The 52186-nt window shown below is 39.6% G+C and carries 60 protein-coding genes and 2 tRNA genes; 25 read left to right on the forward strand and 37 right to left on the reverse strand.

Annotated elements, in window-relative coordinates:
- Positions 1-101: 101 nt before the first annotated feature.
- Positions 102-177: transfer RNA gene (locus HHO47_RS14820), tRNA-Thr, on the reverse strand.
- 72 nt (positions 178-249) lie between these two features.
- A tRNA-Phe gene (locus HHO47_RS14825) sits at positions 250-325 on the reverse strand.
- A 357-nt stretch (positions 326-682) separates the two neighbouring features.
- Between HHO47_RS14825 and HHO47_RS14830 the strand changes: the two genes are divergently transcribed.
- Positions 683-3463 carry a hybrid sensor histidine kinase/response regulator gene (locus HHO47_RS14830; protein WP_169020999.1) on the forward strand — a complete coding sequence of 927 codons (2781 nt, stop codon included), beginning with the start codon at positions 683-685 and terminating at the stop codon, positions 3461-3463.
- A 49-nt stretch (positions 3464-3512) separates the two neighbouring features.
- Here HHO47_RS14830 and HHO47_RS14835 read toward each other — a convergent pair whose 3' ends face one another.
- Both HHO47_RS14835 and mutY read right to left on the reverse strand, forming a co-directional pair.
- The gene (locus HHO47_RS14835) at positions 3513-3785 is read right to left on the reverse strand and encodes an oxidative damage protection protein (RefSeq protein ID WP_169021000.1); all 273 of its coding nucleotides are present in this window, start codon (positions 3783-3785) and stop codon (positions 3513-3515) included.
- Between the two features lie 30 nt (positions 3786-3815).
- Positions 3816-4883 carry an A/G-specific adenine glycosylase gene (gene mutY / locus HHO47_RS14840; RefSeq protein ID WP_211183735.1) on the reverse strand — a complete coding sequence of 356 codons (1068 nt, stop codon included), beginning with the start codon at positions 4881-4883 and terminating at the stop codon, positions 3816-3818.
- Between the two features lie 166 nt (positions 4884-5049).
- Here mutY and trmB point away from each other — a divergent pair, with 166 nt between their 5' ends.
- The 5 genes from trmB (at position 5050) to arcA (ending at position 9953) form a co-directional block, all read left to right on the forward strand.
- Positions 5050-5775, forward strand: coding sequence for a tRNA (guanosine(46)-N7)-methyltransferase TrmB (gene trmB, locus HHO47_RS14845; RefSeq protein ID WP_169021001.1), 726 nt, complete (start codon positions 5050-5052; stop codon positions 5773-5775).
- A gap of 33 nt (positions 5776-5808) precedes the next feature.
- Positions 5809-6834, forward strand: coding sequence for a 16S rRNA (guanine(1207)-N(2))-methyltransferase RsmC (gene rsmC / locus HHO47_RS14850; RefSeq protein WP_169021002.1), 1026 nt, complete (start codon positions 5809-5811; stop codon positions 6832-6834).
- 147 nt (positions 6835-6981) lie between these two features.
- Positions 6982-8607, forward strand: a complete 1626-nt coding sequence (locus tag HHO47_RS14855) for a sensor histidine kinase (protein ID WP_169021003.1) — start codon at positions 6982-6984, stop codon at positions 8605-8607.
- Complete coding sequence (locus HHO47_RS14860; protein ID WP_169021004.1) at positions 8604-9128, forward strand: YfiR family protein; 525 nt, start codon at positions 8604-8606, stop codon at positions 9126-9128. Before HHO47_RS14855 ends, HHO47_RS14860 begins: the two co-directional genes overlap by 4 nt.
- 108 nt (positions 9129-9236) lie before the next feature.
- On the forward strand, positions 9237-9953 hold the full coding sequence (arcA, locus tag HHO47_RS14865) for a two-component system response regulator ArcA (protein WP_016709833.1): 717 nt from the start codon (positions 9237-9239) through the stop codon (positions 9951-9953).
- A 28-nt stretch (positions 9954-9981) separates the two neighbouring features.
- Here the strand turns inward: arcA and arcB are convergent, their stop codons facing one another.
- Positions 9982-12306: an aerobic respiration two-component sensor histidine kinase ArcB gene (gene arcB / locus HHO47_RS14870; RefSeq protein WP_169021005.1), complete on the reverse strand. Its 2325-nt coding sequence runs from the start codon at positions 12304-12306 to the stop codon at positions 9982-9984.
- A gap of 210 nt (positions 12307-12516) precedes the next feature.
- Between arcB and folE2 the strand changes: the two genes are divergently transcribed.
- The 4 genes from folE2 to HHO47_RS14890 all read left to right on the forward strand — a co-directional run bounded on the left by folE2 (position 12517) and on the right by HHO47_RS14890 (position 15884).
- Complete coding sequence (gene folE2, locus HHO47_RS14875) at positions 12517-13437, forward strand: GTP cyclohydrolase FolE2 (protein ID WP_169021006.1); 921 nt, start codon at positions 12517-12519, stop codon at positions 13435-13437.
- Positions 13438-13528: 91 nt separating this feature from the next.
- Positions 13529-14125, forward strand: coding sequence for a DUF2726 domain-containing protein (locus HHO47_RS14880; protein WP_169021007.1), 597 nt, complete (start codon positions 13529-13531; stop codon positions 14123-14125).
- A 102-nt stretch (positions 14126-14227) separates the two neighbouring features.
- On the forward strand, positions 14228-14935 hold the full coding sequence (mtnN, locus tag HHO47_RS14885) for a 5'-methylthioadenosine/S-adenosylhomocysteine nucleosidase (RefSeq protein ID WP_169021008.1): 708 nt from the start codon (positions 14228-14230) through the stop codon (positions 14933-14935).
- 1 nt (position 14936) lies between these two features.
- The gene (locus HHO47_RS14890) at positions 14937-15884 is read left to right on the forward strand and encodes a cobalamin biosynthesis protein (RefSeq protein ID WP_169021009.1); all 948 of its coding nucleotides are present in this window, start codon (positions 14937-14939) and stop codon (positions 15882-15884) included.
- A 76-nt stretch (positions 15885-15960) separates the two neighbouring features.
- Here HHO47_RS14890 and tyrS read toward each other — a convergent pair whose 3' ends face one another.
- Complete coding sequence (gene tyrS, locus HHO47_RS14895; RefSeq protein WP_169021010.1) at positions 15961-17160, reverse strand: tyrosine--tRNA ligase; 1200 nt, start codon at positions 17158-17160, stop codon at positions 15961-15963.
- Positions 17161-17310: 150 nt separating this feature from the next.
- On the opposite strand from tyrS, the gene HHO47_RS14900 reads away from it, so the two are divergent.
- Positions 17311-18624, forward strand: a complete 1314-nt coding sequence (locus HHO47_RS14900) for a peptidoglycan DD-metalloendopeptidase family protein (RefSeq protein WP_169021011.1) — start codon at positions 17311-17313, stop codon at positions 18622-18624.
- A gap of 145 nt (positions 18625-18769) precedes the next feature.
- On the opposite strand, the gene HHO47_RS14905 is transcribed toward HHO47_RS14900, so the two are convergent.
- The 6 genes from HHO47_RS14905 to HHO47_RS14930 all read right to left on the reverse strand — a co-directional run bounded on the left by HHO47_RS14905 (position 18770) and on the right by HHO47_RS14930 (position 23025).
- Positions 18770-19039, reverse strand: a complete 270-nt coding sequence (locus tag HHO47_RS14905; RefSeq protein ID WP_169021012.1) for a Txe/YoeB family addiction module toxin — start codon at positions 19037-19039, stop codon at positions 18770-18772.
- Entirely contained in the window at positions 19020-19292 is a 273-nt protein-coding gene (locus HHO47_RS14910) for a type II toxin-antitoxin system Phd/YefM family antitoxin (RefSeq protein ID WP_169021013.1), read from the reverse strand. Before HHO47_RS14910 ends, HHO47_RS14905 begins: the two co-directional genes overlap by 20 nt.
- Before the next feature lie 219 nt (positions 19293-19511).
- Positions 19512-19688 carry a hypothetical protein gene (locus tag HHO47_RS14915; protein ID WP_169021014.1) on the reverse strand — a complete coding sequence of 59 codons (177 nt, stop codon included), beginning with the start codon at positions 19686-19688 and terminating at the stop codon, positions 19512-19514.
- A gap of 154 nt (positions 19689-19842) precedes the next feature.
- Entirely contained in the window at positions 19843-20973 is a 1131-nt protein-coding gene (locus tag HHO47_RS14920) for a sodium ion-translocating decarboxylase subunit beta (RefSeq protein ID WP_169021015.1), read from the reverse strand.
- Between the two features lie 11 nt (positions 20974-20984).
- A complete protein-coding gene (gene oadA / locus HHO47_RS14925) occupies positions 20985-22769 on the reverse strand; it encodes a sodium-extruding oxaloacetate decarboxylase subunit alpha (protein ID WP_169021016.1) in 1785 nt (594 codons plus the stop codon).
- Positions 22770-22779: 10 nt separating this feature from the next.
- Positions 22780-23025: an OadG family protein gene (locus HHO47_RS14930; protein WP_169021017.1), complete on the reverse strand. Its 246-nt coding sequence runs from the start codon at positions 23023-23025 to the stop codon at positions 22780-22782.
- 387 nt (positions 23026-23412) lie between these two features.
- On the opposite strand from HHO47_RS14930, the gene HHO47_RS14935 reads away from it, so the two are divergent.
- Together HHO47_RS14935 and HHO47_RS14940 are read left to right on the forward strand one after the other, a co-directional pair.
- Positions 23413-23586 carry a DUF1328 family protein gene (locus HHO47_RS14935; protein ID WP_149980894.1) on the forward strand — a complete coding sequence of 58 codons (174 nt, stop codon included), beginning with the start codon at positions 23413-23415 and terminating at the stop codon, positions 23584-23586.
- 54 nt (positions 23587-23640) lie between these two features.
- Positions 23641-23832: a hypothetical protein gene (locus HHO47_RS14940; protein WP_169021018.1), complete on the forward strand. Its 192-nt coding sequence runs from the start codon at positions 23641-23643 to the stop codon at positions 23830-23832.
- A 69-nt stretch (positions 23833-23901) separates the two neighbouring features.
- Here the strand turns inward: HHO47_RS14940 and pdxJ are convergent, their stop codons facing one another.
- The 10 genes from pdxJ to rpoE form a co-directional block, all read right to left on the reverse strand.
- A complete protein-coding gene (gene pdxJ, locus HHO47_RS14945) occupies positions 23902-24633 on the reverse strand; it encodes a pyridoxine 5'-phosphate synthase (protein ID WP_169021019.1) in 732 nt (243 codons plus the stop codon).
- Positions 24634-24695: 62 nt separating this feature from the next.
- Positions 24696-25385, reverse strand: coding sequence for a DNA repair protein RecO (gene recO, locus HHO47_RS14950; protein WP_169021020.1), 690 nt, complete (start codon positions 25383-25385; stop codon positions 24696-24698).
- A gap of 17 nt (positions 25386-25402) precedes the next feature.
- Positions 25403-26335: a GTPase Era gene (gene era, locus HHO47_RS14955; protein ID WP_169021021.1), complete on the reverse strand. Its 933-nt coding sequence runs from the start codon at positions 26333-26335 to the stop codon at positions 25403-25405.
- Positions 26325-27002 carry a ribonuclease III gene (gene rnc, locus HHO47_RS14960; protein WP_145237595.1) on the reverse strand — a complete coding sequence of 226 codons (678 nt, stop codon included), beginning with the start codon at positions 27000-27002 and terminating at the stop codon, positions 26325-26327. Before rnc ends, era begins: the two co-directional genes overlap by 11 nt.
- Before the next feature lie 2 nt (positions 27003-27004).
- Positions 27005-27940: a signal peptidase I gene (lepB, locus tag HHO47_RS14965; protein ID WP_149980897.1), complete on the reverse strand. Its 936-nt coding sequence runs from the start codon at positions 27938-27940 to the stop codon at positions 27005-27007.
- A 39-nt stretch (positions 27941-27979) separates the two neighbouring features.
- The gene (gene lepA, locus HHO47_RS14970; RefSeq protein WP_169021022.1) at positions 27980-29767 is read right to left on the reverse strand and encodes a translation elongation factor 4; all 1788 of its coding nucleotides are present in this window, start codon (positions 29765-29767) and stop codon (positions 27980-27982) included.
- Positions 29768-29836: 69 nt separating this feature from the next.
- Positions 29837-30286 (reverse strand): SoxR reducing system RseC family protein, encoded by a 450-nt coding sequence (locus HHO47_RS14975; protein ID WP_169021023.1) that lies wholly within the window; start codon positions 30284-30286, stop codon positions 29837-29839.
- Positions 30287-30300: 14 nt separating this feature from the next.
- Entirely contained in the window at positions 30301-31257 is a 957-nt protein-coding gene (locus HHO47_RS14980) for a MucB/RseB C-terminal domain-containing protein (protein WP_169021024.1), read from the reverse strand.
- 4 nt (positions 31258-31261) lie between these two features.
- Positions 31262-31873, reverse strand: coding sequence for a sigma-E factor negative regulatory protein (locus HHO47_RS14985; protein ID WP_169021025.1), 612 nt, complete (start codon positions 31871-31873; stop codon positions 31262-31264).
- A 1-nt stretch (position 31874) separates the two neighbouring features.
- A complete protein-coding gene (gene rpoE / locus HHO47_RS14990) occupies positions 31875-32456 on the reverse strand; it encodes an RNA polymerase sigma factor RpoE (RefSeq protein ID WP_169021026.1) in 582 nt (193 codons plus the stop codon).
- Between the two features lie 263 nt (positions 32457-32719).
- Between rpoE and nadB the strand changes: the two genes are divergently transcribed.
- Positions 32720-34345, forward strand: a complete 1626-nt coding sequence (gene nadB, locus HHO47_RS14995; protein WP_169021027.1) for an L-aspartate oxidase — start codon at positions 32720-32722, stop codon at positions 34343-34345.
- Here nadB and HHO47_RS15000 read toward each other — a convergent pair.
- Entirely contained in the window at positions 34305-34724 is a 420-nt protein-coding gene (locus HHO47_RS15000) for a hypothetical protein (RefSeq protein ID WP_348981666.1), read from the reverse strand. The two genes, nadB and HHO47_RS15000, sit on opposite strands and share 41 nt — an antisense overlap.
- On the reverse strand, positions 34717-34968 hold the full coding sequence (locus HHO47_RS15005) for a succinate dehydrogenase assembly factor 2 (protein ID WP_169021028.1): 252 nt from the start codon (positions 34966-34968) through the stop codon (positions 34717-34719). The genes HHO47_RS15000 and HHO47_RS15005 overlap by 8 nt, the downstream gene beginning before the upstream one ends.
- Before the next feature lie 130 nt (positions 34969-35098).
- Here HHO47_RS15005 and HHO47_RS15010 point away from each other — a divergent pair, with 130 nt between their 5' ends.
- Entirely contained in the window at positions 35099-36010 is a 912-nt protein-coding gene (locus tag HHO47_RS15010) for a YgfZ/GcvT domain-containing protein (protein ID WP_169021029.1), read from the forward strand.
- Between the two features lie 12 nt (positions 36011-36022).
- Complete coding sequence (locus HHO47_RS15015) at positions 36023-36508, forward strand: FKBP-type peptidyl-prolyl cis-trans isomerase (protein WP_169021030.1); 486 nt, start codon at positions 36023-36025, stop codon at positions 36506-36508.
- Positions 36509-36575: 67 nt separating this feature from the next.
- Here the strand turns inward: HHO47_RS15015 and HHO47_RS15020 are convergent, their stop codons facing one another.
- From HHO47_RS15020 to HHO47_RS15030, 3 genes are all read right to left on the reverse strand, one after another.
- Positions 36576-37022: a hypothetical protein gene (locus HHO47_RS15020; RefSeq protein WP_169021031.1), complete on the reverse strand. Its 447-nt coding sequence runs from the start codon at positions 37020-37022 to the stop codon at positions 36576-36578.
- Between the two features lie 16 nt (positions 37023-37038).
- A complete protein-coding gene (locus HHO47_RS15025) occupies positions 37039-37857 on the reverse strand; it encodes a DUF481 domain-containing protein (protein WP_169021032.1) in 819 nt (272 codons plus the stop codon).
- A gap of 64 nt (positions 37858-37921) precedes the next feature.
- Positions 37922-38242 (reverse strand): HI1450 family dsDNA-mimic protein, encoded by a 321-nt coding sequence (locus HHO47_RS15030; protein WP_149980907.1) that lies wholly within the window; start codon positions 38240-38242, stop codon positions 37922-37924.
- A gap of 238 nt (positions 38243-38480) precedes the next feature.
- On the opposite strand from HHO47_RS15030, the gene HHO47_RS15035 reads away from it, so the two are divergent.
- From HHO47_RS15035 to HHO47_RS19660, 5 genes are all read left to right on the forward strand, one after another.
- Positions 38481-39272 carry a crotonase/enoyl-CoA hydratase family protein gene (locus HHO47_RS15035; protein WP_169021033.1) on the forward strand — a complete coding sequence of 264 codons (792 nt, stop codon included), beginning with the start codon at positions 38481-38483 and terminating at the stop codon, positions 39270-39272.
- 97 nt (positions 39273-39369) lie between these two features.
- Complete coding sequence (locus HHO47_RS15040) at positions 39370-39756, forward strand: CidA/LrgA family protein (RefSeq protein WP_169021034.1); 387 nt, start codon at positions 39370-39372, stop codon at positions 39754-39756.
- Positions 39749-40456, forward strand: coding sequence for an LrgB family protein (locus HHO47_RS15045; RefSeq protein ID WP_169021035.1), 708 nt, complete (start codon positions 39749-39751; stop codon positions 40454-40456). Before HHO47_RS15040 ends, HHO47_RS15045 begins: the two co-directional genes overlap by 8 nt.
- A gap of 35 nt (positions 40457-40491) precedes the next feature.
- Complete coding sequence (locus HHO47_RS15050) at positions 40492-41328, forward strand: mechanosensitive ion channel family protein (RefSeq protein ID WP_169021036.1); 837 nt, start codon at positions 40492-40494, stop codon at positions 41326-41328.
- A gap of 423 nt (positions 41329-41751) precedes the next feature.
- Positions 41752-43728, forward strand: coding sequence for a phytase (locus HHO47_RS19660; protein ID WP_169021037.1), 1977 nt, complete (start codon positions 41752-41754; stop codon positions 43726-43728).
- Positions 43729-43757: 29 nt separating this feature from the next.
- Here HHO47_RS19660 and HHO47_RS15060 read toward each other — a convergent pair whose 3' ends face one another.
- Both HHO47_RS15060 and HHO47_RS15065 read right to left on the reverse strand, forming a co-directional pair.
- Positions 43758-44342, reverse strand: coding sequence for a YqaA family protein (locus tag HHO47_RS15060; protein WP_169021053.1), 585 nt, complete (start codon positions 44340-44342; stop codon positions 43758-43760).
- Between the two features lie 172 nt (positions 44343-44514).
- Positions 44515-45378: a PA4780 family RIO1-like protein kinase gene (locus HHO47_RS15065; protein ID WP_169021038.1), complete on the reverse strand. Its 864-nt coding sequence runs from the start codon at positions 45376-45378 to the stop codon at positions 44515-44517.
- A gap of 211 nt (positions 45379-45589) precedes the next feature.
- Here HHO47_RS15065 and HHO47_RS15070 point away from each other — a divergent pair, with 211 nt between their 5' ends.
- From HHO47_RS15070 to HHO47_RS15080, 3 genes are all read left to right on the forward strand, one after another.
- On the forward strand, positions 45590-45808 hold the full coding sequence (locus HHO47_RS15070; protein ID WP_169021039.1) for a hypothetical protein: 219 nt from the start codon (positions 45590-45592) through the stop codon (positions 45806-45808).
- A 112-nt stretch (positions 45809-45920) separates the two neighbouring features.
- The gene (locus HHO47_RS15075; RefSeq protein ID WP_169021040.1) at positions 45921-46289 is read left to right on the forward strand and encodes a hypothetical protein; all 369 of its coding nucleotides are present in this window, start codon (positions 45921-45923) and stop codon (positions 46287-46289) included.
- Positions 46286-46666: a hypothetical protein gene (locus HHO47_RS15080; RefSeq protein ID WP_169021041.1), complete on the forward strand. Its 381-nt coding sequence runs from the start codon at positions 46286-46288 to the stop codon at positions 46664-46666. Before HHO47_RS15075 ends, HHO47_RS15080 begins: the two co-directional genes overlap by 4 nt.
- A gap of 115 nt (positions 46667-46781) precedes the next feature.
- Here the strand turns inward: HHO47_RS15080 and HHO47_RS15085 are convergent, their stop codons facing one another.
- The 6 genes from HHO47_RS15085 to HHO47_RS15110 form a co-directional block, all read right to left on the reverse strand.
- Positions 46782-47141, reverse strand: a complete 360-nt coding sequence (locus tag HHO47_RS15085; RefSeq protein ID WP_211183738.1) for a GNAT family N-acetyltransferase — start codon at positions 47139-47141, stop codon at positions 46782-46784.
- 68 nt (positions 47142-47209) lie between these two features.
- On the reverse strand, positions 47210-47509 hold the full coding sequence (locus tag HHO47_RS15090; protein ID WP_169021043.1) for a type II toxin-antitoxin system RelE/ParE family toxin: 300 nt from the start codon (positions 47507-47509) through the stop codon (positions 47210-47212).
- Positions 47497-47754: a type II toxin-antitoxin system Phd/YefM family antitoxin gene (locus HHO47_RS15095; RefSeq protein ID WP_169021044.1), complete on the reverse strand. Its 258-nt coding sequence runs from the start codon at positions 47752-47754 to the stop codon at positions 47497-47499. The genes HHO47_RS15090 and HHO47_RS15095 overlap by 13 nt, the downstream gene beginning before the upstream one ends.
- Before the next feature lie 228 nt (positions 47755-47982).
- Positions 47983-48546, reverse strand: coding sequence for a dihydrofolate reductase family protein (locus HHO47_RS15100; RefSeq protein ID WP_169021045.1), 564 nt, complete (start codon positions 48544-48546; stop codon positions 47983-47985).
- A 119-nt stretch (positions 48547-48665) separates the two neighbouring features.
- Positions 48666-49037: a hypothetical protein gene (locus HHO47_RS15105; protein WP_169021046.1), complete on the reverse strand. Its 372-nt coding sequence runs from the start codon at positions 49035-49037 to the stop codon at positions 48666-48668.
- 236 nt (positions 49038-49273) lie between these two features.
- Positions 49274-49762 (reverse strand): GNAT family N-acetyltransferase, encoded by a 489-nt coding sequence (locus HHO47_RS15110; protein WP_169021047.1) that lies wholly within the window; start codon positions 49760-49762, stop codon positions 49274-49276.
- A 132-nt stretch (positions 49763-49894) separates the two neighbouring features.
- Between HHO47_RS15110 and HHO47_RS15115 the strand changes: the two genes are divergently transcribed.
- Positions 49895-50278, forward strand: a complete 384-nt coding sequence (locus tag HHO47_RS15115; RefSeq protein ID WP_169021048.1) for a DUF1842 domain-containing protein — start codon at positions 49895-49897, stop codon at positions 50276-50278.
- Between the two features lie 154 nt (positions 50279-50432).
- Here the strand turns inward: HHO47_RS15115 and HHO47_RS15120 are convergent, their stop codons facing one another.
- A complete protein-coding gene (locus HHO47_RS15120) occupies positions 50433-50900 on the reverse strand; it encodes a GNAT family N-acetyltransferase (RefSeq protein ID WP_169021049.1) in 468 nt (155 codons plus the stop codon).
- Positions 50901-50989: 89 nt separating this feature from the next.
- Positions 50990-51616, reverse strand: coding sequence for a LysE family translocator (locus tag HHO47_RS15125; RefSeq protein ID WP_169021050.1), 627 nt, complete (start codon positions 51614-51616; stop codon positions 50990-50992).
- Positions 51617-52186 lie beyond the last annotated feature (570 nt).

Raw genomic sequence — 52186 nt, forward strand, 5'->3', positions numbered from 1 at the left:
CAAATTATCTAAATAAATGGTGCCGACTAACCGAGTCGAACGGATAACCTGAATGAATTACTGATTACAAGTCAGTTGCTCTTTCAAATTATCTAAATAAATGGTGCCGACTAACCGAGTCGAACGGTTGACCTACTGATTACAAGTCAGTTGCTCTACCAGCTGAGCTAAGTCGGCACACTAAACAGTGTGCTAAAGCACGCATAATAATGTTTTAATCCTGTGATTTAAACACTATTACTTTAATAATGGTGCCCAGACGCGGAATCGAACCACGGACACGAGGATTTTCAATCCTCTGCTCTACCGACTGAGCTATCTGGGCAATTTCAGTATTAATAAAAAATCACAAAGGATTTTCAATGCAATTCCCACTTAGCTCTACTGACTGGGCTATCTGGGTGTGCGGCGTATTAAACTGGTTTTGCCCTTTTAAGTCAACTTTTTTTTTATTCTTTATAACTATTTGCACAGTTTTTCAACAAAGCGATTAATAAATGTAAAACCCTCTGTTTTTTACAGCAATAACTCTCTAATTTATGTATCGAATAGATATTTTAACTGCTTTGCGTACAACCGTACTAAAAACGTAGTGAATTATTTCTGGTAAATGGTAGGATGGATTTCCAGTACAAAAGCGATTATTTAGATTGCGGTTGATAATAGATAAGTTGGATAATAAATGCTGAGTAAATTTTCTTCTCCTGTAAAAGGACTATTACCTCTTTTTATAATAATAAACTTAGCCGTAACAGCACTCGCTGTGGTTGCTTATTCTTTTTACCCTAGCCACACTGAAGACTCAAAAGCACCACCAAGCTCACTAAGCTCACTAAGCTTAATGACATTAGCTGAGCAATTAGATACACCTTTAGTAAATGCGTTAACTCGAACAGGACAAGATGATGCCACACAACTACTAAATTTAAGTGCTGCGCTTAATAATCAATTTGATTACTACTTATATAGATATACACCTACTGGCAAAACACAATTGTTTTTTGCCAGTAATAAACCAGCAATTGAACCGCTAAAACTTGATCAACACTCAGTTGAGCAAGGTATTATTCACTATCAATTAGGTTTAAATGATCAACCCGTTGGTGAATTGATCATTAAACAAAAAATCGCAGCCCCCCCTCTACTGGCAAATTATTCAATCGAACTTGCATTGGCTATTGCTGGAGTTGCTGGAGTAAGTTTGTTTTTACTAGCACTGTTTTTTAACGTTTACCTTAATACTCAGCTCCGCAAAAGTAGTGACACTCTTGCGCATGAATTAGAGAGCATCACTAAATCTGGTAGTTACAATACACATATCGATGAACAATTAGATATCGGCCTTGCCGTTGTAGCTAAAAATATCAATCAACTATTACAACAAGTACAAGATGCTATCAATAGCAATGATGTAGCCCAAAAAGATTTACAAAAGCTGCAAAGCAGCCTGGAAACTGAAGTGCAAAACCGCACTTTAGCGCTTGAAAAAGCGAGCCATAGAGCTGAGCAAGCTAGCGAAGCCAAAACCACATTCTTAGCAACTATGAGCCATGAGATACGCACCCCCATGAATGGCGTTATTGGCACCATTGATTTACTAAGGCAAACAGACCTTAATGGCGCTCAGCATCGCCTAAGTACAATTATTCGTGAATCAGCATTTTCACTACTGGGTATTTTGGATGATATTTTAGATTTTTCAAAAATTGAAGCGGGCAAACTAAATATCGATCCCACTCCTTTCTCGGTTTCGGATACTATTGAAGAAGTTGCCCGAGTATTATCATCAGTTGCTAAAAAACGCCAGCTTGATTTAGAGCTTGCCATAGCACCTGATATACCGGTTAATTTAATTGGTGATACTGTTCGCGTTCGTCAAGTACTGTATAACTTATGTAGTAATGCTATTAAATTTACAAGCACCGATGAAAATCGTCTAGGTCAGGTACGCATTGCTGTAGAAGTGGCACAAAATACTGCAGACCACTTTACTCTGCGTTTTAGCGTCAGCGATAATGGTAAAGGTATGAACCAAGCTCAGCTGCGTGAAATATTCAATCCATTTATTCAAGCAGAAGGATCAATTACCCGTGAGTACGGTGGCACAGGTCTAGGTTTATCTATTTGTAAAAGTTTAACGGAGTTAATGTTAGGTTCAATCAGTGTGTCCAGCGATATTGGTATTGGTAGTAACTTTATAGTCGAATTGCCATTTAGTACTGAAAACACCATAAAGTATGCCCATAAAGGTGCCTTGAAAGGACACTTTGTAATGCTCATCACTGAGCACCAAAGTAGGCAACAAACGCTTTCTCGTTATTTATCATTTATGGGGGCAAAAACCGTTACAGTGCAAGCTGTGCAAGAAATTGAACAGTACCAAGATAATCCGGAGGTTATTTGGGTGCTTGATGGTATCGATTCAATGGATAGCATTAATTACTTATTGCGCCGTTTGCTGTACACCCTTGAAGATAATAACCAACAGGTTATCGTACTTAGTAAATTGGATGAAGCCGCGATAAATCACAAAAGCATTTTTTACCTCAATGCGTCGCCATTATGTAAGTCGAACTTTATGATGTCGTTATTAGTTGCTGCGGGGCTGCATACCCCGAAACAAGTTAAACCTGTTAAAACCCTTAATAATTATTTAAATATTGAACAAGCACGCGAAGAAGACAAACTCGTGCTACTTGTTGAAGACAATGTTTTAAATCAACAAGTGCTTACTGATCAACTACATTTACTTGGGTTTGGCGTTGAGGTTGCTGAAAACGGCGAACAAGGTTTAAAAATGTGGCAAAGCGGTCGTTATCCATTAATTTTAACCGATTTACACATGCCGAAAATGTCAGGTTATGACATGGTTGAAAAAATTCGCGACGAAGCCGCACAACTTGAAGATATCAACGCTCAACCTTATATTATTGCAGTAACGGCAAATGCCTTAAAGGGTGAAAAAGAACGCTGTTTAAATGCCGGTATTAACGATTTCATTACTAAACCCGTGGAATTAAATACACTAGAGGCAACACTTAACAGTTGGAGTGAAAGCAAACACGAGTCGATTACGGCTTCTCCTAATAAGCCGTCAGCACCAATTAACTTTGAAATGCTCGCTAAATACATAAACAATGATGAAGCAAAACAGTTACGGTTCTTTAAAATGTACTTAGAGCAAAGCCATATGTTAGCTAAAGACATTAATTCGGGGGTAATGACCAGTGATAAAAAAATAATAATTGCAGCTTGCCACCAACTTAGCTCTATATCGAAAACAATTGGCGCAGAAAAAGTAGCTGAGCTAGCTGCTGACTTTGAAGATAACTGTAAAAAACAAGACTCAACCAGTGATCAACTAATTGAGCTGCGTGACAATTTAGAGATTGAGTACTCCCGTGTTGCGCAGTTTTTAAAAGAGCAAGTTAGTAATGCCCAAGAGCAAGATGATCTGATTTAATTCAAGCATTAAAAAAGGGCTTAAAGCCCTTTTTATTCGCATGTGAAAATCATTTTTCTAGCGGACGATAGCCTTCAATTTCTACATCTTTATCTTCAAACAAAAAGCCAACCATTTGCTCTTCTAAAAAAATACGATGCTCTGGATCCATCATATTTAAATGCTTTTCATTGATCAGCATTGTTTGCTTGTGCTGCCATTGTGCAAATGCTTCTTTAGAAATATTATTAAAAATCCTTTCACCCAACTCACCAGGGTAAAGTTGGAAACTAAGCCCTTCGGCTTCTTTTTGTAACTTTTGACAAAATACAGTGCGTGCCATGATTGCTCTCTTGTGCTCTTAGAAACGATATTAGTTAGTGTAAACTATTGTAGCAATTTGTTTAACTAGCTTTTTAGTTGGGGCGGCTAAACCAACCTCTATGGACTGGTCTAACGGATACCAAACTAGTTGTCGTTCATTCACCACATCAGGCACTTTATGTAAAGTGAGTACATGCGGATTAATAGTTAATTCAAAGTGCGAAAATATATGCGTAAAAGGCTCAACAGGGGTTGTATAAAGCGCAAGGCCTTGCTGCGCTAAAAAAGTATCTAGCTGAGATTTTTGCTCAAATTCAAAAAAACTAAATAACCCGCCCCATATTCCTGAATTAGGCCTTTTTTCCATCAATACTTGATCATCACATTGAATAATTAATTGATGGCATACTTTCTTTGGCACTGCTTTTTTAGGTTTTGAATGAGGAAACTGTTTTACCTGCTCAGTTTTATACGCACCACAACGCAAACGCAACGGACAAGGTTGACAATCAAACTTGCTACGAGAGCAGAGGCCTGCTCCTAAGTCCATCATTGCTTGGTTAAACTCAGTCACTTGTTTTGCTGGAGTTAACTGCTCTGATAGTTGCCATAATTGGTTTTCAACTTTTTTAACTCCGTACCAACCTTCAATCATAAAAAATCTGGCAAGCACACGTTTTACATTGCCATCTAATATAGGGTGATGTTGGCCAAGAGATAGCGATAAAACAGCCCCTGCAGTCGAGCGCCCAATTCCGGGCAAAGCGACAACCTCGTCTAACGTTTTTGGAAACTCACCTTTGTATTGATCTCGGATTATCTTTGCAGTTTTATGTAAATTGCGAGCACGAGCGTAATAGCCTAATCCGGTCCAGTGATGCAGCACGTGATCTTCATCTGCATTCGCTAAAGCGATAATATCTGGAAAACTTTGCATAAACTTTTCAAAGTAAGGAATAACTGTGATTACCTGAGTTTGTTGCAACATCACCTCAGACACCCATACCTTATAAGGTGTTTTATTTAATTGCCAAGGTAAGGTTTTACGCCCATGTAATTCATACCAATCGACTACTTGCTGAGAAAACCAGCTTACTTCACTGTTGTTTAACTTCAAAATAATTACTTTTTAAACCCGCCCCTTAATGGCGCTCAGTCTATTGCAGTGAGTTAAAATATCAAGTTATAAACATACACAAAAGATAAGGCCTTGTGATCAAGCCCTTGGTCAGGGATAATACGCCACCATTTTAAGACATGTTGTTTTCATCAGGCCAAAAGATATGAGTGATTCAAGTAACGATAACCTTGAGCTAGCGATGCAAGAAGGTAAATATATTCGTACCATTCGCAGTTTTGTTAAGCGCGAAGGTCGTTTAACCAAAGGACAAGCTGCGGCAATTGAAAAATGCTGGCCAACCATGGGGCTTGAACATCAACAAGGCATGCTTGATCTAGCCCAAGTATTTGGCAATGACAACGACGTTGTTTTAGAAATTGGTTTTGGTATGGGTAAATCGTTGGTCGAAATGGCCAAGAGTGCACCACACCTTAACTTTATTGGTATTGAAGTACACCGTCCAGGTGTTGGCGCATGTTTAATGGATGCTGACGAAGCAGGCATTACAAACTTACGTATTTTTGAGCATGACGCTGTTGCAGTATTTGCTGATTGTATTGCTGAGGGCAGCATTACTACCGTGCAACTATTCTTCCCTGATCCATGGCATAAAAAGCGTCATCATAAACGTCGTATTGTACAGCCTGCATTTGTAGAGAGCTTGCGAAGCAAATTAAAAATTGGCGGTGTATTCCATATGGCAACTGATTGGGAAAACTACGCAGAACATATGCTTGAAGTAATGAAAGCAGCGGAGCATTTTAAAAATCAATCAGAGACTAATGATTATGTGCCACGTCCAGATTTACGCCCTTTGACGAAGTTTGAGCAACGCGGCCATCGTTTAGGTCATGGCGTTTGGGATTTAATGTTCGAGCGTATTAGCTAAATTAATCAAAACAACTTTAAGGCAAAGCCATTTATGAGCGCATTAACTAATCCAAGTTCACTTTTACTACGCAATAGTGCAAACCTAACGGCGGACTCTATTTTAGTAGTTAATTTTGTGCAAGATGGCTTTTTGTCACAACTGCGCCAGTTAAATCCAAACAGCAAGATCAGTGCTTTCAGCTACAATCATGCTAATGGCGAATTTGCTAAAGATATCAGCAGTATTGATGTTTGTGTGAGTCATGAGATAGCCGGTCAACATTTTGACCTCGTTATCTATTACTACCCAAAAGCAAAACCTGAAGCATTGATGACGTTGGATAATATTCGTGCAGTTATCAACCCTGACGCTGAGCTACTGGTGGTTGGTGAAAATAAAAGTGGCGTGAAATCGATTGAAAAGCAATTTAGTAGCCACTGTGGATACAGCAATAAAATCGACAGTGCCCGCCATTGTGCTTTGTATTTATTCACCGAGATAAAAACCTTAGCAGAGTTTATTATTACTCGTTACCACAAACAATTTAATGTTGATGTTGCTGGCGTTAGTTTTAATGCCATCAGTATACCTGGCGTATTTAACCACGGTGAACTTGATGGCGGTACTAAAATACTGTTAGAGAATGCACCAGCGATTAGATCTGGCAATGTACTCGATTTTGGCTGTGGTGCGGGTCTTATTGCGACATTTTTAGGCTTGAAAAACCCCGCTTTGAGTTTTACCTGTACAGATGTTAGTGCTCTTGCAGCTTATGCAACCACGCAAACATTAGCACTTAACGGTGTAAACGGTAGCGCTTTACTAAGTGATGGATTAGTAAATGTAACTGGAAAGTTTGAGCTTATTATTTCGAACCCACCATTTCATACCGGTATTGCCACTGATTATACTGTTGCTGAACAGTTTTTAAATGGTGCTAAACAGCACTTAACTAAGCAAGGCAAGTTAACTATTGTTGCAAACTGCTTCTTAAAATACCCACCAATTCTAGAGACTCAGTTCGGTACTTATCAAGTAGTGCATAAAACCAATAAATTTTCAGTATATAGCAGTTAATTACAACTATAGCCCCATAGATGCTGCCAAATAATATAAATGGCAGCTTTTCAACAAAGTTATTATATTTTTTAGTCACTTTGATAGGTCTTTGCTAGACTTACAGCAACTCTATAAAAATTATATAATTGGGCCTTCATTACAATAATGCCTATATCAACATCGCCAACAAGTATTCGCAAAGCCCTGATCAGTGCAGTCATGCTTGTTACTGCCCTATGCTTATCGTTATCTATTTCTATTTCGACCTATCTTGATGTTAGAGAACAAAAACATTTAATCGTCAATAAGCTCAACATCCTTGCAGAAATGATCGCCTTTAATGCACAAATAACCGTACTATTTGATGATAGAGAAACCGAAGAGCAACGCCTTGAATCTTTCGAAGAAATCCCACTGGTTAAAAATATACATATTTATGCAATTGACGAAATTTCAAATAAAGCGGTATTTTTTACCAGCTTTAATGCGCGAAAAACGCCACCGGTGCCGCTTAGAGTTGATAGTATTGAACAACTCCAACAGCCTAGGATCACCGAAGACTACGTAGAGTTAATCAAGCCAATCTCGTACGAAGGTGATATTAAAGGTTATGTGTATATTCGTGGCGGCCTAGAGCGCCTAAACGAGTATATTAACAAAAAAATTCTTATCGATATTCTTTTAACGTTATTCGTTTTAATTCTGGTTTATTTTGTGGCAAAACGAATTCAAAAACGTATTGCCGACCCCATAGACCACCTAAGCAGATTACTGAAAAATGTCTCGAAAAATCATAATTACAACGCCCTAGCCCCAAAAACTAATATAACTGAAATCAATATGCTTTCGAACAGTTTAAACATCATGCTCACCCGCACGCAAAATCAAATAGAGCGTCATAAAAACGATAAGCAAGAAATTAAACAATTAAACCAAAGTCTAGAAGAAAAAGTAAATCAACGTACCATCGCGCTCAGAGAAGCAAACCAGGAATTACTAACAACCCTTGAACGGATGCATCAATACCAAAACCAGATTGTTGAAAGTGAAAAAATGGCCTCTTTAGGGCAAATGGTTGCCGGTGTTGCACATGAGGTAAATACGCCAATTGGTTTGGGGATCACCGGATCGACCCTACTACGCGATAAATTAGCAGAAATAAGCCTAGGGTTTGAGCAAAAAACCTTAACCTCAAGTCAATTGAAACACTTTATCGACAATGGGATCGAAAACTTAGACCTTATCTACCGGAATTTAAATCGCGCTGCGGAGCTGGTCTCCAGCTTTAAAAAGGTAGCAGTAAACCAAGATGGTGAGATTAATTCGCTGATCAATATGCATGAGCTTATAACCAGCGTAATGCTCTCAATGCGTACTGAATTAGAGAGCAAAGCTCCTAAAGTCGTTATTCATTGTTCTGAACAATTGATGATCGAAAGTAAAGCAGACCCGCTTCAGCAAATATTACAACAATTATTAAGTAACTCGGTGCTCCACGGCTTTAAAGATAATCAAAATAACGAAATCGAAATTACTGTGGAACGCAACGAAAGTAGCCTGATCATTACCTATTACGATAATGGTATCGGGGTTGATAGAAGCGTTAAAAAACGCATTTTTGATCCCTTTGTTACCACTAAACGCGGCGAAGGTGGCAGTGGTTTAGGTATGCATCTAGTTTACAACTTAGTCACACAAGCCTTAGGTGGCAGTGTTTATTTTGATGGTCAAAATATAGAAGGCGCACGCTTTATTATTACCTTGCCATTAATTGAGGCAAACAAATTATGAGGCTAACGGGTTTATTACTTGCTCTGATGCTGCTGTTTCCTGCGTTTTTACAGGCTAAATCACCTGAGCAAGTCAAATCGGCATTCCTATTTCAGACTGCAAAATTCATCGAGTTCCCCAAAGTTAACAATAAACAGGCTGTGACTTTTTGTTTTTATGACGTTGAACATGGTATTGGTGAGTTATTAAAGGATAATTCAAACCTTAAAATTAACAATATACCGATTGAAACTGTGTTAATTGATAAAAAACAGCAAATTTCTGAACTTTCTCGCTTTTGTGATATCACATACATTGATGAAACAATGGAAGATGATATAATTCCACTTTGGATCGATACCACTTCATTAAATACCTTAACAGTTGGTGAGAGTATCAATTTTTTAGAAAAAGGGGGCGTTGTCTCTTTGGTCCAAGAAGGGAATAAAATCCGACTGTATATCAATAAACAGCAGTTGTTGCGCAGCGGTTTTAAAGTGCAATCTCGGTTATTAGCTGTTTCTAAATTTCACCCGAATTGATTTTACTTGTTAACAATTGGATATACTCCTATAATCACTAGTATTCGGTTTTATAATACAATACCGAATTAATTGTAAATAAAATATTCCGAAAAAGGTTAATTAATAATGCAAACGCCAGTCATTCTGATTGTAGAGGATGAAGACGTAACTCGACTAAACCTCGTTAGTTTATTTGAAGCTGAAGGTTACAAAGTTATTGAAGCCATTGATGGCGATGACATGCATGACAAGCTTACAAATAATGATGATGTGAACCTTGTAGTTATGGACATCAACCTGCCAGGCAAAAACGGGCTAATACTAGCACGTGAATTACGTCAAAAGCGTAACGTTGGACTTATTTTCCTAACCGGTCGTGATAATGATGTAGACCGTATTTTAGGCCTAGAAATTGGCGCGGACGACTATATTACTAAGCCGTTCAATCCTCGTGAATTAACTATTCGTGCTCGTAACTTGCTTTCTCGTACTGCCCTTGGCGGTGAAGAATCAAGCCTTGAAACAAATGGTGTGATCACTTTCAATGGCTGGGAACTTGACGAAAATAGCCGCTGTTTAACATCACCAAATGGTGATGCCAAACGTTTACCTAAAGGCGAATACAGAGCACTACGTTTAATGCTTGACTCTCCGGGTCGTATTTTTAGTCGTGAGCAGCTAATCAAGCATATGACTGGTCGTGAGTTACGTGCAAATGACCGTACTGTTGATGTAACGATCCGTCGTATCAGAAAGCATTTTGAAAGTGATAACAGCACATCTGAGCTTATCAGCACCATTCATGGTGAAGGTTATCGTTTCATTGGTAAAATCGATAGTTAAAATATCCGTTTTACCAAGTAATACAGCATTAACGTTCTAGTTGCTGTAAGAATAAATGAAGGGCATGTTGCCCTTCATTTATTTTATCTGCCAATATTGTTAGCCAAGTCTTTAATACTTCATCACTTTCTTCAAGCGCACCATGTTCCATGGTCTTAGCGTGTAACTGTACATCATTTAAACCAACTGAACCGGCAGCGCCTTTAAGCTTATGTGCTACAGACTTATATTCTTCACGGTCAGCTGCTGCTAATGATGTTGCCAACTCTTGCTGATACTGTGGATTAAGCTTTTCAAATAAACTGCTGCTGCGCTTAAATATTACTATGCCCATCGAGTTAACAAAATCTTCTATGGTTTCAACATCAAGTAACTCTACATTAATATTTTCACTGGCTTCTTTGCTAACCATCAGGCGTGTTTCATCAGACTGTTGTTGATGTTTAATATCAAATAGTTCAGCCAATATTTTATCAAGCTTCGTGGTATTGATGGGCTTGGCTAATGCGCCTTGAATTGAGATCCCTTGTAACTCTTCTTCGGCACTACGCACATTAGCCGTAAGCGCTACAATAGGTAACTTATCAAAATGGCTATCGGCACGGATCTGTCTTGCGACTTCATCGCCATTAATATCTGGTAGTTGCATATCTAACAGTACTAAATCTAGATCATCCTCAGTTTCAACAAACGCCAAAGCATCTTCACCGGTTTCAGCCCAGATAACTTCATGGCCGCGTTGCTCCAGTAAGTTAATGGCGATTTCAGCATTAAGCGGCACATCTTCAACTAGTAAGATATTCAAACTACGCCCAACATAACTTTGTTCAGCTGGAGCAATACAAAGGACCAGCGGTATTTCAACCACAAAACAACTCCCCTCCCCTTCAGTACTACTCACATGTAACTGTCCTTTCATTGCAGTGACCAATGCTTTGGTGACCGCTAAACCGATACCTGATCCTATCGCATTAGTGCCATTTAAATCCGGTGCTTTATAATACATATCAAAAATACGATGTAATTGCGCTTGTGGAATACCTTGTCCGGTATCGGTAATTTTCATCACTAACCAGGTGCCATCAGCACGGTTTTCCCGAATACACGTTAATTGAACTTTACCTTGTTGGGTGAATTTAACCGCATTATTTATTAAATTCCATACCACTTGACGTAATCGGGTCGGATCTAGTTGCGCATAAATATCCAATATGCCTTTGCGCTTAATTTCAAACTCGAGGCTTTTTTGTTCAGCAATTAATCCGGCAAAGTTAACCACATCATTAATAAAGTCAGAGACGTTTATTGAATCGGTTACAATATCGAGTTGTTCGCGATCTATTTTATCTAAATCTATAATATCATTGAAAATATTTCCTAATGTTTCAGCACTAGAAAATATGGTATTACACCAACTACGTTGCTGCTTATCAAGATCCGTATCTAGTAGCATTCGGGTTAAACCCACAATACCATTGAGTGGAGTTCGTAATTCATGACTTAGGGTGGCAATAAATTTCCCCTTGTCTTTATAAGCAGTTTCAAGTGCTTGGGCAGCTTCTTTACGACTGGTGATATCACGGCCAAATGCTAATAAACCAATGTAGTCACCGTCATCATTAATAAATGGAAGCTTACGCATTTCAAACCAACGATTTTCATTGCCTACAGGGTACTCAACATCAAGCGTTAATGCGGCGTGAGTTTTTTCGACTTTGTTATCAGTTAGCAATACTTCAGGTAAGAATTGCGTTGGGTAAATTTCCTCTGCAGTTTTACCTATTAACTCATCACTTGATTTACCCATCACCTCTTCAAACATTTTATTACAACCAGCAAACACACCATTATTATCACGGTAGTAAAATAAATCAGGGGATGAATCGACAATAGAGCGCAGCAACATGCCTTGTTGAGCAAGCTCCTGCTGGGTTTTTTTACGTTCGACGATTTCTCGTCTGAGCTCTTCTATTGCGCGGTGTTTGGCATGAAATGCCATTTTACGTTCATCTATCTCTACATTTAAGCGATTGATATTGTCTTTTAAAGTTTGATTTAATAATTTTTCTTGCTTAGTGGCACTATCTAAATACGCGTAGGAGGCATCTAACTGGCGAATTGAATTGATCAACACACTGATAATAATGGGTGATACTACTGCGGTAAAAAATATTACGGCAAGCACATCAACGAACATCACCTCACCTACTGCAACATAATAAAACATACACGATAATATTAATGCCAAGACTAATAGTAATGCATAGCAGATCGTTGCGGTTTTAAATTCACCGAATCGAGTAATTAAACTGGAAAGTGTTCGAGCCCATGGACTCAAAGAGGAATCGATCATATATAAATCTGTCTCTTAACTATACATATAAGCATATAAAAATCGGCTGACTACACAGCTACAAAAATCACTAATGCTAATATTTTAGCATTTTTGCATTAACTATTTTCATGTTCCGCGACGAAAACAGAAAATTTTCATCTACCACGTATTTTTTATTTATTTCGTGTAAAATATCGCGCTTTACAATTGCCAATAACGAGATTTTTCATGCAAAGCAACATGCCCGATATAGCAGATACGGCTCCCGCCTTACAAACTGGTAAATTAAACTGGGTTGGTATGGCTGATATTGAACTGCCTTTTTTATTTGAATCTCGTGATCTTGCGCCTATAAATGTCAATGCTAAAGCCCGTGCTTTTGTTAATCTTCATAAAGAAGACGCAAAAGGCATTCATATGTCACGGTTATTTTTAGCCCTCGATACATTATCAACCGAGCAACAAGTCAACCCGCTAACTATTGCACAAGCGCTCGATAGCTTTATCTCTAGTCATACAGGATTAAGCGACCAAGCTAAAATAGAATTGAAGTTTGAACTACCACTGCGCAGAAAGTCACTCCTTAGCGGCAAAGCGGGTTGGAAAAGCTACCCGTTAACCATAGAGGCAAAAATTGACCACGGTGTACTTAGTTTTGAGTTAAGCCTTGATGTAACTTACTCATCAACTTGCCCATGCTCAGCGGCATTAGCTCGGCAACTCATTCAGCAGGCCTTTGTTGAAAAGTTTCAGCAGCATACTCCTAGCCATAAAGAAATGATCAGCTGGCTTGGCAGTACCGACGGCATTATTGCAACTCCTCACTCGCAACGCTCTATCGCCAATGTAAAAGTCAAACTAGATAGTAGCATCCGTGAGTTTGATATTTTAAACTTGATCAATACTCTTGAAGATGAGCTTAAAACCCCAGTACAAGCCGCAGTTAAGCGTGAAGATGAGCAAGAATTTGCCCGTTTGAATGGTCAGAATTTGATGTTTTGTGAAGATGCAGCGCGTAAAATCAAAGCCGTGTTAGAAGACGCACAATACGCCGATTACTGGTTACAAATAAACCATTATGAATCTCTGCATGCCCATGATGCCGTAGCTATTGCAGTAAAAGGCATTGATGGCGGATACCAGCCATAACTTAGCTGTTACAAAGTGTAACTTCATTACAACTGGGCACGTTAATTGCTATTAATATTACAGTGTCAATTTGTTGTTGTGGAGTTACCGTATGGAATTCGCTTTATTATCAATTTTAGTATTAGTCGTAGGGGCATCAGTTGTTGCGTCAAAGTTTACCGATGATGGCGGAAACCCTTATCCATTCACGCGTAAAAGTAATATTTTTACGCAAGTTGAAAGTTCTTTCCTTAGTCTTCTAGAGCGTGCTGTAGGCGATCAATATAAAATTGTTAGCCGTGTAAAACTAATCGATGTCATTGATTGTAAGAAAGGTTTATCTGCTAAAGCTAAACGTGCAGCAATCGCTAAAGCAAAAAACAAACAACTTGATTATGTGCTGATTGATAAAGAAAAGATGACCATTGTCGCAGCGGTTGATTTAGTAAACAACGCCAATAAAGATGGTCATAAAGCGCAACGCGACTGGTTTGTTAATGGTGCACTTGAAGCTGCTGGCATTCCACATATCCGTATGAAAGTTAAATCTGGCTATCGCCCATCAGAAGTGCGTGAAGCAATTATGTTTAAACTTGGTAAACCAACAACAGCACAAAGTAGCCGCCCGACACGCAACCGTGTTACTAAACCGGCAGTGCTATCTCCTTCGCAAGCTAAAGCCCATTCCACAGCCTTAGCTGAAATATAACAGTCATAAAATTGGCTAAAGCAGGCTTTAATGCCTGCTTTTTTGTTTGTTTTTATTATTTTCGCGTATAATAATTTCATTCAATCTAAGGAATCAAATATTATGAATGTTGGCATTATTGGCGCGATGGAGCCTGAAGTTAAAATTTTGCGTGAAGCAATGAAAAACCCACAAATTCTAACTAAAGCAGGTTTCACTTTTTATACAGGTGAATTAGGCGGTAACACTGTAACTTTAGTGCAATCAGGTATTGGTAAAGTAGCCTCGAGTATTGCAACAACATTATTGATTGATAATTTTCAACCAGATTGCGTGATCAACACAGGCTCTGCTGGCGGCTTTGATCCATCTCTGAGTGTTGGCGACGTGGTAATTTCATCTGAGGTACGTCATCATGATGTTGATGTAACTGCTTTTGGTTATGAAATTGGTCAAGTACCGCAGATGCCTGCAGGTTTTGCTGCTCACCCTAAATTAATAGAGGCTGCACAACAAAGTGTTGAGAGTATCAGTGACGTGAAGACCTTGATCGGCTTAATTTGTACTGGCGATTCATTTATGTGTGATCCGGTACGTATTGATAAAGCCCGCGCGGACTTCCCTACTATGTTAGCCGTAGAAATGGAAGGCGCTGCCATTGCACAAGTGTGCTTTTCACTAGCAACACCGTTTGTAGTGATCCGCTCAATGTCTGATATTGCAGGTAAAGAGTCACCACAGTCATTTGAAGAATACCTAGAAACAGCTTCAATAAACTCATCAAAAATGGTGGTCGCATTACTAGAAAAACTGACTACGGTAACGCTATAAGGTGTTACTCAATTTAGTTCAGCAACATTTGGACTTTATTGTATTTATATTAGCGCTCCTTGCTGAGCGCTTTTTACCTTTGGTAAGCTGGTATCACCCAAATACATTTTTAACTGCGGTATTTAAAGCACTTGGAAAGCGTATTTTTCGAAAGAGTGAACCTGCAAGTTATCACTATTTATCTTCCTCGTTGTGTTTCACTCTCGTCATTTTAGTGATCATGATCTTAGTGATATTGCTGCTTGAATTTGCCTATTACCCTGAACTATTAGCTGGATTAATCTTATACCTCAGCCTAGAGTGGCGAAGTGTAGAAATTAAAGCGCTGCGCATTGCACGCCTCGTTAAACAAAATCAAAAGTCTACAGCCCGAGAATTATTAAAGCCGCTACTTGCTCGCCAGGTAGATAAATTATCAGGCCCAGGTCTTTGCAAAGCCATTATGGAAACGCTGATCCTAAGAGTTGCTCGTCATTACTTTAGCGTTATTTTCTGTTATCTACTATTTGGCCCTATGGCAGCACTGGCTTATCGCTTACTGACTTTGATCCACCAAGCCTGGCGCAAAGATAGTTTACCTAATAGCCCATTTTTAAAATCGCTTAGTTGGCTATTATATATTCTTGAGTGGTTACCTACACGGATATTGGCGCTGACGATTGCAGCCAGTAAAGCCAGTAAATTGAGCGTTCATTATATCAAACATTATGGACGACATTTTTATCAGACAAATAGTGGCTGGTTATTAAGTTGTTGCTCGGCCTCTGTTGGTGTGCAACTCGGTGGCCCTGCTATATACCAAGATACTCGATTTGATAAAATGCGCATCGGTACTGAGCGTTTACCACAGGCTGATGATATTGCTGTGTTGATCAATCGGCTAAATCAAGCACGTGTTTTTTGGTTACTGGTTATATTTTGCATCGAAATAATTAAAACAATGTTGTAGATCATCAAAAATAAAAAACCAGCCTTAGCTGGTTTTTGTTACTTAAACATCTAACTGAATTTTCATTCTTTACCTATTAAACACAGGTAATATTTGCAAACTTACGTTTACCAACTTGATAAATAGCCGTGCTACCTTTTACAATTTCAAGTTTAGTATCAGTGACCTTTTCTTCGCCATTGATTTTAACTGCGCCTTGTTTGATCATTCGCATCGCTTCTGACGTACTCGCAACTAAGCCAGCTTCTTTAAGCAAGTTAGTAATAAATACGGTATCTTCATCAATCGTTACTGTCATAACTGGGATATCATCAGGCAACGCATTTTTTTGAAAACGTTTAATAAAATCTTCATGCGCACCAACAGCAGCTGCATCGCTGTGAAAACGAGCAATCATTTCTTTTGCTAAATCGATTTTAATATCACGCGGGTTAGTACCTTGTGAAACTTTTTCTTTGAGCGCAGCAATTTCGTTAATTGATAAGCTACTTAGCAAATCATAATAACGCCACATCAGCTCATCACTAATCGACATGATTTTACCAAACATATCGTTAGGGGCATCAGTAATACCAATGTAGTTACCTAATGACTTAGACATTTTTTGCACACCGTCGGTGCCCTCAAGTAAAGGCATCATTAATACAGTTTGTGGTTTCTGGCCTTCGTCTTTTTGTAGCTCACGACCCATTAATAGATTAAAGCGTTGATCAGTACCACCGAGCTCAACATCAGCTTCAAGCGCTACTGAGTCCCAACCTTGCACTAATGGATACAAAAACTCATGAATCGCAATTGATTGGCCGCCAGCATAACGCTTTTTAAAATCATCACGTTCTAGCATACGAGCAACAGTTTGACGTGCTGCTAGCTTGATCATCCCTGCAGCGCCTAAATTCTCCATCCAAGTTGAATTAAAAGCAACGGTGGTTTTAGCCGGATCAAGAATTTTAAATACTTGTTCTTTATATGTTTCAGCGTTAGCTAATACATCATCACGGGTAAGTGGCTTACGGGTTACATTTTTACCCGTTGGATCACCAATCATACCGGTGAAATCACCAATTAAGAAAATCACTTCATGACCTAAGTCTTGGAAGGTTTTCATTTTATTAATTAGCACAGTATGACCTAAGTGTAAGTCAGGTGCTGTTGGATCAAAACCCGCTTTGATCTTTAGCTTTTTACCAGACTTTAGCTTTTCGACTAACTCGTCTTCAATTAATATTTCTTCAGCACCGCGTTTTATCTCTGCTAGAGCGGTTTGTAAGTCCACTATGTATTACTCCAAAAAATTCAGTCAATCTGGTGATTCTAGCGTAAATCCGCACCAGTTTAAATCTACAAAACACTGGTATTAACGCTTTATTAAGTATATCCTGCAATATTAGTGATTAATTATCTTGACAGCAGGAAAAGGCACGTTATGGTTCGCGTTGTGCACACTCTCCCAAAAAAACACAAATTGCTTATTTTAGGCTTGGTTTCTGCTATTGCTGCTTTAACACTCATTCCTTCAGAAAAAGCCACCGCCTCGAAAGACAATAGCGCTGATGCGCTAGAAGTTGGCAAGCGTTACGAATTACAAATTAAAGTTGATGACGTTGAAAAATTAACTGAATTAAATTCGCAAGAAGATGCAGCAAAACTCCCAGAATACAATCTAGTCGATTTTGAAGTAAAGAACGGTGACAATTTAGCACTTATTTTCAAACGCGCTGGTTTTAATGCGCAAACCGTTCATAAACTGCTTAATACCAATGCAGAAACACGTAAACTTAGTAAAATTCATCCAGGTGAAGTACTTAGTTTTGCCACTGCTGAAGACGGCTCTTTGGCACAGTTACGTTATGTAATTTCAAAAACAGATACCCTGTTCGTTACATTAAATGAAGAAGGTAACTACGATACGTCTATTGATAGTAAAGAAATTGAAACGTTAACTAAATCAACAGGTGGAGAAATTACCAACAGCTTTTGGACCTCAGGTATTGCTGCTGGTTTAAGTGAACGGCAAATAATGAACTTTGCTGACATATTCGGTTGGGATGTGGATTTTGCCAATGATATCCGTAAAGGCGATCAATTTGGTTTAATCTATGAATCACATTATGTTGATGGCGAGTTTATTGGCACAGGTAAAATTATTGCCGCTGAGTTTATAAACCAAGGTCAACGTTACGCGGCTATTCGTCACAGCGATGGTACTTTTTACACGCCTGAAGGGCGTAGTATGAAAAAAGCATTTTTACGTGCACCGGTTAATTTTAAATATATTAGCTCAAGCTTCAATCCGCGTCGCTTACATCCTGTAACAGGACAAGTAAGGGCACACCGTGGCATTGACTACGCAGCTCGTACTGGTACGCCAGTAGTTGCGTCGGGTAATGGTAAAGTAATTAAAGCCGGATACAGTAAGTATAATGGTAACTATATATTTATTAGTCACGGCACACAGTACGTCACTAAGTACCTGCACCTTAACAAAAAGCTAGTTAAAACCGGTCAAAAAGTTAAGCAAGGTCAAAAAATTGGTACTGTTGGGTCCACTGGTCGTGTAACTGGCGCACACTTACACTACGAGTTTTTAGTTAACGGCGTTCACCGTAACCCTAAAACAGTTAAATTACCTAAGTCTGAGCCACTACCACGTGATGAGCTTGCTAAGTTTAAACCAATCGCAGATAACTTCTTAGCGCAGCTAGAGCGCAATCGAGAGCTACAGTTAGCGCTTAAGTAAAGTGGTCAGTGGTCAGCGGTCAGCGGTCAGCGGTCAGCGGTCAGCGGTCAGCGAAAAATATAAGCCGTTGTTATGTAAATAGCAACGGCTTTTTCTGGGTCCATCAGCTGGCAAGTCTGCGCCATTAATAGGAGTGTTATTTTTTCTAATAGGCATCGTAATGCCCACCAATGGCGAAAATATATATGTACTCATTATCAAACTTATAAATTAACCGATCTTTTTGCGATATACGCTTCGACCATAACCCCGATAAATTGTGTTTTAAAGGCTCCGGCTTTCCCAAGCCTTTAGTTGGATCTGAGCGCATCATTTCTTTTAGTATTTTACATAATGCAGTATGCAACTTTTTATCTTTATCTCGTAATTGCTCATAGCTGAGCCACGTCTTACCCTCAAAGGTTAGTGATCTCATCTAGCTGCTCTTGTGTTGGTTTATACCCTGATTTAGTTGTGTGAGTTTTCATAGAGTCTGCAATTTGTTGCATTAAACTGTTACTCTGTAAAACATGTAAAGTTTCCTGCTCTCGTTCCCAGTCGTCCGCACTCATTACGATAAATGCATCTCCGGCACGCCTAGTAACCTTAATTGGCTCATGTTCACTAACTGTTTGTTCTACAAATGCTTTTAAGTTATCTCTAAATTGATTTACACTTATGCTATCCATAATTAAACCTCATTAACGTACGGTAATGTCGTACATTATAGTTTAAAAATAATATCAAGTCATCTTAAAGGATAAATAAAAACACACGATAATGCAGTGCATTGATACAGACTGAGAGGATATTTTTTCGTTGGGTTTCGCGGTGCTCAATCCAACCTACGCAGCCCGCTTTAAAATCACTTAAAGCTTACCGCTGCTCTTAAAGCTGACGGCTACGCTCTACCTCACCAACACATAAATCAATTGCACAACCAATGAAATCATCACTAATGGCCAGATGTATTTGGCGTATTTAGTCGCGCCCTCTAAACCCATTTTTGATTGGTACTTTTCAAGTAGTGGCACAAGGATAACAAGTGCGAAAAACAAAGAGATTAAAATCACAAAGATATTCATACCACAGCCTTTTAATTCAGATAATTAGTAAAGTGACATTCGAGTATACCCAAAAAACGCCCAAAAAAAAGCGCAGTTTAAACTGCGCCAGTCGGTTGGAGGTAAAAGTTTACTTATGCAGTGCTCAACATAAATAAACACTGCGAGTTGTTTTTTAACCTACCAGTGCTAACAAAATACCTGCAGCTACGGCACTGCCAAGCACTCCCGCAACATTTGGCCCCATTGCATGCATTAATAAGAAATTATGCGGGTTATTTTCCAGACCCACTTTATTAACTACGCGTGCAGCCATTGGCACAGCTGATACACCAGCCGCGCCGATAAGTGGATTGATTGGTGATTTAGAAAACTTGTTCATACCTTTTGCCATAAATACACCTGAAGCTGTACCAATTGCAAAAGCCAAGGCGCCGAGTACCAAAATACCAATTGTTTCTACGGTTAAAAACTTATCTGCAGCAAGCTTAGAGCCTACAGCTAAACCAAGGAAAATAGTGGTAATATTGATGATCTCGTTTTGTGCACTATTACTTAAACGGTCAACTACACCAGACTCTCGCATCAAGTTTCCTAAACAGAACATGCCTACCAGTGGCGTTGCTGCTGGTAAAAACAAAATCGTTAAACTCAATACCATTAACGGGAAAATAATTTTTTCCTTTTTTGATACGGTGCGTAACTGTGGCATTTGAATTTTACGTTCTTCTGGTGTGGTTAAAGCCCGCATAATTGGCGGCTGAATAATTGGCACCAACGCCATATATGAGTATGCAGCTACGGCAATGGCACCCAATAAATCTGGAGCAAGTTTTGAGGCTAAGAAAATTGCCGTCGGGCCATCTGCACCACCTATAATCGCAATTGCTGACGCATCTTGTAAAGAAAACTCAAAACCTGGTACATAGTTTAGTAAAATTGCGCCAAACAAGGTTGCAAAAATACCAAACTGAGCTGCAGCACCTAGCAATAACATGCGAGGATTAGCTATCAAGGCACTAAAATCAGTGAGTGCACCAACACCCATAAATATTAATAATGGAAATACACCGGTATCAATTCCTATATAATAAACGTAATACAGCAAACCACCTGGGTCTGATAAGCCTGCTACGGGGATATTTGTCAGTATTGCTCCAAAGCCAATTGGTAATAATAATAATGGCTCAAAGTTTCGTGCAATTGCCAGATACAACAATAAGCACCCTACTGCGATCATAATAAGCGCAGGAAAAGTAAAATTTGCTATCCCTGTTGCTTGCCAGAGGTTTAGTACTGCATCCATCCTCGATACTCCTAAGCCATTGCAATCATTGCATCGCCAGTGGCAACAGAATCGCCCTCAGCAACCAAGATTTCAGCAATTGTGCCACTATGAGTAGCGCGAATTTCAGTTTCCATTTTCATCGCTTCCATAATGATCACTACATCGCCTTCATTTACCGTTTGACCCGCTTTCACCTTGATTTTAAAAATGTTACCAGCAAGTGGAGCGTTAAGTGTTTCGCCGGAAGCAACTGACGCCGATTGTGGAATAATTTCGCTATCTTTAAGTGTTACTTCTTTAAGCTCACCGCCTTGTGCAACCACTACATCATAAACTTTACCATCTACTTTTACGCTGTACTGCTCTGCTTTTACTGGGTTGCTGTTACTTTTTTTATTGCTAACTGGTTGTTCTTTATTAGCAGATTCAGCACTTGGCACAGCTTCGAAAGCATCTGGGTTATTACGATTTTTAATGAATTTCAACCCAATTTGTGGGAATAATGCATACGTTAACACGTCATCAATCTGCTCATCCGCTAAGCTTAAACCTTGCTCTTGTGCTTCTTTTGATAACTCAGCTTGTAGCGATTCAAGTTCTGGTTTTAATAGATCGGCAGGACGGCAAGTGATCACTTCTGCGCCATCAAGCACACGCTCTTGCAATTCTTTGTTCATTGGCGCTGGTGTTAAGCCATATTCGCCTTTTAGTACGCCAGCTGTTTCTTTAGTAATTGTTTTATAGCGCTCACCAGTTAATACATTAAGTACTGCCTGAGTGCCGACAATTTGTGATGTTGGTGTAACTAACGGTAAATAACCTAAGTCTTCACGTACACGTGGGATCTCAAGTAATACTTCATTCAATTTATCCGCAGCACCTTGCTCTTTCAACTGGTTTTCCATATTTGTTAGCATGCCACCAGGCACTTGCGCTAATAAAATACGGCCATCAACACCTTTTAAGCTGCCTTCAAAAGCGACATATTTTTTACGAACATCACGGAAGTAAGCAGCAATTTCTTCGAGTTGATTTAAATCCAGCTCAGTATCACGTTCAGTACCTTCAACAATTGATACAATCGTTTCAGTTGCGCTATGCCCGTAAGTCATACTCATTGATGAAATTGCGGTATCAAGCATATCAATACCAGCATCAATCGCTTTTTGGTAAGTAGCAGTACTTAAACCAGTTGTGGCATGACACTGCATTGCAATTGGGATAGAGACTGTTTCTTTTAACGCTTTGATTAATTCTTCTGCATCGTATGGTTTAAGCAAACCGGCCATGTCTTTAATACAAATTGAATGACAGCCTAACTCTTCAAGTTGCTTGGCAAGCGTTAACCACATATCAAGTGTATGAACCGGGCTTACTGTATACGAAATTGTACCTTGTGCATGTGCGCCAACTTTAATTGCAGCTTTAATAGCCGTTTCAAGATTACGAACATCGTTCATCGCATCAAAAATACGAAATACGTCTACACCGTTTTGATGCGCACGCTCAACAAACTTTTCCACCACGTCATCGGCATAATGACGATAGCCTAAAAGGTTTTGACCACGAAGTAACATTTGCTGTTTAGTATTTGGCATAGCTTTTTTAAGAGCACGAATACGCTCCCAGGGATCTTCTCCCAAATAACGAATGCATGAATCAAAAGTAGCCCCACCCCATGACTCAATAGACCAGTAACCCGCATCATCTAATTTTTGTGCAATTGGTAGCATGTCATCCAAACGCATACGCGTTGCTAATAATGATTGATGCGCATCTCTAAGTACTAATTCTGTTAATTTTAATTTAGCCACAAGTCATCCCTTATAGTTTTTGTTTATTTTTGTACTGAGCGATAGCTGCACTTATCGCAGCGATGTGCTCACTTGGTACACCTGATGCTTTGATTGACGGTGTGCGCGTGGGTGTTGCAACAGGCTGTTCAAAACGGCTCGCTAATTTAGACATAATGGTAATTGCTGAAATCAACAACGAAAGAAAAACGAAAACGCCCACCATCCCGGTGAGCATTAAGTTTGCTGCTGTAGCAAGTAACTGACCGATATCCATACTGCTCCCCTTGATTATTTTCACCCAACCCAAAGATGGGTAAAAAACCACTTTAGTTAAATAATTATGCAAACATCATAACAAAGAAAAAAACTAAGTCCAACACTTTGTAAATTGGTAAAACCAATTAATCTAAAACCAACATGTAACCAGAAAAGTTAACACTCTACATTTTGGTTTGATATAAAATTAGTCTTACCAAAAAAAGACTAATATATTGATTCTCACTGCGCTGAGTATAAGTTACAGATAAAGCTGTAAATAATTCCCACCTAATTCATAAAGTGTAATAAACAAGAAACTATCCCATTGATAGTAAAGGATTTAAAAGATGGCATATAACTAGCATTATCTACTCTGACAATTTAACAAACCAAGGAGACAACAATGTTACGCTGGACAATTACATTTCTAGTTATTGCACTTATTGCTGCAGTGTTAGGTTTTGGCGGTATCGCAGGTGCCGCAGCAGGAATTGCTAAGATTATCTTTTTTATCTTTATTATATTATTAGTTATTTCACTCGTTTCAGGTGCATTGCGCGGCAATGTCCCTAAGTGATAACAATTTATTTTAAATAACAACACATTTATATATTTTACAAGGAATTACATTATGAAATCGACAACTATTAAAACCGCTGTGATCGCTTTATTTGCTAGTTTTTTTATCATGGGTTGTGAAGACAATCACGCAGAAGAAGCCGGCGAGCGCATCGATGAAGCTGTAACCGACGTGCAAAACAAAGTAGAAGACGCCTGTGAAGAAGTAAAAAAAGGCGTGAACGCTGAAGAAACTAACTGTTAATCCAGTTAGATTTGAATAATAAAAAACGACTCTGTTGAGTCGTTTTTTGCATTTTAAGAGGAATGTAAATCAAGCTCTTGCTTCTATCATCAATCGCTTCATATCACGTACTGCTTTATCCAAGCCATCAATGGCTGCACGTGCAACAATTGCGTGGCCAATGTTTAACTCGTAAATATCTTCCATAGCAGCAATCGGTTTCACATTATGATAATGCAGACCGTGGCCGGCGTTTACTATCAAGCCCAAACTTGCTGCATACTTTACACCTTGTCGAATATGTTCAAGCTCTTTGCTCATTTCTACGTCAGTTTGCGCATCTGCATAAGCGCCAGTGTGGATTTCAACATATGGGGCATTGCAAGCTTTAGCTGCATCTAACTGTGCTTTGTCTGCATCGATAAATAACGATACTTTAATACCGCCGTCAATTAATTTTGCTACCGCGGCTTTGATCTTATCTAAGTTACCAACAACATCTAAACCACCCTCTGTGGTCAACTCTTCGCGTTTTTCTGGCACTAAACAAACGTAAGCCGGCTTTACATCTAAGGCTATATCAATCATTTCATCGGTAACCGCTATTTCTAGGTTCATGCGTGTTTGGATGGTTTTAGCCATCACATACACGTCACGATCTTGAATGTGACGGCGGTCTTCACGTAAATGAATAGTGATACCATCTGCACCAGCATGCTCTGCTAGACTCGCTGCATGCGCTGGATCAGGGTAACTTGTTCCGCGGGCTTGACGTAAAGTGGCAATATGATCAACGTTTATGCCCAAAAGAATATCTTTCATTTTTTTACCTATAAAAATAACGGTTAAAAATACCGTACTAAGATTGTTGGTGAATACCCAAACTATTTGGGTATAAATAGCTCGCGACTTTTTAATGGTTTTTTGCCTAATAAAGGCTTCATTAAATGACGACTTAATTGTTTTGCCATATATAACACATCCGGTGCGCTAAAGTCATGAGCAGCAATTGCATTTAACTGCGCACCAAAAAAGCCGTGACCTTGGTTTTCCTGAGCAACAAATCCATATTCAGCAAAATAGCTATAGGTTTGCTCTTGGATTATTGGCTCTCCTGCCGCATCAAAACTAAAATCAACGCCGTAACCTAATAATTCTAATAATTGAAATTCATAAGAACGTAATACAGCTTGTAAGTTGGGGTGCAGGTTAAGCTGTTGCAGGTGAGTTTGATAGAGCTTGAAAACATGATCAATAGGTTCGTTAATTGGCACAATACGATTGGTCAGCTCATTGAGATAAAAACCACAATAAAGCTGCTCACCCAGTAAAGGTGATTGCGAACCGTGTAGTTCAAAGCGTTGAATATATTTAAGATCATGTTTGCCGGAATAATTTACCAGTAAGGCTTGGAAGGGTTGTAACTGAGCTTTATGTTTTGTTGCTTGGCGACCGCTAATTCGAGCCAGCATGCGCAACTGGCCAACGCCCTCTACTAGCATATCAAGCATTACTTGTGAGTCACTAAATGGACGTCGGTGTAATAAGTATGCTGTGTAGAAGTCGCTATCCATAAATATTATTTAGGTTATTAATCTTCACCATAGCCTAAACTGCGTAGTGCACGCTCATCATCAGCCCAACCTGATTTCACTTTAACCCAAAGCTCTAAAAACACTTTATTATCAAGCATTTCTTCAAGATCCTTGCGGGCTTCACGGCCAATCACTTTAAGCTTTTCGCCTTTATTACCTATAACCATACGTTTTTGCGTTTCACGTTCAACTAAAATAAGGCCATTGATATGCCAAATGCCATTTTCTTGCCATTTGAACTGCTCAATTTCAACAGTGACAGAATAAGGTAATTCTTCGCCCATAAAGCGCATTAACTTTTCACGAATAACTTCTGCCGCCATAAAGCGCATAGAACGATCTGTGACGTAATCTTCAGGAAAGTAAAACTCACACGGTGGTAAGCGCTTTGTTACTTCATCTTTGATCAGGTTAATATTTTTACCTTGTGTTGCCGATACAGGCATAATGCCAACAAAATCGAATTTATCACCGAGCCATTTCATATGAGGTAAAACTAAATCACGGTCTTTAACTTGGTCTATTTTATTAATAACCAATAATACTGGTTTACCGCTTTGTGATACTTTATTTAGCACCATGTCATCGTCAGCATTCCAATGAGTGCCTTCAACAACAAATATAATAAGTTCCACATCACCGATTGAGCTAGATGCTGCGCGATTCATTAAACGGTTAATGGCACGCTTTTCTTCAACGTGCAGCCCTGGGGTATCCACGTACACCGCCTGATGTTTACCTTCAGTATGAATACCCATAATGCGATGACGGGTCGTTTGCGGCTTACGTGAAGTAATACTTACTTTTTGCTCAATGATTTCATTGAGTAAAGTAGATTTACCCACATTTGGGCGGCCCACAATTGCGATCATGCCACAAAATGTATCAACATCACCACTGTGAGGTTGGATCAATGTATCAAGATTCATTTTTAAGTATCTTCAATGCTTTTTCAGCGGCTTTTTGTTCAGCTTTACGGCGAGAACTGCCCACTGAGATGATGCTATCCATACCTTCAACAATACATTCAACCGTGAACGTTTGATTGTGTGCCTGACCTTTAGTATCTACCACAGTATAGCCTGGCAAAGGTAATTTGCGGGCTTGCAGGTATTCTTGTAGCAATGTTTTAGGATCTTTTTGGTTTAAACCAGGTGAAATGGCATCAAGGCGAGATTCATACCACGCTAAAATCAAGTCACCACAAACATCTATGCCAGCATCTAAAAATACTGCACCAATAATTGCTTCAACCGCATCAGCTAAGGTTGACTCACGTCTAAAACCACCACTTTTAAGTTCGCCCGGCCCTAAGCGCAAGTAATCACCTAGACCAAACTCTAAACCAAATTCAGCTAAGGTTTGCCCGCGCACAAGTGTAGAGCGCATGCGGCTCAAATCACCCTCCCGTGCTTTAGGGAACTTACTGTATAAAGCATTGGCAATAACGAAACTTAAAATTGAATCACCCAAAAATTCTAAGCGTTCATTGTGTTGACCTTTATGGCTGCGATGGGTCATCGCCTGCTCAAGCAATACTTGATCAATAAAGGTATACCCTATTTTGCTATATAACTCTGTTACATTTTTTTTCATTGTTACTGAATATTACCTAGGCGTTCAAAACGAACACCAGTTGGAACCCAGCCTGGTAAAATGTCATCTGGGCCATTCTCAAATTCAAAACTCATCCATATAAAGACAGCTTTACCCACCAAGTTTTCTTTTGGCACAAAGCCCCATACGCGACTATCTTGGCTGTTATCGCGGTTATCACCCATCATAAAATAATGATCAGCCGGCACTACCCATTCATCAGAACGCGTACCCGGTTGTTGATAGTAACGCCCTTTCATTTCCAGCGCTTCGGGGTTAATTAAAATATTATGTTTTAGTGTAGTCAAATTTTCATCTAACCGAACTAAATCCATAGAGCCTTGCTTAAACTCATCGCGATTAATGATCTCCATATCAATTTTATTAAATTCATTACACAACAGATCACCTTGCTGTGTTTGTCCTTGCTCGCAATTTGGTTGAATGTATAAACGCTTATCGCGGTAAACGATTTTATCACCCGGTAAACCAATCGCGCGTTTAATATAATCGATACTTTCATCTAACGGGTATTTAAATACCACAATATCACCGCGCTCTGGTTCTGCTACATCAACTAATTGAGTACGCCATACAGGGTCTTTCACCCCGTAAGAATACTTTTGCACTAAAATAAAGTCGCCCACTAACAAGGTAGGCATCATTGAACCTGATGGTATTTGAAACGGCTCAAATATAAACGATCTAAAAATCGTAATAGCCGCAATCATCGGAAAAATTGATTTCGCCGTTTCAGTAATAGTCGGTTCAGGGGCAATTAGTGCTGCAGTTTCTTCATCGAGCTCACCGCCAGCAGAACTTTGCGCAAGAGCTAAACGTTGCTGCCTTTTTGGTGCAAACATAAAATGGTCAATTAACCAAATTAAGCCTGAGCCTAGAGTTAACAACACTAAAAATATTGAAAAATAACCTGCCATGCATTAAATCCTTTATCTAACCTAATTTGGTTATAAAACTTACTTACCAACTTTAAGAATCGCTAAAAATGCCTCTTGAGGCACTTCAACATTTCCGAGTTGTTTCATTCGTTTTTTACCATCTTTTTGCTTTTGAAGAAGCTTTTTCTTACGACTTACGTCACCACCATAACACTTCGCAATTACGTTTTTACGCAATTGTTTAACAGTGGTACGGGCAATAACGTGTGCGCCAATTGCCGCTTGAATTGCTATATCAAACATTTGACGAGGGATAAGCTCTTTCAATGCATCTGCTAATTGACGACCACGCGATTGTGCGCTATCTCTATGCACAATAATCGCAAGTGCATCAACACGCTCACCATTGATCAAAATATCAACGCGCACCATGTCTGATGTTTGAAAGTGCTTAAAGTTATAATCAAGCGAGGCGAAACCACGACTGGTTGACTTTAATTTATCAAAAAAGTCCATCACTACCTCTGCCATTGGCAGTTCATAGGTTACGGCCACTTGTTTACCGTGATAACTCATCTTGGTTTGCATACCGCGCTTTTCAATACAAAGCGTAATAACACTACCTAAATACTCTTGTGGTACAAGAATATTAGCTTCAACAACTGGCTCACGAATTTCTAAAATATCGTTTACAGCGGGTAAATCAGATGGATTATCAATCTGAATTATACCTTCCTTGGTTACAACCTCGTAAATTACCGTTGGCGCAGTGGTAATTAAGTCAATATCGTATTCACGTTCTAAACGCTCTTGAATGATTTCCATGTGCAACATGCCCAAGAAACCACAACGAAAGCCAAAGCCAAGTGCTGTTGAATTCTCCGGTTCAAAGAATAACGACGCATCATTTAAACTCAGCTTATTAAGCGCATCACGGAATGATTCATACTCATCCGAGGCAATTGGAAACATACCTGCATAAACCTGCGGTTTAATTTTTTGAAAGCCAGGTAAGCGCTCTGGTGCTGCATTTTTTTGGTGAGTAATAGTATCACCAACTGGTGCACCGTGAATTTCTTTTATACCTGCAATTACAAAACCTACTTCACCAGTTCTTAAAATACCTGTGTTAGTTTGTTTTGGCGTAAAAATACCCACGTTATCAGCTGTGTGAATATGTTCATTAGACATAATTTTAATTTTATCACCAGCACGTAATTCACCGTGTTTAATACGTACAAGTGACACAACCCCTTGGTACGGGTCAAACCATGAGTCGATAATAAGCGCCTGTAGCGGTGCGTCTTTATCGCCCACAGGAGGCGGCACATCCTTAACGATCATTTCCAAGACTTCGGCAATACCGACACCTGTTTTCGCGCTACATTGCACCGCGTCAAGAGCGTCAATACCAATAATGTCTTCAATTTCTTCTGCTACCCGTAGTGGATCAGCTTGCGGTAAATCAATTTTATTTAATACCGGAATTACTTCTAAATCCATTTCAATGGCGGTGTAGCAGTTAGCCAATGTTTGAGCTTCAACGCCTTGGCCTGCATCTACAACTAATAATGCACCTTCACAGGCAGCCAGTGAACGCGATACTTCATAGGTAAAGTCAACGTGTCCAGGGGTGTCGATAAAGTTAAGTTGGTAAGTCTCTCCATCATTGGCTTTATAATTTAGCGTTACACTTTGCGCTTTAATGGTGATACCACGCTCGCGCTCAATATCCATTGAATCCAATACTTGCTTTTGCATTTCGCGGTCTGTTAAACCACCACAAACTTGGATCAAACGATCTGAAAGGGTCGATTTCCCGTGGTCAATATGGGCGATGATCGAAAAATTACGGATATGCTTCATAAACTGGATTCTAAACTTCTATTTTAATGGACTGAGTATATAAAGCCGCAATTTTACATTTAATTGGCTTCAATCACCATCTATTTGAGTTAAAGGAAGGCTAATAGGATGAATTTTTATTACTTTAACATCATGCTTTAGGCTTTTCACTCGGCTTTTAGCAATAATAAAGCCAGTAAAACCACCACCTAGAGCAGCAATAATTTGCAACCACTCAGGCACAGAAAAAACCTCTGCGGCCATTAACGCAAAGGCTAAACTTAATACCAAAGGCAACATATAAACAGCAAAAGCATGCTTTACCATGTGGCTATCATCCAGCGCCAGAGTTACTTTTTGTCCAACCACAACAGGAATTTCAAATCGATAAGGGAAGGTTTTTTTAGCCGTGCCAAATAGCTTACTAAAAATTTGTGAACCACAACGGCCATTACACCCTTCACAGGCTTGCTTTTGTTGGGCTTCTAAATGCGCAGTGGCACCTTGAATCGACACCACTGTAAGAGTTTGTTCTATCATTGTCAGCTTTTATATTACAAGGGTCTTGCAACCGATTCAGCAATTGCTTTTGCAGTCATTGCTGGAATATTCCCCACCACTGACACATCAAAACTACCGCTATTATGCACATATACTGTCGTGGCACCAGATGACAATGCACCACTTGGCCTGCGACCAGGTAATGGTCTTTGTACGAACACTGAAATTTCGACAAAACCATCTGAGTATAAATAATAATCCGTGAGTTCATTGTTCAAATCAAGCTTATGGCGGTCTGATTTTAATAAACTAAAACCCTGCGGCAACCAGCCAATTTGCCAATTATTACTCCCTGTATTAACTTCACTTTTGGCAATTTCCGCTGTCGGTAATGGCGTTGGAAATTTACGATTAAGCATTTCAAGTAATAACGCAGCGGGCTCTTCGGTTACACTAATATGGGTTAACTGTAGTTGTTCTAACATCTCACCGGCATGATTAACATAAGCAGATTTTAGTAATAGCGATGACTCTGCATCCAGCCACAGCCAATAATTAAACTTATACTCGTCTTTTGATTCGATACGAACAAGTTGCGCGGCACGCCCTGCAATACGGCCTTTACCACCGAGTACAAAATCGTAATGCTGACTTAAACGCTCAACATCTTTAAATAACACTTCCGGGATTGGGCCTGCAATAGAATCTGTATCTATTGAATAAGGCTCAGACTGTGGCTCAAAATAAGTAACCTGGTCATCGATACGAACCATCTCAAGGCCTGCGCCATTGAGTAAGCTCAAATGCTCGAGTTCTGTATTACCTTGTTTTGCATGCAACCAACGATATGGTTCCATTGACTTTCCTTTAACGACCACAAATGATGCGTCAAAGTTACGATTATGAACGGCATCAGCCATTTTGAGCAGTAGCTCTTTTGCGGGGTTTTCGTCGTCAGCAAAGGCTGGGGCCATTAATACCAACGACAAAATAAAAGTAATTACTTTCATTTAATTAGTTTTTTTCCTCTTCGGCTTGCGCCTCAGTGTGAGCTTTTTCTAATGAATATGCAACTCGTGCTTGGCGTTGATGCTCCAATACTAACGCGCCAATACGCTGTTGCTGTAACTCACGCAAACCTTGCTCTGCATTTTGTAAAGCAGGTTCTGAGGAATAGCTAACTGGTGATGCCACTCCTGTTACAGGTGTTGTTTGCAACATCGGAATTTCATTGCTCGGTGAGTTTTCACCTTGTGGTAATGTTTGTACACCAACAATTGCAAACATGGCGACACTTGCTGCAATTGCAAGTTGTGCAACTGGTTTGCGCCAGTTAAACGCCACTACGTTATCGATGGCTGTAGCAGCCATTGGTATTGGCTGTGCCGCTGATTGTGTGAAATCAGCATAAACTGGTTCACTTTCCAGCGCTTGCGCAACACTATCGCTTATATCAAAGACCAAAGCATCTTCGGACTCAGCACGCATTACGTCACCTATTAGCGCATAACGTCCTAAGATTGCCACATCTTGCTGGGCAATAACTTCATCAGTTAATGATTGTTCGCCGTCAAGTAATGCAGATAGATGCTGATTATCCAACTTATTAACGTGTGCTTTTGTCATATTAAGACTCGCCTATTAATGGGTTTAATTTGTTATCTATTGCTTCACGGGCACGGAAAATACGCGAACGCACCGTCCCGACTGGGCAATCCATCACCACGGCTATTTCTTCATAGCTCATCCCTTCGATTTCTCGCAGGGTGATCGCGGTTTTAAGATCTTCAGGCAAACTATCAATGGTGTTAAAAATCACTGCGCGAACTTCTTCGCTTAATAACAAGTTCTCAGGGGATGCATTTGAACGCATTGCATCAGCACCATCATACAACTCAGCATCGTCAGCATCTATATCATTTGCTGGCGGTTTGCGACCCTGAGCCACTAAGTAATTTTTAGCACAATTAACGGCGATACGGTATAACCAAGTATAAAAGGCACTGTCCCCTCTAAAGTTTGGAAGTGCGCGGTATGCTTTAATAAAAGCTTCTTGAGCAACATCAGCAATATCGCCTTGATTTGATACATAACGTGAAATCAAACCGGCTATTTTATTCTGATACTTCTTTACTAAAAGATTGAAGGCATTTTTATCGCCCTGCTGGACCCTTTTTACTAGCGCTAAATCCAAATCCTGCTCGCTCATTCGAGCCGGTACTCCTCTGTCTGATTATTGCTTGTCATTCATATCCTGCCATTGTTTACAAATACTCTGACTGCTGCATGAATGAAAAGTTCTGTTTAATATTATTATTTTATAAAATAGCCTATAAATATGTTGGCGAAAGTTGAAAATCACTAATAGTGTCGCGCCAAATATGATACATATACGCCTATCATAATATTATTATTTGCTCATTACTGTTTATACATTAGTATCTGGGCATTGTAACCGCAAAGACCACGGACATGAACCAAAATAAACACCATATCACGGATGTCGCTATTATTGGCAGCGGCGCAGCTGGCCTCTCATTAGCATTATCTTTAGCTAATCACTGTAAAGTTACCGTGATCAGCAAAGGTGAATTGACGGAAGGTTCCACACTTTATGCACAAGGCGGTATTGCTGCCGTGTTTGATAAAAAGAACGACAGCATTGAATCTCACGTACAAGATACCTTAGATGCCGGTGGTGGTTTATGTGACAAAGCCGCCGTGCAATACACCGCAAGTAATGCCCATGACTGCTTGCAATGGCTAATCGAGCAAGGCGTGCCTTTTGATATGGAGTTTGATAGCAAAGGCAAAGAGCGCTTTCATTTAACCCGTGAAGGCGGCCATAGCCATCGCCGAATTTTGCACGCTGCCGACGCCACTGGCCGAGCAGTGCAAACAACACTAATAAGCCAAGTACAAGCGCATCCAGAAATCACCTTATTAGAACAATACAACGCAATAGATTTAATTGGTGATAAAAAATTAGCCCAAAACGGTAAACATATTCATGGCGTATATATGTGGAATCGGGCGGCAAAAAAAGTCGAAACAATTTCAGCTAAGTTTGTAGCCTTAGCAACAGGTGGTGCCAGTAAAGTATACCTTTATACATCCAACCCGGATGTATCCAGTGGTGATGGTATTGCGATGGCTTGGCGTGCAGGTTGTAGAGTAGCCAATATGGAATTTAATCAATTCCACCCGACCAGTTTATACCACCCAGAGCTACAAAACTTTCTGATCACCGAAGCGATGCGTGGTGAAGGTGCTTATTTAAAACGTCCTGACGGCACACGATTCATGAAAGACTTTGACGAACGTGAAGAGCTCGCACCACGCGATATTGTTGCCCGCGCTATTGATTTTGAAATGAAGCGCTTAGGTGCTAACTGTGTGTATTTAGATATTAGTCATAAAGATAAAGACTTCATTATTGAGCATTTCCCTACTATTTATGCAAAATGCTTAAGTGTCGGGCTCGATATCACTAAAGATCCCATTCCAGTGGTTCCTGCGGCACATTATACCTGTGGTGGAGTAATGACTGACTTTAACGGTAAGACCGATTTAGATAACTTATATGCGGTAGGCGAAGTCGCTTATACGGGGCTGCATGGCGCTAATCGCATGGCCAGTAATTCATTACTAGAGTGCATTGTGTTCGCGCACGCCGCAGCAAAAGATATTTTAGCAAAACTACAACACAGTCCAGCATTAAAAGTGCTGCCGATGTGGGATGAAAGCCGCGTAACTAACTCAGATGAAGAAGTGGTGATCACCCATAATTGGCATGAACTACGACTATTTATGTGGGACTATGTTGGCATTGTGCGTTCAACTAAACGCCTAGAGCGTGCATTACACCGAGTTGAATTACTACAGCAAGAAATTCGTGATTATTATGCAAACTTCCGCGTTTCGAATAACTTGCTTGAGCTGCGTAATTTAGTGCAAGTAGCGGAGCTGATAATTCGCAGTGCAATGGAGCGAAAAGAAAGCAGAGGCTTGCATTATACCATTGACTACCCGCAGTTAAATGATAATCCAACGCCGACTATTTTGACTCCTCATGCTCACGGCGAGCCGACAAAGTAATACGTTTCAAGCGCACAAAACTCAGTTCATCAACCCCGCTGGCATTAATAATCAGCCAGTGGGAGCTTGCAAAGCCATTAATATATAACCAAACACTGCCTTGATAAACGCGGCTTTTGTTGCTGATATGACCATTTATTTTTAGCGTATTATTTTCAAAACGACATTGCGTAGAGTCTAATATAAAAACGCCTTGCTGAGGATGGGATTTTTTATACCAGTGCCAACTTACATAGCCACAAAGAGCACTACTGGCAACACAAATAAATTGCGCTAATATGCTCGTTAAAAATAGACTATAACACACTGCAAACAAGCTAAAGTAGACCACAAAAGGTCTGTGGTCTGGAATATTATTAATAACCCTAAACCTATACACGAACTCGATCTAAAATCAGTTGTACCATCTGTTTAAGCTCAGGATCTTTACATTCTTGATGGCCCATAAACCATGCAAATAGATCGGGGTCATCTGCTGCAAGCAAACGTTGGAGAACAGCTTGCTGATGCGTTGATAACGAATCAAATGCCTCATCTACAAATGGCATAAATAACACATCTAGTTCTAACATGCCGCGGCGACAAGCCCAGCGAATACGCGCTTTACTGTGAATTTCAGTCATTTCTTACCTCGTACTAAGTTGCTTTGCAGTTTAACAAATTGCACCTGAATAAACAGCTATTTATGCATCTATACCAGCAGCGCTAACTACGCTATTATATGCGCCTACATTTATTGTAACGCAGGTTTTTATGTCAACAGTACACGCATGCCCTTTATCACATCAGCTGATCCGCATAAGCGGTGTTGATAAACTCGCCTACCTCCATGGCCAAATTACCCAAGATATTAATAAGCTCAGTCAAACAAATTTTTTGTGGACAGGACACTGCAATGCCAAAGGTAAACTATGGAGTGTAGCAAAGTTATTTACTTATCAAGATAGTTACTATTTAGCAGCATCAGCGGTTGAAACCGCTCAATCTTTAACTGAATTAAAAAAGTATGCGGTGTTTTCAAAAGTTGAAATACACGCTGCTATCAGCAAGTTAATTGGTTTAATCGGTGATGATCTAGCTGCAACCGTAAATGTATTGAACATTCATTTTAATGAGCAAGATAGCGCTTGCGATTTTAGTCATGGTAAAGCACTAAAATTAGCAAAAAACCGCATTTTACTGATGGTTAATGATGAATTTTCACTGCCTGATGAGGTTATCGCCCTTGAAAATGACGCCCTGTGGCACCAACATAGTATTTTAGCAGGTGAACCGGAGCTCAATGAAGCAGCACTTGGTGAATACGTACCACAGATGGTCAACTTGCAAGCAATCGGCGGAATAAGCTTTCGTAAAGGCTGCTACACAGGCCAAGAAACGGTGGCCCGCATGAAATACCTTGGTAAAAATAAACGCGCTATGTATATCGTATCAGGACACAGCGATGGAGAATTAGCTGAACCAGAGCTTGAAACCCAAATGGGTGAAAACTGGCGTCGTGCTGGCAAATTAATAAGCCAAGCCTACAATCAACAAAGTAAAACTTTATTTGGCCTTGTTGTGTTGCCAAACGACAGTGAACCTAGTCAGTTGCTGCGTGCAAAACATGCCCCAACGGTAGAGCTAACTATCCTTCCTCTACCCTACTCTCTCGCAGACGAATAAATAGGAGCGACTATGATCATTGCAACAAATAAAGTGGTAAAAATGCATTATTCAGTCATGGATAATGACAAAAACTCTATCGATAACTCATTTGATGGTGAGCCACTGACCTTTATCGTTGGTACCGGTTACTTAATTCAAGGCCTAGAAGATGCCCTACAAGGTAAAAAAGCGGGCGACACACTCAGTGTTACTGTGCCACCAGAGCAAGGTTATGGCGAACGCCATGATGATCTAATGCAAGCAGTACCAAAGTCGATGTTTGAAGGTATGGAAATTGAAGTTGGTATGCAATTTCGTGCCTCAACAGATGACGGCGATCAATCTGTAATGATCATTGATATTCAAGAAGAAGATGTAATAGTTGATGGTAATAATCCACTCGCTGGTATCACTTTAAACTTTGATGTAGAAATACTAGAAGTGCGTGATGCAACAGCAGACGAATTAGCTCACGGCCATGTCCATGGTGATGGTGGCTGTGGTCACGACCACTAATATCGACTTAGTGAACTAAACCGATAATAAAAAAGCGCTATTGCGCTTTTTTATATCTCTAATTTAATCAAACGAGTGTAGGCTCTGGCTCGCTTATCTTACCCGCCAACGCTGCGAGCAAACCATCTTGGTCGTTAGTTCCTAAGCGATATTGGCTACCATCTTTTAGAGTTAGCTGTACCGCGCTGAATCCTGACACTGTGTATATCCAGCCATCGTGAGTAATGCGCAGACCAATACCATGACGAAAAGAGTTTTCTACCGCTTTAGCTTCAATAATATCCACTAACTGTAACTTATCGCCAAACACACCAGGACCAAACCCCCAGCTAATTTGGCTGTCATCAACTTTAATGGTTAAACCATGGAACAAAAACCCCACCAGCACTAAAATCGCTGCAAATATCATTAACGGCATATCGGCACCAATTAAATACCAAGCTAAACCAACAAAGCTGGCAATCCAGCTTAGAATCACAAAAATGAACAGTGCAAATTGCTTATGCTGATACATAACACTCTCTAAAATATTAAAAACTATAAACTAATGTCGCACTTAGTTCTGAATCAAACTTTAACTTGTCGTCTTCCGGCTTAGAGTTATAACGATATAAATAAGCAAACTTTAATGATATAGCGCCCATCACTTGGCTGATCAATGATGTCTCTGACTTTAATCGTGAGTTCAATCCTGACAATGATTGTTCAATACTTAAATCTTGATTGAAACGTGTTCGAGTCGAGACCGTTCGCTCCCACTGCAGTGCTAAACGTAATAAATAGCCGGTTTTGGTTTTGTCTTCTTGCTCATCTTCAAGCTCGGTATCATCTTGTGCCACCGAGCGGTATAAACCAGGTCCTATATCAAAATCAACTTGGTTTTTTACCCCTTGATACAAACGATTACCATAACCTGCCGCAAGCGTACTTTTAAATTCAAGGCCACTAAACTCATCTTCTTCATAATCACCATACATAAAGAATGAGGCATTTTTTACCCCAATTTTATAGTTGCCCTGCGCAGAGACAAATATACGGTTTGCCGAGACTTCATCATTACCAGTAGCATCGTTACGATCACGTTTGTATAAACTATCTATTTTGAATTGATTACGCCATTTATCAAGGTCTTGGTATAAGTTACCTTTAAACTTAAAACTGGTCGAGTTAGTATTACCGCGACTAACAATAAGTCCAAATTCAGTATCGCCGTATAATAGCTCGCCTTGATGGATTTTATGGATCTCTTCATCTGAGAGTTGACCATACTCATGGAAGTCTTCAAAAGGATCAACCGCCCAGACTTTACAGCTAAGCAGACAGCCCAATAACAGCAGTAATCTAATCACTGTCCGCTCACTGTGTTGATATATAATGAAACAAGGCTGTTTTTACTAAAATACTGCATCGAGTTTATTCGCTATCTTTCCATAATATATGACAAAACGGCGCGTCTTTATCACGGCTAATCAAAATTTTGGCAAATAAAATATCTTGATTATCGAATTCAAGTCCCACTAGCACCTGAATAAATAATTCTGGCTCTATTTCTAATGCGACAAAATCTTGCCATTGGTCATCAGGCTCACCTTCTTCAATAAAGCCAAGCTCTTCACGATGCTGGTTAAAATCATCGACATCTTGCTCACTAAGGTTATCTGGGGCTAACTCTAAAAAGATATCGTAAGCTTGATGCGTTACTTCTTCTTCACTGTATAAACGGGATCCTGTCATCGCCATAAACCTTTCATGATGCTAATGCCAGATATAGTATCAAACCTCAGCAAATTTTTAACAAAAAAAAGCCAGGTTTCCCTGACTTTTTTATACAAGGCTTATTTTACGCTTATGGAGTCGCTGGCTGTGCCCTTTACTTTTTCGCGCATTGATTGCACCAAACTATAAAATAATGGCGCTTTACATCAATTCGATTAGCTCGTAAGCTAAACTGAAACAGGTCAGAGGAGTTGGCATGATTAATTTTGAAACACAACAGGCTATCGCCTTCGTTACATTATCCCGAAAAGATAAGCAAAATGCGTTGAATTTTGTCATGTTCAAACAGCTGACAAGTGTGATTAAAAAAATTAAAAAAGATCCGACTATCCGCGCAGTCGTTATTCAAGGTGATGGTGAGAATTTTTGTGCCGGGCTGGATGTTGCTGCCGTTATGAAAAGTCCCATAAATATTGCCAAGTTACTCTTTAAATGGTTGCCGGGTAACTGTAACTTAGCGCAGCAAGTAGTGCTGGGCTGGCAATCACTAAGTGTGCCGGTATTCGCAGTCGTCCAAGGTAATTGCTTTGGCGGCGGACTGCAAATAGCCATTGGCGCAGATTATCGGATTGTTCACCCAGATGCTAAATTGGCTATTATGGAAGCGCGCTGGGGACTATGCCCTGATATGGGTGCTAATGTTGTACTGCCAGGTTTACTAAAACATGACGATGCCATGTGGCTTGCCAGCCATGCAGATCCTATAAGTGCCGATAAAGCCCTGCAATTAGGGTTAATAACCGAAATAAATGCGGATCCAAAACAACGCTGTTTAGCAATGATCAATACCTTATTAGCTCGCTCACCGGATACATTAGCGGCAATCAAACGCGTTACCCAACAAAGTTTTAACACTCCAAGAAGACAAATTTTAGCCAAAGAAACCATTAGCCAAATTCGTCTGCTTATTAACAGCAATACAAAAAAGGCCATTGCAAAAGCCAAAGGCGCCGACAACATTGAGTATCAAAATAGTAAACGTTGGTAACAAATTCATTTTCTATCAATGCTAAGCAATAAGTCGCATAGTTTTCAACAAGCAAATATGCTGAAGTATAATACGACCTGTAATGAGTAAATAATCAATGGCTCCCCGAACCCCAGTGCTAAAAAAAATCTTTCCTTATTTGCTCAGCTGCTGTTTGATTTTGGGTTGTTTGGCGATAGCAAAAATAATCATGCACTGGCTACAAGGCAGCTTTCCAGCCCCCTTATTAGCAATGCTAATGCTACTTACGTTACTTTTAACAAACGTAGTTAAAGAGCATCACTTAACTCCCTGTGCTAAGCCATTATTAAATGTCATGCCGCTTTTTTTCATCCCTGCTGGAGTCGGCTTTATTGAACACCTTGAGATCATCACCCTGCAATGGCAATTTCTCAGTGCAGTTTTCATTTTGGTGCCATTGACCAGCTTACTGCTTATCGCAACGGTGATCAGTGTATTTAAAGGTAGGGTTGAACATGATTGATCTATGGTGGTTAAGTATTCCTGTAATTATCACGCTGTTTTTAGGGCTAAGAAAGCTCAATACAACCATTAACAACCCTTTATTAAAAGCGCTGACTAATCCCGTTTTTATTACTATTACGCTTATAGCCATATTACTAGTGAGTTTTTCACTGCCCTACTCGCAATTTGCCAGTCATAGCCAACTATTAAGCTATTTACTAGAGCCTGCCATTGTTGCGCTTGCTTTACCTCTCTATCAACAATTTGTGCATATACGAAGAAATCTCCTACTGATTGTTGGCTGCTGTAGTTTGGGCATAATCAATGCCACTGTGGTTGCAACCTTACTCAGTGCCGCCTTTAATGTGTCTGCACAATTAGCGGCTTCTGTTGCCGCTTTATCAGTTACGACTCCCATTACTCTATTAGTCACCGATTCACTCGGAGGCATTGCGTCGCTGGCAGCTGCAATGGTGATTTTTATCGGCTTATTAGGTGCTTTGTTTGCACTACTTATTCTTCGTCAGGTGGGTATTTATAACCATCAAGCACAAGGTGTTGCGATTGGTACTGCATTTCATGCAATAGGCACCGCCGCCGCACTAGTTGAGCATCCACGTATTGGTGCATTTGCTTCAGTGGCAATGGCACTGAGCGCATTACTTACCGCTTTAATCGTACCATTACTTTATCCTTTTTTAAGTCAAGCTCTGCTATGATGAAATAGTTTAACCACTTTATTTATGGATAATAGATGATCAGTACAGAAATCCAACAAGTTGAAAAATACTACACCATGATCAGTGAATACCTCGTTAAGTACAGCATGCAATTAGTTGGCGCATTGTTGATCTTGATTTTTGGTTTGTGGGTGGCACAAAAAATATCTAAGATGGTTGCTGCTTTAATGGCGCGTAATAATATTGATATTACTCTCACTAATTTTGTCAGTAATGTAGTGAAAGTATTGTTTATCGTTATGTTTATTATTATTGCGCTGGGTAAAATTGGCATAAGTGTCACACCTTTTGTCGCTGCAATTGGTGCTGCTTCTCTTGGTGCTGGTTTAGCATTGCAAGGGATGTTATCAAATTATGGCGCTGGCTTGGCTATCATTGCCACCCGACCTTTTATTGTTGGTGACACGATTGAAGTTAAAAATGTCAGCGGTCAAGTAAAAACCATTGAGTTAGGCTACACCATTTTGATCAATGAAGAAAAAGTCGAAATTACTATTCCTAACAAACACATCGTTGGCGAAATACTGCATAACTCGTTTAATTATTCATTAGTAAAAGGTGAAATTGATATTGCCTATAATGCCAGTGCTGAGCATGCTATAGCGCTTATAGAAAACGTATTGAAAGACCATGAGTTAGTCGCAAATGAACCGCTATCACAAGTTGGCATTGAACGGTTTGCTGAAAGTGGAGTAACTATTAGTTACCGCTATTGGGTGCCGACGACGAAAATAATTGAAACCAAGCTAGCCGTAAACGGTGGCGTATATAATGCGATTCAAAGTGCGGATATTGAAATTCCATTCCCACAACGAATTGTCACAATTAACCAACAAAGTATTGATAGCTAAGCTAGCAATACTGCAAATAAAGGGAGTTAATTGCTCCCTTTATTTATACTAAACCAGCTTAACTTTATTAAAACTTATAACGTACATTCGCTGTTACTGTTCGGCGTGACCATAGAAGCAATCTCCACGTGATAAACATGAAGTGATCACAGTTTTATCTGTAATGTTTTGTGCTTTGCCAACTGCTATATCATGCTTAGGGTCACATCAGCTCAACATGAAAGCGATGCCCTAACACGTCATTTAAAAACTAAAAATTAAAAATCAAAACCAATAAAAACAGATAGATAAAATAAAAACCATTGAATTAAAGGAAACCTAAGTCGCCTTACTCTCACTGCAGAAGTCTTTCTTTTGTCACGACTTTGTCATAAAAGTTATTTAGCTTGCATCGCATTACATGGCTAACTTAGGACTTTACTCGTGCCAACACTTAAACCACTTGCTTATGCACTAAATGTATTAACACTCACAGTAACATTAGGCGCTTGCAGCAGCCAAGATGTTAATTCCACTCAACCAAATCAAACTACGCTAAAGCTTAACAGCGCACCATTTTGGCAACAAAATAATATTCAAGGCTCGCAAGCTGCTTGGCTTGCTGATGATGCATGGTTACTCGCCAGTGAAAGCCAAGGCTTAATTGTAGTAGAGCAAAATAAACAACATAGTGAAGTACTTAAAACGGGTAACTTTGAAACTCTATCAGTGCGTACTATTGGCGATAATCGCTTTTTAGTGACCAGTATTGATAACGAACGCGATCTGGTGGCCGTTTTCATCCTTACTAACAGTAACGGCAGCTGGCAACTAACGGAGCACGCACCGATTGTCGCACCGCAAGCAAAACCGGAAGCTGTATGCCTATTTAACAATCACAGTACGGGCAGTATTTCGGCTTTTGTTGCTGATGCTCGCGGCTTAATGCGCGAAACCTTAATTTATAACTTGGCCACAGAGCAAACCACTAACATTGCGGTTCGAGAATTTGCTGTTGTAAATGAAGCTGCGGGTTGTGCAGTTAATGATGTAAGCCAACAATTATTTATCAGTGAAGAAGAACTTGGTATTTGGCAAATGAACGCCAATGCTGAATCTTCAGCGAGTAAACACCCCCTTAGTATGGTTGCTCCTTTTGGTGAACTGGCCAGCGGTATTGGCCCATTAACTACCAGCACTGATGGCAGTCTCTGGTTTACTAGCAGCAGCAATAACACCCTATACCGATATAATCCAGAGCAAGGTATACAACAAAAGTGGCGTGTCTCTGGGGATCTCAGTATTGGTTCTGTGGTAATTAATAATAACGCCACTACTGCTCAAGCCATTATCTATGACGATGAAAGTGGCGCATACCGCAGCAGTCAGTTAACTTTAGACCCTCTCACCAGCACTGCAAAAACCAACACCACCACTGCAAAAACAGCACATGTGTATGCAAACGTGCAAACAACACCTGTTGCAGCATTTGGTGATGCCGCAGACGATCCAGCTATCTGGGTACATCCAACTGATGCTGCTAAAAGCTTGATCATAGGCACTGATAAACGTCGCGGACTGATGATCTATAACTTAGCTGGAGAGCAAATTCAAAGCCTTGAAGTGGGCAGGGTTAACAATGTTGACGTTCGTCAAAGTAGCAATATCAACAATCCTACTCACACTCTAATTGCAGCCAGTAACCGCAGTGAAAATAGCATTAGTTTGTTCACTGTCGACATACAAAACAACGTACACCACCTAGGTAGCGTGGCTACCAATTTAAGTGAGATTTATGGCTTATGCATGTATTCATCAAAATCAGGTGACTATGTATTTGTGAATGATAAATCAGGGTTATATCAGCAATATAAAATAACCAACCAACAGCAACAAGTCTCAGGCAAACTGGTGCGCGAATTTAACCTACCGAGCCAACCAGAAGGTTGCAGTAGTGACGATAAAAACGGCGAACTGTTTGCTGGTGAGGAAGATGCAGGTATTTGGTTTATTAATGCTGAACCAGATGCAAAGCAACAGCCGGTATTGCTGCAATCAATTGATGGCATGCTAGTTGATGATGTTGAAGGCATGGAGATTTATCATGGTAAAGACGAGCGCTTACTAGTGGTATCTAGCCAAGGTGATGATAGTTATGTCGTGTATCGCATAAATAAAGGAGAGCATCACCCTACACTTGAATTTGCGAGTAAGTTTAATATTCTCGCCAATTTGAATCTAGGCATTGATGGTGTATCTGAGACCGACGGATTAACTGTCACAGCTAAATCACTACCAGGTTATCCTGCAGGAGTGTTAATAGTGCAAGATGGCTACAATCGTATGCCACAGCAGCCACAAAATTTTAAAGTGGTGGATTGGCGTCAAGTACATTCACTTATCCATGGCGACGCTAAATAAACCAAAAAATTATAGCCGCTCTAGGGCGGCTATAATATGGTTGTTAACCACCAAATAGCTAACACCAGCACCGTCAAACCAAGCATTGCTTTGGTTTTATGTTTTGTAATAATTCGCTCAGCTTGATTACCAGCAAAATACACCGCCAGTGCCAGACCAAAATACCGAATTGAGCGGGCAATAGTCGTCGCAATTAAGAACATTATTAATGAATATTTGGTCGCACCCGCTGCAAGCATAGCTATTTGAAAAGGGATTGGCACTATCCCCAACATAATAACAAACCAAAAACCTTGCTGCTGCATTTGTTGTTTTACGTGTTCAAACTGCTCTGGATTTGAAAAAGTATTGATCACCCAATCGCCAACCGCATCAAATAAGTAATAGCCAAGCGCGTAACCAAACAGAGCCCCAATAATACAGCCTAAAGTCGCCATTAAGGCGATTAACCAAAGCTTTTCACGCCGCGCTTGCATTAGCGGCACCAACACGGCTTCAAGTGGAACAGGTACTATGGTTGATTCTAAAAAAGACGCAACTGTGATACTCACCAACATGTGTTTTGAATCAATGAGCTGTCGTGTTTTTTGCTTTAGGCGCTGCATAAAAGCCATCATGTTACCTTAGTATTAGTCAATAAATTGCTATGATTGCAAGCTCAATACCAGCCTTACATAATTGAGATGTGCATTGTTTTATAAATGTTTTTTGAATATAAATTGGCTGAAACAGGCAAATAAACTTAACTAATTATGTAAAAACCCCAATTAATGAGGTTAATAAACTTTAGTCGTCCTCTGGTGCTTGTGCTGCTTTTATTCGCTCTTGGTTTTCTTGCATTTGTTCAAATGCAGCTTTAATTTCATCAAGTACTGAATCAACATCAGCCTCAGCATGGTTATCTGCAACCTCACCGTAAAGAACTGTTTCTGCTGTTAACTCACCCGCTTGATACAAAGCCCACATTTCTTCACCAAAACGCGTATCGAGTATTTCTGGTGCATACTGCCCATAATACAAGCGCATATTACGTACATCACGTAAAAACATTTCTTGGGCATTGTTATTCGCCGCCGCATTTACTGCCTGCGGTAAATCAATCACCACCGGACCGTAGCTATCTACTAACACATTAAATTCAGACAAATCACCATGCACAATACCCGCACATAGCATTAAGCGAATGTAATGAACCATAGTAACGTGATCTTCAATTGCCTGCTCAGCAGTTAAACTCACATCATTTAAACGTGGCGCTACATCACCATCATTATCGGTGACTAAATCCATGATCAGTACACCATCATAACAACCATGTGGCTGTGGTACTTTTACGCCAACCCGAGAAAGCGTGAAAAGCGCATCTACTTCCGCATTTTGCCACACGTTTTCTTGTTCTTTACGGCCAAACTTAGAGCCTTTTTCCATCGCACGACCGCGACGACTATTGCGTACTTTACGTCCTTCTTGGTATTTTACTGCTTGTTTAAAACTTCGGTGTTGTACATCTTTGTACACTTTCGCACAGCGAATATGCTCACCACAGCGAACCACATACACCGAGGCTTCTTTTCCACTCATTAATTGGCTGATGACTTCATCAACGATACCGTCTTCTATTAACGGTAAAATCTGTTTTGGCGTTTTCATGACACTCTTATACCGTACTTAGGCATACCTTGTAATCTTCTCGCAAACTATTTTATCTGACAGACCCTTACGTTAAAGCAAAAGCAGACGAAAACCAATGCTAATAAGCGTACAATTGGCCTTATCAAGCATGTTAAAGCACAAAAAACTTGACTAAATCAGCTAAATCCACAAACTGCAAAGTTAACTGCCCAAATTATACTTACTTTATATGAATTCAGAAATATGCTATCGCTTTCAATCTGGTCAAATCGCTAATCGTTTTTTAAACGAATTAAAGCATTGGCCTGTCGCCCAGGTAAAAACAAAACTTCTCAATGGTGGTTCTGACGTTAAAGTAAATTATCAATTTGATAGCACGGGATTTGATTACACTTGCGCAGAACTTGATGAATTAGCCGCAAAACATGCCGGTGAAGAAGTAAACTAAGTGTATTATTTTTGCACGCTATTAAACATACAGCAATATACATTTTGAGTTCTCTCAGCTATGCCATTAGAAACTTAAATCAATAACTTCAGTTAAGACAAATCACGACTCTATGACTAAATTTTTTCTCCTAAAATACATCGCTTTTTTTAGTGGATGTGTCGCTTGTTTTACCCTTCATACACAATTTGCAGTGCCTGCGGTTATTGCATCTTGCCTAACCGGACTTATTGGCAGTTTTATTCCTTTTCCAAAACAATATGCAAACCATCCTTACGCAGCGGTTTATGCAGGTAGTTTTGCTGGAATGTGCTCACAGGGGTTGATTAATACCTATTGGGAATTAGCGATTATTTCATTGATTGGGGCTATTTTATATGTACTGACGACTAAAGTGTTTACTGGCTTTGGCGGTAAGTTAGGGGGCATTGCCTTCGTTAGCGTTGCTTTGTTTATATTAGCTAAAGGACTCGCAGCATGAGTTTATCATCAGTAATACTTACTTTACTTGGCGCGTTTTTAACCTTTTATTTAGCTAAGCATAACCGCCTAGATGCGATTAGAGCGTCAGCTATTTTGGCGATACTCGCTTACCTTATTTTGCTTTCCAGCGAGCTCAACGCAGATCTATATAGCAGTATTTTTTTTGGTGGCACATTTATTGGCATGAGCGCACCAAAACGCTTTGGGATTTACACGCTGTTTTCTGCCAGTGTTATTTTTTCGATTTTGTTTGACAATTTAGCCCCTTACTTTAATAATTTTGGCGGAGCTTTGGGCATAAGTGCATTTTTGTCAATATGCGTCTGCCAAATAGCGATTGTACTAGGCGCTCCTCGCAGTAAAAAGCGCCACTAATTGAGATGCGCTTTGTGGCAATTAAACAGCAATAACATCACGTAAACACAGCGCAAAGAGGAAATACACAGCAAGCCCAGTGCGCCAAGCGTTGCAAATCCACTGAAATTGTTTGTTATACGTACGGTTTGAACTTCTTTGTCATCCCTTGACAGGCAGGAGATACAAGCTTGTAGCCTAATTTTTCGTAAAATGCTGGTTCATCCGCGATCATTGAAATATAAGAACCTTCCAAAGCAACTGATGACAAATAGTTACCTATATATTCCATTACCGTCCTCCCTAGTCCTTTACCTTGATATTTGGGGTCAACTGCAACATCCACGACTTCAAAGTTACACCCACCGTCACCAACTACACGCCCCATTGCAATTAAAGCCTCACCATCTCGTACGGAGATTCCATACAGGCTATTTGGCAACGCAATTGCAGCTGCTTTTAGAGACTTTGGTGATAAGCCTGCTTTCACACGCATTTCACAAAATTCCATTGGGTTAGGGACGTTTTCTTCATATGTAATTTTCACGCTATACTCCTTTTTATTTAGCTCCGTAGAAGAAATCTTCGTAGATCACTTTCTTGCCGCATGACATGCAAAATATAAACTTTATCACTATCAACTTTATAGAAAATACGGCAGGGATTAACATTAACTTCGCGATAATTTAAGTTAACTAACTCCTGTGGCCTCTTGTCAGATTCAGGGGGACTTTCTAACCTTGATATTTTATCGAATACTTTTTGAACTAACTTTTTAGCCGCAGGAATATTACTTAAAGCAATGTATTCTGCTATATCATTTAAATCATCAAGTGTTGGTGATGTCCATATTACTTCAGCCATTTGCTCATTTTATCTTTTGCATCTTGATTTGAAAATGTATTTCCATTTTTAATTGCTTGTTCACCGCGTGCTACACCTTCAAGAATAGCCATTCGCTGTTGCATAAATTCATAATCATCGACATCAACTAAATAAGCCGATGGTTGCCCATGTTCAGTAATTAATACGGGTTCTTTGGAAATATGGAGATCAGCCAAAATTTTAGTAGCGTGACGTTTAAGCGTCGTAACAAGTTCAACTCTCATGATAAGACCGATTTAGAATTAAATAATGTATCACTATAGTATCACGTAAACTCAAGGTTATAACAACAAGAGAGCCTCTATATGTGTTTGCCGTAAGCTACTTGCTTAACAGCCACATCGACAGACGAAGTAAACGAATTTGTTTATTGATTTAGAATTGACCGTCAATGTATAAAAACGGTCAAAAAAAACACTAGTGCCTATTGACAGAGTTAAGGCTCATATGTGTTAGAAGTAATCTACACCAAACCTTTCTTGAATAAAATCATTTGGGAATACAGTAGCTTCTGAGTTTATAAGTTTAATGCTTTTATTTAATTCACCAAAAAGCGGAAGACCTTTACCTAAAATGATTGGTGCTTTGGTAATTGTCATTTCATTGATGAGTTGAAGATTTATAAAAGCCGTAATTGTTGTTCCGCCATCAATGTAAGCATGTTTATAACCGTCACTTTCTAGTTGATTTATTAACTTTGTAATATCACCAGAATACATTTCAACTTTGCCACGTAAATTTTCAGGTGGCTCTTTCATTGAGTTACTTAATACATAAATTTTAGTTTCACCATAAGGCCATTGCTCTGGAGTTAAGTTGAAACTAGAAATAGCATCCATGCACTTTCGCCCCATAATCATACAATCAACTGAGGCGATAAAGTCATTAAATCCCATATCAGGGTTATTACCCATATCCGCTTCTGAATTTCCAGCTGTATGCAACCAGTCAACACCACCTTCATGTGTTGCTATATAACCATCGGCACTCGTTGCAATATATACGGAACACTTCATAGTTTATTTAACTCCAAGATTAAGATTACTTATAACACCATGCTCAGCTACGGCTAGCTTTGCACCGGAATTTCGCCGCTCTACCCCTTTCTATTTAATGGAGGTAGCTCAAGATATGATTAATAGTACTGCTGTAAGAACACCTTCTCAGTTATCTTATTGTTTGAAGTTTGATATACCTTTATGCAAATAGCACCATAACTATCTAAAGCGTGACTATATACAGACCAGAACTTATTGGCATCTTGCTCAGCATAGTATCTACTCCAAACATCGTGCTTCGTTTCGCCTATGTAGAGAATATCACTCACGCCTTTTAATCTTGGTATAGGCAGTTCTGTTTTCAGAATGTAGACAATTCCTGCCACACCCTTTGTTTCTACCATTGCAGACCTGTATTGAACAATAAATTCTTCTTTTTCTTTTGCGTTGACTTTTACCGAGCCAGTAAACTCCTGATTTACGTGATCGCATTTAAATTTAATGCTCATGAAGTTTACCTGCATCATTGCTACCGAATGGATACTAGTCTGTAGAATAACCCGTTTTAATTTTTTATTGTTGGTTTAACCTTAACCGAGCTCCTATTTTGATTCAATCGGTTACTTCTCATTCTCTGCTCTTTGTGTAAAAGATCTTTAATTGAATGATTCACAAAGAGATTAAGAGGCGCTGCGCTTTAGAAGGCAATAAGTAAATGCCTGACATATTAAACACACAGATTATCTCACATTACGCCCCCTACAATTGGAACAGCCCTACTTTTAACCATTGCCAGCTTTTCAATACCGTGTTCTGGGGTCCATCGTTTAAACTCAACAAAGCCATGTTTTTTATATAACTTAATAGCGGGTTCGTTTACTACGGCGGTCTCGACGAGGGCAGTTGTTATAGCTGCACAAATAACGCACTCACTTAGCGCATAGTGAATTAACTTATCGGCAATGCCTTTCCTAAAATGGTCAGGGTCAACCGTTAAGCTATTAATTTCTAATTGCTCGTTGGTGATTGCCAGCTCAATAACCCCCGCGAGCTGCGTATCGTCATAAAATCCATAAAAAAGCGTTTGCGAACTTTGTATATCAGTAACAGTACGCAATAAAGGTGGGAAATTAAGCGTACCTATTAACTCCGATTCTATTTTGTAAGAACGTTGAAAAGTGGTGTAAATATGCTTTGCGAGTGCCTTATTTGTATTGTCTAACTTTGCGAACATTGTTTGAAATTCCTTGTTTGTAATACCCTGTAATATGTATTTTTTGGTAGTCGCTCTACACTTTCTTCGATTAATGAATGCCCGCACAATGGCGTGCAGCGGCGTGCAGCACTTTATAAAAGGAAGAAGAAAATGTCTGATGAAAGCTTATATCTAGTTAAATTACAATTTCAATCTGGTGTTGTTGGTGGTGGCTCAATGGAGATTCAGTTTGCTGTAGATCCAAAAACAGACGCACTAAATGGCCGCGCGAATGGTCATATTCAAGAAGGCACACAACATTCACCACAATTCACATCCAGCGCTTCGGGGCATATGCACGCAACTGGCTATAATGATGTTACTAAAGTTGGTGCGCTTACAGGTCAAGCCGTGGTGTCTTTTCCGCCTCCAGCAATTGGTAGCTATCTATCACCTTTTACCGCAAGCTTTGCTGTAGATAACCAATGGAATGGTAAAGGCAGCTTTTCAGTGGGTGATAACACCTACCAATGTAAAGTGAGCTTAATTGACTAAATAGGTCATAGTTAGCTTTATATTAAGCGGCGAGCAAGCGTCGCTTAATTCCCTTGAAAGCATCCATTTTAGCTGCCCCAATGCTCACCTAGCTGTTAATAAATAACGCCTAAAAAAATTACGCTTAATATCAACTCATGTTTTAGCCGCTCTGTTACTGAGTAATGTGCTTTGTCATAACCAGTACCTCAACACCTCGATTATTAACCTGCTCGATTGGCTGCCAACCAAGTTGTTTATAAAGGCCACCATCTAATTTTTCAGTCTGTAAGTGAATATCAGTAACGCCTAGTGAAACCGCAACAGATTCAAGGTGATTAACTAATGCAGAAGCCACTCCTTTACTTCGGTATTTAGTATCAATATACCCCCCGCCTAACCAATGCTCTTTATCGGGATAAATAGTCATTTCATGGTAACGTAAATGTGCAACACCCAACACATCTTCGCCCTCAACGGCCATTATAACAAGCGGAATACTATCGCGGTTTAAGTAATCATTTAGCTTATTATTAAACAACTCTACAGATGAGCCTTCAACCAAGTGTCCCCACTGCTGAAAGTACCACTTTGCTATAACGGGCTGCATGTGAGCCTTATCTGTAAGAAATATAAAATCCAACCAAACGCACTCCTTTGCAAATTTCAAATATTGAGTTAACAACAGCTTCCAACTTTAATTGAGGAAGCCCTATGCAAAATCAACCAACCCTAACGTTCACTCAGTGCTATTTTACCTGCTAAACCAATTAGCAATACCCCTGACACTCCTTCCAATATTCGCGTGTATCTACCTGCATTAGGTCGATTAAACAACCAACTTCCAACAGTTGCATACAGCACATTACAAAGCGTTGCTAACACACTGAAAATTAATCCTAAAACCAGTAATTGCGATGCTGCTGAGCCAGTGGATGTATTTATAAATTGCGGAAGAAATGAGAGAAAGAACAAAGCAACTTTAGGGTTCAAAACACTGACCACAACACCCTGCATAAAAATATTTCCTTTCGTATCCTTACTTTCACTAACGACTACCTGACTATTCCCTTTGTACATGGAAATAAGTGCTTGAACACCTAAATAAGCTAAATAAAGAGCACCAAGCCATTTAACGATACTAAAAGCCAAAGCTGAACTTAAAATAATGGCTGATAACCCCACACAAGCCGCTAATGTATGAAAAAAGTAACCAACACCTAAGCCAAGCGCAGCTTTCATACCACTGACCATCTTACCTTTCATGGTATTTGATACGATATAGATAACATCAGGCCCCGGTATTAAATTGATAGTCAGACAAGCAATAACAAATAACATCATTGAATTAAATTCCATTAACTTTCTCCATTTCTACTATTAAAGCTTTATATTAGGGTTTTATACACATTGCTAGCTTTGCAATGTAGTGGTTAATTGTCCATTTTCTATACTCAACACAGCCATATTTTTAAAACCATAAAAGTGTTGTTGAGCTTTTTATATTATTAACTTTACATGATAAACAACGAGAATTAAACGAACCTACAAAAGGTACATTTAATTTATTTGGAAGTACATTGCTAAATACTGTTTATTTGCAGCGTTTTATTACAGGCATAAAAAAACCCCGACCAATTTGGTCAGGGTTATTAAAAGTGGTACCAGCGGCCGGACTTGAACCGGCATGCCTTGCGGCAGGGGATTTTGAAGACAACCTGTTTACAATATAGTCTTTAAATTACATAATGTTAGGTATATAAAATAAAATACCATACCAAACCTCATACCAACAAGGCGAATTGACGTGGTTTAATGGATTCGACTACCCCAGTTAAGACATAATAAGCTTAACTGGAGAACAGAAATGACAAAACGTAAAAAATATACCAAAGAATTTAAACTTGATGCAATTTCTTTAGTCAGAGA

Origin of the sequence: Pseudoalteromonas arctica, from assembly GCF_012927645.1 — a bacterium.
GTDB lineage: Bacteria > Pseudomonadota > Gammaproteobacteria > Enterobacterales > Alteromonadaceae > Pseudoalteromonas > Pseudoalteromonas arctica_A.

Bases quoted from the DNA above. Each gene is read 5' to 3' on its own strand.
- HHO47_RS14830 (WP_169020999.1), top strand. From the start codon at position 683: ATGCTGAGTAAATTTTCTTCTCCTGTAAAAGGACTATTACCTCTTTTT.
- HHO47_RS14835 (WP_169021000.1), bottom strand. From the start codon at position 3,785: ATGGCACGCACTGTATTTTGTCAAAAGTTACAAAAAGAAGCCGAAGGG.
- trmB (WP_169021001.1), top strand. From the start codon at position 5,050: ATGAGTGATTCAAGTAACGATAACCTTGAGCTAGCGATGCAAGAAGGT.
- rsmC (WP_169021002.1), top strand. From the start codon at position 5,809: ATGAGCGCATTAACTAATCCAAGTTCACTTTTACTACGCAATAGTGCA.
- HHO47_RS14855 (WP_169021003.1), top strand. From the start codon at position 6,982: ATGCCTATATCAACATCGCCAACAAGTATTCGCAAAGCCCTGATCAGT.
- HHO47_RS14860 (WP_169021004.1), top strand. From the start codon at position 8,604: ATGAGGCTAACGGGTTTATTACTTGCTCTGATGCTGCTGTTTCCTGCG.
- arcA (WP_016709833.1), top strand. From the start codon at position 9,237: ATGCAAACGCCAGTCATTCTGATTGTAGAGGATGAAGACGTAACTCGA.
- arcB (WP_169021005.1), bottom strand. From the start codon at position 12,306: ATGATCGATTCCTCTTTGAGTCCATGGGCTCGAACACTTTCCAGTTTA.
- folE2 (WP_169021006.1), top strand. From the start codon at position 12,517: ATGCAAAGCAACATGCCCGATATAGCAGATACGGCTCCCGCCTTACAA.
- HHO47_RS14880 (WP_169021007.1), top strand. From the start codon at position 13,529: ATGGAATTCGCTTTATTATCAATTTTAGTATTAGTCGTAGGGGCATCA.
- mtnN (WP_169021008.1), top strand. From the start codon at position 14,228: ATGAATGTTGGCATTATTGGCGCGATGGAGCCTGAAGTTAAAATTTTG.
- HHO47_RS14900 (WP_169021011.1), top strand. From the start codon at position 17,311: ATGGTTCGCGTTGTGCACACTCTCCCAAAAAAACACAAATTGCTTATT.
- HHO47_RS14905 (WP_169021012.1), bottom strand. From the start codon at position 19,039: ATGAGATCACTAACCTTTGAGGGTAAGACGTGGCTCAGCTATGAGCAA.
- HHO47_RS14910 (WP_169021013.1), bottom strand. From the start codon at position 19,292: ATGGATAGCATAAGTGTAAATCAATTTAGAGATAACTTAAAAGCATTT.
- HHO47_RS14915 (WP_169021014.1), bottom strand. From the start codon at position 19,688: ATGAATATCTTTGTGATTTTAATCTCTTTGTTTTTCGCACTTGTTATC.
- HHO47_RS14920 (WP_169021015.1), bottom strand. From the start codon at position 20,973: ATGGATGCAGTACTAAACCTCTGGCAAGCAACAGGGATAGCAAATTTT.
- HHO47_RS14930 (WP_169021017.1), bottom strand. From the start codon at position 23,025: ATGGATATCGGTCAGTTACTTGCTACAGCAGCAAACTTAATGCTCACC.
- HHO47_RS14935 (WP_149980894.1), top strand. From the start codon at position 23,413: ATGTTACGCTGGACAATTACATTTCTAGTTATTGCACTTATTGCTGCA.
- HHO47_RS14940 (WP_169021018.1), top strand. From the start codon at position 23,641: ATGAAATCGACAACTATTAAAACCGCTGTGATCGCTTTATTTGCTAGT.
- pdxJ (WP_169021019.1), bottom strand. From the start codon at position 24,633: ATGAAAGATATTCTTTTGGGCATAAACGTTGATCATATTGCCACTTTA.
- recO (WP_169021020.1), bottom strand. From the start codon at position 25,385: ATGGATAGCGACTTCTACACAGCATACTTATTACACCGACGTCCATTT.
- era (WP_169021021.1), bottom strand. From the start codon at position 26,335: ATGAATCTTGATACATTGATCCAACCTCACAGTGGTGATGTTGATACA.
- rnc (WP_145237595.1), bottom strand. From the start codon at position 27,002: ATGAAAAAAAATGTAACAGAGTTATATAGCAAAATAGGGTATACCTTT.
- lepB (WP_149980897.1), bottom strand. From the start codon at position 27,940: ATGGCAGGTTATTTTTCAATATTTTTAGTGTTGTTAACTCTAGGCTCA.
- lepA (WP_169021022.1), bottom strand. From the start codon at position 29,767: ATGAAGCATATCCGTAATTTTTCGATCATCGCCCATATTGACCACGGG.
- HHO47_RS14975 (WP_169021023.1), bottom strand. From the start codon at position 30,286: ATGATAGAACAAACTCTTACAGTGGTGTCGATTCAAGGTGCCACTGCG.
- HHO47_RS14980 (WP_169021024.1), bottom strand. From the start codon at position 31,257: ATGAAAGTAATTACTTTTATTTTGTCGTTGGTATTAATGGCCCCAGCC.
- HHO47_RS14985 (WP_169021025.1), bottom strand. From the start codon at position 31,873: ATGACAAAAGCACACGTTAATAAGTTGGATAATCAGCATCTATCTGCA.
- rpoE (WP_169021026.1), bottom strand. From the start codon at position 32,456: ATGAGCGAGCAGGATTTGGATTTAGCGCTAGTAAAAAGGGTCCAGCAG.
- nadB (WP_169021027.1), top strand. From the start codon at position 32,720: ATGAACCAAAATAAACACCATATCACGGATGTCGCTATTATTGGCAGC.
- HHO47_RS15005 (WP_169021028.1), bottom strand. From the start codon at position 34,968: ATGACTGAAATTCACAGTAAAGCGCGTATTCGCTGGGCTTGTCGCCGC.
- HHO47_RS15010 (WP_169021029.1), top strand. From the start codon at position 35,099: ATGTCAACAGTACACGCATGCCCTTTATCACATCAGCTGATCCGCATA.
- HHO47_RS15015 (WP_169021030.1), top strand. From the start codon at position 36,023: ATGATCATTGCAACAAATAAAGTGGTAAAAATGCATTATTCAGTCATG.
- HHO47_RS15020 (WP_169021031.1), bottom strand. From the start codon at position 37,022: ATGTATCAGCATAAGCAATTTGCACTGTTCATTTTTGTGATTCTAAGC.
- HHO47_RS15030 (WP_149980907.1), bottom strand. From the start codon at position 38,242: ATGACAGGATCCCGTTTATACAGTGAAGAAGAAGTAACGCATCAAGCT.
- HHO47_RS15035 (WP_169021033.1), top strand. From the start codon at position 38,481: ATGATTAATTTTGAAACACAACAGGCTATCGCCTTCGTTACATTATCC.
- HHO47_RS15040 (WP_169021034.1), top strand. From the start codon at position 39,370: ATGGCTCCCCGAACCCCAGTGCTAAAAAAAATCTTTCCTTATTTGCTC.
- HHO47_RS15045 (WP_169021035.1), top strand. From the start codon at position 39,749: ATGATTGATCTATGGTGGTTAAGTATTCCTGTAATTATCACGCTGTTT.
- HHO47_RS15050 (WP_169021036.1), top strand. From the start codon at position 40,492: ATGATCAGTACAGAAATCCAACAAGTTGAAAAATACTACACCATGATC.
- HHO47_RS15060 (WP_169021053.1), bottom strand. From the start codon at position 44,342: ATGGCTTTTATGCAGCGCCTAAAGCAAAAAACACGACAGCTCATTGAT.
- HHO47_RS15065 (WP_169021038.1), bottom strand. From the start codon at position 45,378: ATGAAAACGCCAAAACAGATTTTACCGTTAATAGAAGACGGTATCGTT.
- HHO47_RS15070 (WP_169021039.1), top strand. From the start codon at position 45,590: ATGAATTCAGAAATATGCTATCGCTTTCAATCTGGTCAAATCGCTAAT.
- HHO47_RS15075 (WP_169021040.1), top strand. From the start codon at position 45,921: ATGACTAAATTTTTTCTCCTAAAATACATCGCTTTTTTTAGTGGATGT.
- HHO47_RS15080 (WP_169021041.1), top strand. From the start codon at position 46,286: ATGAGTTTATCATCAGTAATACTTACTTTACTTGGCGCGTTTTTAACC.
- HHO47_RS15085 (WP_211183738.1), bottom strand. From the start codon at position 47,141: ATGCGTGTGAAAGCAGGCTTATCACCAAAGTCTCTAAAAGCAGCTGCA.
- HHO47_RS15090 (WP_169021043.1), bottom strand. From the start codon at position 47,509: ATGGCTGAAGTAATATGGACATCACCAACACTTGATGATTTAAATGAT.
- HHO47_RS15095 (WP_169021044.1), bottom strand. From the start codon at position 47,754: ATGAGAGTTGAACTTGTTACGACGCTTAAACGTCACGCTACTAAAATT.
- HHO47_RS15100 (WP_169021045.1), bottom strand. From the start codon at position 48,546: ATGAAGTGTTCCGTATATATTGCAACGAGTGCCGATGGTTATATAGCA.
- HHO47_RS15105 (WP_169021046.1), bottom strand. From the start codon at position 49,037: ATGAGCATTAAATTTAAATGCGATCACGTAAATCAGGAGTTTACTGGC.
- HHO47_RS15110 (WP_169021047.1), bottom strand. From the start codon at position 49,762: ATGTTCGCAAAGTTAGACAATACAAATAAGGCACTCGCAAAGCATATT.
- HHO47_RS15115 (WP_169021048.1), top strand. From the start codon at position 49,895: ATGTCTGATGAAAGCTTATATCTAGTTAAATTACAATTTCAATCTGGT.
- HHO47_RS15125 (WP_169021050.1), bottom strand. From the start codon at position 51,616: ATGGAATTTAATTCAATGATGTTATTTGTTATTGCTTGTCTGACTATC.